Origin of the sequence: Mesorhizobium sp. BR1-1-6 (assembly GCF_020165355.1) — a bacterium.
Taxonomy (GTDB): domain Bacteria; phylum Pseudomonadota; class Alphaproteobacteria; order Rhizobiales; family Rhizobiaceae; genus Mesorhizobium.
In genome coordinates, this window is the sequence record NZ_JAIUHZ010000012.1 from 57,672 (window position 1) to 115,342 (window position 57,671).

Genomic DNA, 57,671 nt, shown 5'->3' on the forward strand with positions numbered 1-57,671 from the left:
TTGACCAGCCCGTCCTCGACCAGGCGAATCAACGCCTCGCGAACCGGCGTGCGGCTGACACCGAAACGCTCAGTCAGGACCTTTTCATTCAAGGCGTTGCCGGGCTTAAGCTGCATGGATACGATCGCTTCGTGCAGTTCGCGGTAGACTGCGGACGCAGCGGTCGTACGCACGATGCCCGGCCGACGCATCTTCGTTCGAACGGGGACGGCGTCGCGGTCGGAGCCCGCAATGCCCGCATGCGCCTTTGCTGATGTCATTTCTCGATCCCCGATCTTCAATCAGTTGACATATTAATATATTATTCCTTACTGTTCGCCAATATCGGAACGCCGCTTCATCCCAAATTATGATCGCGCGCATTCAATCGCCCCTCCCTTCCGAACGCCGCTTTCGCGGCTCGACCGCAAGGATTTTGCAATGCCGCTCCATCCCGACAGGCTTTTTTCGCCTGACCCTACCGTCCGTTCCATCGCCAGGCGCCTCTATGAAGGCGTGCGTGCCTTGCCGATCATCTCCCCGCATGGCCATACCCAGCCGGATTGGTATGCGTATGACCTGCCATTCCCGGATCCGGCCACGCTGTTCGTCAAGCCCGACCACTACATTTTGCGCATGTTCTATTCCCAGGGAATGCGCATGGAAGATTTCGGCGTCCCACGACTGGATGGGGGCCCGATCGAAACCGATCCCCGCAAGATCTGGCGCCGCTTCGCCGAGAACTACGCCCTTTTCCGCGGCACGCCGACACGGCTGTGGTTCGAGCATTCGCTGGCAACGGTCTTCGGAATCGAAGAGCGGCTCGGCGCGAAGAATGCCGACCTTCTTTATGACCGCATCGCCGAACAGCTCGAGCGGCCGGAGATGCGCCCGCGCGCGCTCTACAAGCGTTTCAACATCGAAGCCATCTCAACGACGGACGCCGCCACCGATGCGCTTGCCGCGCATGATGCGATCAAGGCTTCCGGATGGGACGCCCGGGTTGTGCCAGCCTACCGGCCAGACGCCGTCGTCGACCCTTCGCGCAAGGGTTTCCATGCCGAGGTGGAGCGGTTCCTGGCGTTGGCCGGAACGCCGGCCAGCTATCCCGGCTATCTTGAGGCGCACCGAATCCGCCGTGCATATTTCAAGCAGCGCGGCGCGACGTCCACCGACCACGGCCATCCGAATGCCCGCACCGCCGACCTGTCGAAGGCGGAAGCAACGGCTCTGTTCGACCGGGTGCTGAAGGCCGATGTCTCGCCCGAGGATGCGGACCTGTTCCGCGCACAAATGCTGACCGAAATGGCGCGCATGAGCGTCGAGGACGGCCTGGTCATGCAAATCCATCCCGGCTCTTTCCGCAACCACAACCCGCAGATTTTCGCCGAGTTCGGCTTCGACAAGGGCGCAGACATTCCCACCGGCACCGATTATGTCCACGACCTCAAGCCGCTCCTCGACGCGTTCGGCAACGACACGCGCCTGACATTGATCCTGTTCACACTGGACGAGACGGCCTATGGGCGCGAGCTTGCGCCGCTTGCCGGGCATTATCCGGCGCTGCGCCTCGGCCCGCCCTGGTGGTTTTTCGACAGCCCCGAAGGCATGTACCGGTTTCGCAAGCTTACCACGGAGACAGCCGGCTTCTATAACACGGTGGGCTTCAACGACGACACCCGTGCCTTCTGTTCGATCCCCGCGCGGCACGACATGGCGCGCCGCGTCGACTGCAATTTTCTCGCGGAATTGGTGGCTGACCACCGGCTCGACGAGGACGAGGCGCAGGAAGTGGCGCACGATCTCGCCTACCGCCTGGCCAAGAAAGCCTATAGGCTCTGACCATGGCGCAGCGGCTTTCCAATCGGACCTGGGTGACCTGCCGGCCGGGATCGGGCGCGCGGACCGCAAAGATCGGCTTGGCTGCCCAACTGGCCGCCGTCTTCCTGCGGCTGAAGCAGGTCCTCGGCACCGATCTCCCGGCCGAGCCCATTTCGCAAGCCTGGGAACCGTATTGACCGATCTTTTGAACGACGGCGCCGCAGCCACCGTGGCATGATTGGCGCAGCGGTTCATGCACGGAGCAGAAAGCGGTTGTTTTTGATGACTGGTAGATTAATATATCAAAATTGAAATCCTGCCGGACAAGACAGGACCAGCGGAGGAGATGAAGATGATCAAGATCACTCGGCGACAGGCGGTCGGCGGATTAGCCGGCATGGCGGCGCTTCCGGTTGCGCGCGCGTTTGCCCAGACCGCCAAGCTGCCGACCGCGCCCGTCACCATCAATATCGTCGATGTCGCCGGCAATCTGGCGCTAACCCAGAAGGCGATCGAGAATTACAAGACGGCCAAGCCGGAACTGATCTCGAACATCGTCTTCACCAAGGCGCCCGCCCCCGAGCTTCCCGGCAAGATCAAGGCGCAGCAGGCGGCGAACCGCGTCGATATCGACCTCGTGCTTACCGGAACGGATGCGCTGTCGGCAGGGCTCGAGATGGACCTGTGGGTCAAGCTGCTTCCTGATGATTCGGGCGCCTTGCCGAAGCTGGCCGATATCTATCAGGAGCCGGCAGCGCGCATGCAGACGCTGGCCAAGGACCACGGCGTCGTCGTCACCTACTACCCGTCCGGGCCGCTGCTCGAATACATGCCCGACAAGGTCAAGACAGTGCCGACCACGGCGGAGGAGCTTCTGGCCTGGGCCAAGGAGAACCCGAACCGGTTCCTCTATGCGCGCCCGGCCAATTCCGGCCCCGGCCGTACCTTCCTGATGGGCCTCCCCTATCTGCTCGGCGACAGCGATCCAAAGGATCCGGTCAAGGGCTGGGACAAGACCTGGGCCTATCTCAAGGAACTGCACAAATACATCGAATATTATCCGACCGGCACCGGGGCGCTGATGAAGGAACTCGGCGAAGGCACGCGCGACATGACGGTGTCGACGACGGGCTGGGACATCAACCCGCGCGTTCTCGGCGTCGTGCCGAAGGAAGCCAAGGTTGGGGCGCTGAAAGGCTTCCATTGGGTCGCCGACGCCCATTACATGTGCGTGCCGAAAGGGGTCAGCGACGAAAAACTCGCCGTGCTCAAGGATCTGATGGCATTCCTGCTGACGCCTAAACAGCAGGCCTATACCTATGACGAGGGCTATTTCTATCCGGGCCCGGCGGCCAAGGATGTCACCCTCGACATGGCGCCGCAGGAAAGCCAGAATGCGATCGCCGAATTCGGCCGCACCGAATATGCCGACCTGATCGCCAACAACCCGATCGAACTGCCGCTGGAGCCCGCTTCGATGGTAACGGCATTCCGAATCTGGGACGAACAGGTCGCCGCCGCCGCGAAATGACAAACTTTTGAGTTTCAGCGCATAATAGGAACCGGGCATGCCGCCCGGTTCGCCTACAACAATGGGGCTACGAACGGATGCTGCTCGCCTCGTCGAAATTCGACGAACTCCGCCTCGATCATATGAGTCGAAAATTCGGCAGTATGAGCGCGCTGAGTGACGTTTCGCTGACCGTGCGCAAGGGGGAATTCATCGCCCTGCTCGGACCTTCGGGCTGCGGCAAGTCGACCGCACTGAACTGCATCGCCGGACTGCTTTCCACCACGGGCGGCAGCATCTATCTCGACGACAAGCGCATCGACCAGCTTAAGCCGGAAGACCGCGGCTTCGGCATGGTCTTCCAGAACTATGCGCTGTTCCCGCATATGACCGTCAAAGCCAATATCGGCTTCGGCCTGAAAATGCGCGGCACGCCCAAGGCCGAGATCACGCAGCGCGTCGACGAGGCGCTGGGGCTGGTGCGGCTGGAAACGCAGGGCCACAAGCTGCCGGGTCAACTGTCAGGCGGTCAGCAGCAGCGGGTCGCCATCGCCCGCGCCATCGTCATCGAGCCGCCGCTGGTGCTGATGGACGAGCCGCTCTCCAACCTCGACGCGAAGTTGCGCATCGAGATGCGTGCGGAAATCCGGCGCATCCACAACCAGCTCGGGGCCACCACCCTTTATGTGACGCATGACCAGGATGAGGCCTTGTCGCTTGCCGACCGCATAGTCGTGCTGCGCGATGGCCGAATCCGGCAGGTCGGCGCTCCGCGGGACCTCTATGAGAGCCCGGACCATCTCGACGTCGCCGAATTCATGGGCTACCGCAACCGGCTAACCGGCAAGGTCACCCGGCGCGACGGCGACATTGCCACGGTCGAGGTCGGCGGCGTCAGCCTTTCGGGCAGAGTGCGCGACGATCTCGCGGTTGGCGCGCACGCCGTGATCGCCGCCAGGCCGGATGATGTCACCGTGAGCGACAAGGGCATTGGGACGCTCGATGCGAAGGTCGAAACCATCGAGTATCGCGGCCGGGAATTCGTCGGCACGGCACGCACCGAGGGCGGCCTCGAGCTGATTTTCCATGCCAGCCAGGCCGCGTCGGTCGGGAACACGGTTTCGCTCTCGATCGATTCTGCCCATGCCCTGATCTACGCGGCCTGAGGATGGCGATGTCGACGCTCGATCATACGCCCTCTCCTTCTCTGCGCCAGCGGCTGGCCTTGCACGGGATCGACGGCGTCACCCTTCTGGTGCTTCCGGCCGCCTTGTTTACGCTGGCGATCTTCGTCTATCCCTTTGTCTACGGCCTGCTCCTGTCCTTCCAGCCGAAGGAAGGGGGGCTCCTCGCCAACTACCAGCGTTTCTTCACCGACCCGTTCCTCTACAACACCATTGCCACCACGCTGTGGCTGGCGGTGCCGGTCACCGTTATCAGCCTGGCGCTGGCGCTGCCCATCGCCTTTCGCGTTCGCCTGATGACGCACCAGCGCATGCTGACCACCATCCTCGTGCTGCCGGTAACGCTCGGCACGGTGCTGGTGGCGGAAGGCCTGCTCAACTATCTGGGACCGCAGGGCTGGTTCAGCCGCACGCTGATGTTGTTCGGCGTCATCGGCAGTCCCGTGAAACTCACCAACAATTACTGGGGTGTTTTCGCGTCGCTGATCATCACCGGTTTCCCGTTCACGTTCCTTTTGACGCTTTCCTACGTGACAGGCATCGATCCGGCACTGGAACAGGCGGCGGCGACCCACGGCGCGCGCTCCTGGCAGCGGTTCCGCTATGTGTTCCTGCCGCTGCTGATCCCCGGCCTGGCCATCGCCTTCCTGCTTTCGTTCGTACAGGCCTTCGCCGTCTTTCCGTCGGCGGTTCTGCTCGGTGCGCCGGCCGGGCCGACCCGCGTCATCTCGATTGCAGCCTACCAGGCCGCCTTCGAGCAATATGACTACTCGATGGCCTCGGCAATCGCGATGATCATGGCCGGTGTGCAGTTGGTCATCGTCGTCGCCATCCTGATGCTGCGCAACCTGTTCTATCGTGGCAGCACCGCAGGCGGAAAGGGCTGACATGATCCGCGACACAACCATCGCCGCCAAGCTCTGGATCACCGCCATCTGGGTGGTGGTGGGTTTCTTCGTACTCAACCTCGCGGCGATGATTGCCACGGTCATCCTGTCGTCCTTCGGCACGCGCTGGCTGGGCACATGGATTCCTGCCGGCTTCACCACCCGCTGGTATTTCGCCGCCTGGGCGGAATTCCAGCTGCACGATATCCTGATCGTAACCTTCCAGATCGCCTTCACCGTGGTCGCGCTTTCAGGCCTGCTCGGCGTGACGGCGGCCTATGCGCTGGCGCGGCGCGATTTTCCCGGCAAGAAGCTGATCATGCTTCTGTTCCTGCTGCCGCTTCTGGTGCCGCCGATCACCTTCGGCATCCCGCTGGCCACCGTGCTCTATCAGTCGGGGGTCGGCGGCACATTCTGGGGCGTGGTGCTGGCCAATCTCGTGCCGACGGTTCCTTTCGTCATCCTGGTGATGATCCCCTTCATCGAGCAGATCGATCCCAAGATCGAGGCGGCCGCGCGCGTCTTCGGCGCCAACACGTTCCAGCTCTTTCTCCATGTTCTGCTGCCGATGCTGATGCCGGGCATCTTGGCGGCTCTGCTGCTGGTGCTGGTGCGTACCATCGGCATGTTCGAACTGACCTTCCTGACGGCCGGGCCGACCAGCCAGACGCTCGTCGTGGCGCTGTACTATTCTGTCTTCGCCTCGGGCGTGCGCGCGGTGCAGTCGATCGACGCGATGGCCGTGGTGTATATGATAACGACGCTGGTCTGGCTGCTGATCGCACTGCGCTTCGTCAATCCGACGCAGATTGTAGCGCGGGCAAAGCAGCAGCCCGCCTCCGCCTGAAACAGGCTTTCTTTCCGCCGCATGATGGCGGCGGAAAGCCACTCTCCAGGAATCCTGGAGCGTTCGAGGTTCGAAGGAAGCGCTCTTATACGGGTTGGTTGCTGGCCGGATCCGCACGGATGAGGGCTGCGATCAGGCGCTGTGTCTGGAGCGCCTCCTCACCCGTCACGACTGGATCGCGGTCTTGCGAAATCGCATCGGCGAAATCGTCAATCAGCGCACGGTGCGCGTCATGGGGGAAGTCCATGATGGCTGCGCCGCTGCCTGTCTTCCCCTCCGCCTCGACGCGCTCTTCGCGCCCGTCGAGCCAGTCGACGCTCAGCGCCCCGCCGGTCAGCGTGGCCGTGCCGAGCGAGCCGACAAGCTCCATGGTTTCAGGCGAGCCCGGATAGGCCGCCGTCGTGGCGAGCAGCGAGGCCGGTGAGCCGTTGCCGAGCCGCATCAGGGCGGTGACGTAATCCTCAGCCTCCATCCGGTGCAGGCCAGTCGTCCGCACCTGCGAAGCCAGCACCTCTACCTCTCCCAGCAGAGAGCGGAAAAGGTCGATGGCGTGGATGGCCTGCGACAACAGCACGCCGCCCCCGTCCCGCGCGAAGCTGCCGCGGCCGCCGGTGTCGTAGTAGGCCTGCGGCCGCCACCACGGAACCCGAAGACTGGCCGCCTCCACCGTGCCGATGGCGCCGGAAGCCAGCAGTTGGCGCAGCCGCAGGCTGGCCGGCCGGAAACGGTGCTGCAGGACGACGCCGAGGCGCAGGCCGGCCCCGCGGGCCAGCGTGACCAGCTTCTCGGCGCGGGCCAGTGTTGTTTCGAGCGGCTTTTCGACGAGCACGTGCTTGCCGGCGGCAAGGGCCAGTTCGGCCACCGCCAGATGTGCGTTGGCCGGCGTCAGCACCAGCACCGCCTGAACTTCGGGATCGGCAATCGCGGCCGCAATATCGGTCGTCACGGGAAAGGAAAACTGGTCGGCAAAGGCTTCTGCCGTCGCCTGGCTGCGGCTGGCCGCCCATTTCACCTCGATCCTGCCGGCAAGATCGACGAGGCTCTTCGCATGCGGCAACGCCGCCGGACCCAAGCCGATCATGGCGACACGTAGCCTGCTCATCGCGCGTTCCTTTCCTGACCCGTCACGACGACCGCCGCCGCCTGCGCCTCGAGCGCCAGCCGGCAGACCGTGAAGACATGCTCCTGCGTCATCGCCGTTTCGGTACGCTCGCACATGTCGGCAAGCAGGCGCTCGAAATAGGATATCTTTTCGCCCGACGCATCGAAATGGCGCGTGCCCTGGCCATCGACGAGGAATACGTGGTCCGTGCCAGGTTTGCCGGCTATGTCGACATATTTCCTAAGTTCGATCGTGCCCTTGGTGCCGAGCAGGATGAGCCGTCCATCCCCCCAGGTCGGCAGCCCGTCGGCGGTGAACCAGTCGACGCGGATATAGCCGCTCGCTTTGTCTCCCCGCAGGAGGATGTCGCCGAAATCCTGGAATGCTGGAATGTCAGGAGCGCCAAAATGGCCGACCGCACTTGAAACGACATTCGCGTCGGCGCAGCCAGTATAGAACAGGAACTGATCAATTTGGTGCGAGGCGATATCGACCAGGATGCCGCCGTAATTCACGGGATCGAAAAACCACGCCGGGCGTAGCGCACGGTTGAGCCGGTGCGGCCCCAGGCCCGTCACATGGATGACTTCGCCGATGGCGCCCTCCATCGCCAGCTGCGTCGCCAGCGTCGAGGCTCGGGTCAGGAGGCGCTCCGAAAAGCAGATCGAAAAGATGCGTCCCGTCTCACGCACGGTCTGCCGCACGGCGGCAAGCTGCTCGAACGTGGTCAGGCCGGGCTTGTCCGCAAGCACGTCCTTGCCATGCCACATGGCCTCGACGGCAATGGCGGCCCGGTCGGAGGGGACAGCCGCGGTAACGACGAGGTCGATGGCGGGATGCTCGATCAGGCGCCGTCGTTCGACCGGCGCGATCCGTGGAAAACGCTCGGCGATGCCGGCGGCAACCTTGGGATCGGTCGTCGCGGGATCGTAGCCGGCGCACTCGGCGCCGGCATCCAGAAGCCCACCGATCAGGTCATAGACGTGACGATGATCGATGCCGATCACGGCAAATCGCATTGGTCCGCTATTTCATCTTGTTGGCACCGACCTCGCGGTCCCATTTCTCGAAGGCGGCGACCAGTGCTTCCGGCTTTAACGGCGCTTCGACCGGGAACTTCCTGATCAGCTCTTCATATTGTGGGCGGCCGAACTCTGCGATGGCGTCCTGGCTTTCCTGCGGCGCGGCGCTGAGTGGTACCCCCTTGACCGCTGGACCGGGATAGAAATAGCCCTTGTCGTAGGTATAGGCCTGCTGCGCGGGTTCGAGCATGAAGGCCATGAGCTTGACCAGAACCGCGACCTTTTCCTCCGCGACGCCCTTGGGAATGCACATGAACTGCGTATCGGGCACCCAATGCGTGCCTTCGAGCGCAAACGTCTCGATCTCCTTCGGCACGATGCCCAACACACGCGGGTTGATGTCCCAGCCGAAGGTGGAAACGATCATGTCGCGGGTGCCCTCGGCCAGCTCCTTCATCGTCACCGTGGTGCCGGAGGGATAGTAATCGATGCCTTCATCCAGCGCCTTCAGATAGGCCCAGGTCTTCTCCCAGCCATTGATGGGATCGGAAGGATTCTTGTCGCCGAGGATGTAGGGCATGGCCATCAGGAAGGTCCAGCCCGGTCCCGAATTGACCGGCCGCGCATAGCAGAATTTGCCGGGATTGGCCTTCACCCACGCCAGCAGTTCGTCGGTGTTCCTGGGGATGGTCTTGACCCTGTCCGGCGCATATTCGAAGAGTGGGCCCGACGGCGAATAGACGACGGCGACGCCTTCGTTCTGGCCGAAGTTCTTCTGCATCATCAAGGCGCTGTCGAGATAGACGTCCTCAGCCTTGGGCAGCACAGTGGGGTATTTCGTCCACACGTCGATCCACAGGCCCTGGGTGATGCCGTCCGACATGGCACCCGGCCCCGTCAGCACCAGGTCGATGTCGACCCGGTTGGCCGCCTGCTGCGCGGCGAGCTTGGCCGGCAGTTCGGGGGACGGCGCGCGCGAGAACGTGATCTTGGAGACGAGCCCCGGATTTTCCTTGCCGAATTTCTCGATTGCCGCCTGGGTAAGCTGCAGATTGCCCGCGACATCAATGATGTTGAGCGCCACCGGCGAAGTGGGCAGGGCAAGCTCGTCGGCGAATGACCTGCCAAAGGGCAGCGCTGCAAACCCGGCCAATCCGCCGAGCGCCTGGCGGCGTGAAATCGTGAACATCGTCGTCGTCCTCCTCATTTATCTCCTTGAAAGAGCGGCATCTCCACACTTTCATCCCGGCTCTCCCAGACGAATGATATATTAGTCTATTAGTATCGAATGCAACGCAAATGACGCCCCGCTGCGCTGAAGGTCCCGTCGCGGACAGGCCGCGTCAGGCCGCGCCTGGCATGCTGCACTATCCTAGCGCCAGCCCCTCGACGCGGCCGGCCTTTGGCGAAGCATCAGGATTTCTTTGCGCCGACCAATTCGTCCCACTTTCGGAAGGCGGCGATCATCTTTTCCGGCGGCAGCGGCAGTTCGATCGGGTTGTCGGCGATGAGGCTGGCATACTCGTCCCTGCCGAAACGTTTGACGATGTCCTGGCTGTGCTGCGGCGCCATGGAGACAGGCACGTTCTTCACCGCCGGGCCGGGGTAGAGATAGCCCTCATCGTAGGAATAAGCCTGCGCTTCGGGCGTAAGCAAAAATGCCATCAGATCAAGCACCACGGCGAGCTTGTCGTCGGAAATGCCTTTCGGAACGCACATGAAAAAGGCGTCCGAAACCCAATGGAAGCCCTTGAGCGTGCCGATCCTTGCCGATTCCGGCACGATGCCGAGGGCACGTGGATTGATATCCCATCCCGTGGTCGAAATGATGATGTCGCGGCTGCCTTCCCCGAATTCCTTCATGGTGACGCCGGTGCCCGCGGGATAATAGTCGATATACTGGCCGATCTCTGCCAGATAACCCCACGTCTTCTCCCAGCCGTCGACGGGATCCTGCGGATCCTTGTCGCCGAGCAGGTAGGGGAGACCCATCATGAATGTGCGGCCAGGGCCGGAATTGGTGGGCCGCGCATACATGAAGCGGCCCGGATTGGCCTTGGCCCAGGCTAGCAGCTCCTCGACCGAGCCGGGAACCTCCTTCACCCGCTCAGGGGCGTATTCGATCAGCGGGCCGGAAGGATAGTAGTTGACGACAACGCCATATCCTGCGCCCTGCTTCTTGTGCAGGGCCAGTGCGGCCGGTTCGTAATTGTCCTCGATTTTGGGAAACTTGTCGTTGAAATCAGGCAGAATCTTGATCCATGTGCCGTTGGCTAGGCCTGCCGCCAGACCGTCGGAGCCGGTCAGCACCATGTCGATATCGACGCGGTTGGCTTCTTGCTGCGCGCGCAGCTTTCCGGCAAGCTCGGTCACCGGCGCCTTGGTGAAGACGATCCGTTCGGTGCGCTCGGGATATTTCTTGGCGTAGTTTTCGAAGGCCGGCTGCGAAAGCGCCAGCGCGCCGCCCACGTCCATCACCGAAATGACGACCGGCGATGCCGGCAATTTGGGTGACTGCGCCCAGGCCCGCGTCGTGCCGGCGAGGAATGTACCGCCAATGCCGCCAAGGATGGTGCGGCGATTCACCTTGAGTTCACGAGCAGTCATGGTTGTCTTCCTTCCCATTTTGTCGTTTGCCGGTCGTATTCGCGTTCTTCTTCTCCGACGCGCGCATGGGTGATGGTCATGTCGGGCGCCCACTCGATCTCGCTGGCGGGCACGCGAAGGCCATGCGCGTCCAGCACCGGCTGCAGCAGCGCCATCACATTTGCCGAGGCCATATCGACAGCCTGTGCGAAACCGGCGATGCCCCAGCGCACCAGGTTGCGCACGGCGTCGTCCAGTCGCAGCGCCGACCCGGCGAGCCCGATGCCGCCAGGAACGCGGACCGAGCCATCGGCGCGGCTCTCGACCCGCATTCCGGCAAATTCGTAAGACCCGTGCGGCGCACCGGCCGCCGAAACGGCATCGGTAACCAGGACCGACCGGTCCAGCCCTTTTGCCCGGACCAGCGATTTCAACGCGCCTGGCGGAACGTGAATCCCGTCGGCGATGAATGTCGCGGCGAGACGGTCTTCGGCCAGTTGGGCAAACAGGGTATTGTCCAGTTTCGGCAAGGTTTGCGGCAGCCCGTTGCCGAGATGGGTGGAAAGGACAGCGCCAGCCGCCGCGGCCTGCGCCACGAGCTCAAAACCGCAAGCCGAGTGGCCGATCGAAACAAGAATGTTGTGCCGGTTCATGGCCCGTATGAAAGCAATGCCACCTTCCACTTCGGGTGCCAGCGTCGTCAAAAGGATCGGGCGCTTGAGCAGCGACTGCAGGCGCTCAATGAGCGCAGGATCCGCAGCGGTCATCGCCGAGGCGGGATGGCATCCGGAATAACCCGGGGCGGGATTGAGGAACGGACCTTCCAGATGATAGCCGGGGCACATGAGGGGACCGAGGCGGCTTTCGGAGACAGCCTTGTCGAGAGCGCTGAACCGCGCCGACAATTCGTCCGGCCTTGCCGTGATGATCGTCGGCAGGCACGCTGTCACGCCGCACGCCAGGAGGGCCTCCAGCGCTTCGTCGAGTTCCGCCGCCGTCAGGGTCCCCGAGTTGAAATCGACGCCGGCGAAGCCATTGACCTGCATGTCGACCAGACCGGGAGTAATCATGTTGCGGCCGATCGCCAAGATTCCTTACGCGGAGAGTACACGGCTTGATACCGCTTGCAAGCCATTTTTGAATAATGTTATCCAGAAATGCGAAAGGAAAAGAATCCGGGCATGTTGACGCTCTACACCGCGGATTTCGAGGACGCCCGCCAACGCGACTGCGCACGCGTCATCGCCAGCCTGCACGAAGGCGGCGGCAAATCCCGCGCCGCACTTGCCGCCGAGTTGGACATGACCTCGATGGCGATCTCGCGCGCCATCGCCGACCTCGTCGGCAGGGGCATCATCGAGCAAAGCGTCGGCCAGGTGAGCGGCCGTGGCCGCCCACCGGCGCAAATCGTTTTGAACCCCGGTTGCGCGGGCGCGACCGTCCTTCTTGTTTCCAGCCAGGAACTGGTTGGCGTCCTTGTCGATTTCCGCGGAAGTGTCCTCGCCCGGCAAACCGCCCATGTTCCGTCCGACGCCGATTCGGCCCGCATGACCGCGACGATGCGTGACCTTGTCGCCGGTCTGCTCGGCAGCTGCCCGTCTGGCATGCGTCATGTCGGAACGTCCGTTGCCGTTTCCGGCATCGTGGACGTGAAGACCCGGACGTGGATATTGACCTCGCGATGGCCGAACGTTCGCGATTTCGACGTCGGCAAGGCGCTCGATGGCATCACGCCGCGCGTGTTCCTGTTTCGCCAACTGGATGTCGAATTGAGCGCCCGATACGCCGTGCCGGGCATGGAACGACTGGAAGGCGCCTTCATTCTTCATTGGGGTTGGGGCATCGGCCTGGCCTATCGCGGCAGCGACGATGCGCCGATGCGCCAGGGCGGCCCCTTCGGCGAAATCGGCCATTGGCGTTTCAACGTGCTCAAGGATCGCCCCTGCGGATGCGGCAACCGGGGCTGTCTCGAAACAGCAGCTTCGCTGTCAGCCCTGTTGCCGGTCATACGGGAGATATATCCGTGGGCTTCGGGGGAGGAGGAACTCCTCTCCAGCCAAATCGAGACGATGGAGCTGACGGATATTCCCGAAATCCGGGTCGCCGTCGATCTTATGGCGCGCGCGCTGGGGAACGCCTGCAGGCTGCTTTTCCCCGAGAAGGCGTTCATCACCGGCCCGTTTACCTGCAATGCCGGACTCTACGAACTTCTACGCTCCCGCTTCGAGGCGGAAGGATTGATCGGCACCTTGCGCCTGCCGACCCTGATCTCCGATCGCTCCAGCCTGGACTACGTCGTCCAAGGCGCCGCGCAACCGCTTCATGAAATCGCCGTTCGCGTGCTGCTCGGCACGCCGCAGGGGAAACCGAATGGCGCGGGGCGGAGCCGGCGGAATGGAAAGCGGCAAAGGCCGATGCCTGACGCGAAGCATCTGAATGATTGACGCTGCGGGTTCAGAGATCCGGGAGCAATCTCGATGCCCCACACCTCTCACGTCCTATGGAGAATGCTGCGACGCCGCTCGGGCGAAGCTCACTGCCTCGCGGAGGTTTTCGAGCCGGTTCTCACTAACGAGCCGCACAGCGAACAGCCGCATTTAGCATGTCGCCGGCGTTTTCTTCTTTAGGCCAGGAGCGCATTCCCGCGCCGTTCCATCTCTGCCGGATCGAGGTCCTCCCTCCACGACAGGAGCACCCAGACGTGGCCGAAGGGATCGCGCACGGTGGCGGAACTGGCGCCATAGAACATATTCGTGGGTGGCTGAATCTCTTCCGCGCCAGCCTTGACCGCGCGCCGCAGCAAGGTCGCGTTATCATCAGTGAAGATGTGAAGGCCAGCTGTGCAGCGACCAAGTGTCCGCGGCTCGCCGTATAGTCTCTCGTCCGGATCCCCGATCATGATCACGGCTCCGCAGATCAAAATCTCGGCGTGCATGATTTTGCCGCCTGGGTGGGCAATTCGGAACAATTCCATCGCTCCGAATGCCCGCTCGTAGAACGCGATCCCATCCGACGCCCCGTCGACGTAGATATGAGGGACAATCGCATTTCGATATCTCTCCGGTCGTTCAGTCATCTCGGTGTCCTCGCGCCAAATATCAGAGCGCTCGTTTGCGGTGCACAAGCCGGCGAAACACTCTTTATAAGACCCGGCGGAAGGCTCGCCTCAGTTCGCCCACCGCACCGCCGGAGACCATCAACCGTGCGTCGACACGATCCGTTCCGGGTTCCACGCGATCATCTGCTCGATTGCCGCCGAAGCCGGCGCCGGCTCGACTTGAAATTCCTCGAAAATCGAACGGTGCCTCTCTTTTCCAACACGGCAGGTCGGCAATCATCCAGGCCGACTCCAACCTGGAGACTGTCCTGATATTTCCGGCGATCAGCGGCTGGTGCCAGAAGGCGATATGGTCCTGCAAGCGATGGCCCTGGATAGTCGCCGGCATGAAGCACGGATGGCCGAAGGCGGTCGGAAGTCGAACGCCATCCGCGGCTGCTCGCCCCTAGACGCCGAGATGATGCTGCAGCAGCCCCGGCTGTGTCTTGAGCTCGGCGGCCGGGCCCTCGTGGGCGATATGGCCGTTGTTGATGATATAAACGCGGCTCGCGAGCGCCAGCGTCGCGGCGATGTTCTGTTCCACCAGCACGATTGTCTGCCCTGCCTGGGCCAGTTCGCGGCAGGCGCGCACCAGATCGTGCACAATGACTGGAGCAAGTCCTTCGTTGGGTTCATCAAGCAGAAGGATCTTCGGGTTGCGCACCAATGCACGGGCTATGGCCAATATCTGCTGTTCGCCACCCGAGAGATCCGTGCCCCGGCTGGTGCGCCGTTCCTTCAGCCGTGGGAACATCGTGTAGATACGTTCCAGCGGCCAGCGGTCGTCGGCGGTCAATCCGGCCAGAATGATGTTTTCCTCGACGCTCAGGCTGCCGAAGATGCGCCGGTTCTCGTGCACGAGCTGCATGCCTTCCCGAGCGATGCTGTGCGCCTTCCTGCCAACCAGCTCAACCCCGTCGAGCTCAACCGAGCCGGCTCGTGGCGTCACCACGCCCATCAGGCTCTTCAGCGTCGTCGACTTGCCCGCGCCGTTGCGCCCGAGCAGCGCCACGACCTCGTTTTTCTCGACCCTCAATGAGACGTCGAACAGAATGTGACTGTCGCCATAATAGCTGTTCAACGCCCTGACTTCGAGCAGGCTCATGCCACCTCTCCATGTACCCCGCCGAGGTAGGCTTCCTGCACCTTTGCGTTGGTCTTGATCTCAGCGGGCATGCCTTCGACCAGTACCCTGCCCTCCTGCAGGACGGTCACTTTCTCGACCAGCTCGAAGAGCGAATCCATGTCGTGGTCGATGATGATCATCGTGCGTCCACGCGCGATTGACTTGAGCAGCGCCACGGTCTCGACGCGCTCGCGCGGGCTCATGCCGGCAAGCGGCTCGTCAAGCAGGAGCAGGCTCGGCGACGTCGCCAGCGCAAGGCCGATTTCCAGCCGCCGCTTCTCGCCATAGGCCAGTTCCGAAACGGGCCGATCGAGCCGCGCCGTAAGGTTCACCAGCGCCGCCGTTCGCTCGACCTGCTCATTGAGACCGGGAACGCTGTGGATACTCTTGAACAGGTCAAGCCGGAACTTTCCACGCGCCTCGCCCAGCGCGGCAATCATCAGGTTCCGCCGCACCGTCAGGCGGTCGAACAGCTGGTTGATCTGGTAGCTCTTGGTGAGCCCGAGCTGGCACACCTCGGACACGCCCATGCCCGTAATGTCGCGGCCGGCCAGCATGATGCGGCCGGAGGTCGGCGCGATCTCGCAGGTGAGCATCTTGAAGAATGTGGTCTTGCCCGCGCCGTTGGGTCCAATGATGCCCCGTATCTCCCCATGATCGACACTGAAGTCGATGTTGCTGTTGGCTGTGATGCCGCCATAGCGTTTGGTTAGGCCCTGCACCTGCAGGATCGGTCCGGATGCTGGCGCAGTGCCATGCCGGCGCGCCGGCATCGGTTCGACGACCGTCACGACGTGCGGCGCACTCTCGACCGCGGTATTGGCCCGTTCGATGCGCTTGCGGCCGCCGGTCAACCCATAGAGATCGACGATCGCACCGACGATGCCGCGCCGCAGGAAGCAGACCAGCAGCACGAAAACGATGCCGAGCACCAACTTCCATGTGGCGCCGAGATGCAATGTGTTCTGGAAAAAGTCGCTCAGATACAGCCACACCGTCGCGCCCACCAGCGGCCCGAACAGTGTGCCAGCACCGCCGATCGCCGTCTGCATCACGACCTGGCCGGACGTGTCGAACATGAAAGCGTCCGGCGGCATGAAGCCCTGCATGACGCCCAACAGGCCGCCGGCAAAGCCGGCATAGATCGCCGCAACCACGAAGGCCGTGAGCTTGTAGCCGTGTATGTCGTGGCCGAGCGCCGCGGCGCGGAGCGGATTGTCACGGATCGCCGAAAGGATCGCGCCAACCGGCGAGCGTACGATGCGAAGTGCGACGACAATGCCCACGAAATACCAGAACGCCAGGAAGGTATACATCGTCCAGTCGGTGTTGAATTCGAGTACCGTGAAGCCGAGGTTGACGACCGGGGTTGGCACGCCAGGCAAGCCGTTCTCGCCGCCTGTGAATGCCGAGAGCGGATTGAACTCGACAAAGAAGAAGACTTCGGCGATGGCCACCGTGATCATGGCGAAATAGATGCCGGTGCGTCTCAGGGCGATCAGGCCGATCACATAGCCGACGACACCCGACACGACGGCGCCCATGACGATGGCAGCCATGACATAGGAGAAGCCGGTTTCAGTCAGGAGATAGGCGGCGAACATCCCGCCAGTACCGTAGAAGGCCGACTGGCCGAACGACAGCAATCCCGTGTAGCCGAACAGGATGTCGAAGCCGATCCCGAACAGGCCCCATATAAGGATACGATTGATCGTGCTGGGCGAAAAGCCGAGATGGGGCAGCACGAACGGCGCCAGGACGAGCGCCAGCGCCGTCAGAAGCTCGACAAGGAAGGGATGTTTGATGTTCATGGCGACCGCGTCTACTCGCGCCCTGCCGTGCCGAGCAGCCCGTGCGGGCGAAGCACCAGCACCAGAGTCATCGCCACGAACAGCATGACATAGGAATAACCGGGATTGAACATCGAGGTGATGCTGATGATTTCGCCGGCGATGAGGCCGCCGAGGATCGCGCCCGGAAAGGAACCGACGCCGCCGATCACCACGACCACGAAGGTCTGGACCAGTATGGCTTCCCCGACATCGGGCGCGATCGACACCACGGGTGCGTTGACGATGCCGGCGAAGCCGGCCGCCATGGCTCCGATGCCGAAGACGAGCATGAAGATCTTGTAGACGTCGATTCCAAGCGAATCGACCATTACCGAATCCTCGATGCCTGCTCGCACGATCATCCCGATGCGGGTGCGATAGAGCACGACATAGAGCATCAGCAGCGCCAGGGCGACGATGCCGAGGAGCGCCAATCGGTAGGTGGGATAGACCATGAAGCCCAGATGGGTGATGCCGACCAGCGAGGCGGGCGGCGGCACCGTGCGCGAGAGGCTGCCGAAGAAGAAGCGGATCGTCTCGACGAAAACGATGCCGAGCCCGAACGTAACGAGAAGCTGGTCCTCGAGCGGCCGCATGTAGAAATGGCGAATGATCAGCCGCTCGATCAACACGCCGACGATCATCACGAACAGCGATCCGGCCGCCACCGCGGCGAGGAATGAACCTGTGTAGGTGTAGGCGAGCCAGCCGGCATAGCCTCCGAGCATGAACATCGCGCCGTGGGCAAGGTTCAGGACGCCGAGCGTCCCGTAGATGATGGTCAGCCCGGAGGAGATCAGCGCCAGAAGCGCGCCGAGCACGAGCCCATTGAAGCACTGCGAGATGAAATTTGCCCAGTTGATCACTCTGTGCCCACCTTAATCATGAAAAATATGCCCTGCCCTCGCGCCAGCAAGGGTTTGGTTGACAAGTCGCGAACAATCGACATTCCACCGACCGCCGGGAGACGAACCGTCTGAGTCCAGCCAGAGCCAGTCCCGGTGCGAGCGCCTTCTCCACCCGTGGCGGGCGGAGAAGGCGCTGCGGGATATCAGGTGTAGCTGCCCAGGTTGCAGCCGAACTCGTCAGGCTTCTGCATCAGCGGCGCGCCATCGACCACCTCGACCACGTTCCAGTAGTCGTCGTCGCTCTTCATGTCCTTGGGGTCCTTACCCTGGACGAGTACGACCGGTCGCACGCACTGATGGTCTTCCGGCCGATAGTGAACGTCGCCGACGAGTGAAGGGATGGTCTCACTCTTCTCGTATTGCTTGATGACGTCCGGCGGATAGAAGCTACCGGCCTGCGACACCATGCGCGCCCAATGAGCGAAGCTGACATAGGCATTTTCGGCGCCCCATTCCGGCCGATAGCCGAACTTTTTCTGGAACGCGTCCACGAACTGCTTGGCGAGCGGATACTTGTCCTGCAGGGTCCACCAGAAATCGGTAGCGGCAAAAACGCCGGCTGTCAGTTCGGGGCCTACTTCCTTGGCAAGGAAGGGGATCTGGTAGGGGATGACCATCTTCATGCTCGGAGTCAGGCCGAACTGCTTGGCCTGCTGGATCGACAGCACCGCGTCGCGGCCCCAGTTGACGTTGACAATGAATTCGGCGCCCGAATTGGCGATGTTGGTCAGATACTGGCTGAAATCCTGGGTGCCTAGCGGCGAGACCTGGTCCGTCACCATCTCCCATCCACCCTGAGAGGTCAGGTAGTCGTTCACCGACTTGGTGACGGTGTGACCGTAAGTGTAGTCCGGCGTCATGAATGCCGCCTTCTTTCCCTTTCCGTAGGTCTTCAGAAGGATCGGGCCGATCGCGTTGGCTGCGGTCTGGCCGTAGAAGTTCTGGCGGAAGCCGTAGCGGACACAGTCCTTGCCTGTTGTGTCGTTTGAGCCGGAGATGCCCGCGACGTAGAGGATCTTCTCGCGCTGCGCGAATTTGTTGAGCGCAACCGCGACCGCCGATGAAGTCGAGCCAGTCATCAGGATGATGTTGTTTTGGTGGATGAAATTCTGCTCGAGCTCGACGGCCTGGTTCGGCTTGGCCGCGCTGTCGGCGGACAACAGCTCGACCTTCTTGCCGAGCAACCCCTTGTCGACTTTCGGCGCCAACGCCTTCATCAACTCATGGCCGTTGTTGATGTGGTCGACCGCCAGCTGCCAGCCCTTAAGTTCATCAGCACCCTGCACGGCATAGGCACCGGTAAGGGGCACCGCGGCTCCGATGTAGACGGTGTCGCCCGCCGACCCGGCCGGCCAGGTGCCTATCGCGGGCTTGTCGTCGGCTGCAAAAGCCGCAAAGCTGGATAAGGGCAGAACGGCACTACCGAGAAGACCTGCGCCCGCGTGCAGCATGGTGCGGCGGGATATATTGGAAGTATTTTCATCGTCGAGCGGCATCAGCTGTTCCTCCTTAGCGTGGAGCCGTCGGACGGCTCTCATTTGTTGTTCCCGGAAACCGGTTTTTCCAGCGAAACGCTGAAAATGGCCTATTTGCATGGGCATTCGCAGTGGCGTAGGCCTGCCAGTCAATACAACTTTCGTTTGATAATTCTGTTCATTGATCTGGATTAATAAGCATAGGAAAGTTTCGTTGAAGGTCATGAACATTTGGAGCATGGCATGCCGCTGACCGGCCACCCGATCGTGACCCGACTGACACGTGCAATGAAGCTGGATTCGCTAGACATCAAACGTCTTGAGGCAATCTTCGAGCGCGATCTTACCATTCGGAAACGGGAGGAACTCGTCGTTCACGGCTCCGAGTTCCGAAACCTGTGCTTTGTTAAAGACGGCTACGCGATCCGCTACAGGTTGCTGCGCAGCGGCAGGCGGCAAATCCTGAAGCTCATCCTGCCCGGTGATGTCATTGGATTCCCGGTCAGCTTTTTCGATCGATCCACTTGTTCGGTCGTTGCCGTGAGCGAACTGACCTACGCCGTCTGCTCGTTCGACGCGTACATTCGTCTCTGCTACGAGCAGCCCCAATTCGGTCTGGTGTTAAGTTGGCTCGCCGCCCAAGAGGCAGCGACTTATGCGGAACACATCGTCAATCTAGGTCGGCGCACTCCGATTGAAAGGTTGGCGCACCTTTTGCTGGAGATTCACGCGCGTCTCCTGGAAGTCGAACGCGCCGACGAAGCAAGTTTCGATCTGCCGTTTTCACAGGAAATCATGGCGGACGCGCTCGGGTTGAGCGTGCCCCATCTCAATCGCATCATTCAGCAATTGCGCGCCGAACAGCTTATCACCAGCAACGCGCGCTTCATCGACTTGACTGATCTTGCGGGCGTTCGAAGACTGGCTCAGTACCAGCCGATGTCCCTCGTTCCGATCCCGGTGCTGAAGCAGCGGGAATGAAAAGCGTCCCGTCGATCATATTAGCACCCTGCGTGAATTCCTTCACATACAAATCTCACCCGCGGCGTACAAGAGATGACAGAGCAGGCAATTTAGTCTCTCTTTCGGACAGATCATAAAGAAAATAGCAAAGATCAAGCCCGAAGAGGAAGTTGGTTTTTAAACTAAGCCAATTTCGTTCTCATCACGAATTTTGTGATGCCATCAACCAAAGGGAGAGAAACATGTATAAGATCATTACAGCTGCGTCTGCATTCTTCATCCTCACGGTGCCTTCGTTCGCGATCGACTCGACCTTCGTCCACAGTCTGCGAGCCGACAATGGTGACTTCGAAGCCCCGGGTGACTTGAAGGGTCAACATTCATTGGCTTCAGAAGAAGCGGTGTATGGCTTCCCGACCGGGTCGATCGGATTGCCTGGTGGCGCTTCGAACTCCAAGTGCATGGGGGTCAGCCCACACCAGTACGATCCTGTCAGCCCGGACTGCCGGAATTGATCCAGATAAGAGCGGTGGCTAGCGCCACCGCTCTGCCTCCTTGAGCGGGTACCGACTGACCGACGGACTATTGAGAAAAGACCCGACCATAGATCGCGCGACAGCCCGTGTTAGGTCCAATCGCCTGGGACGGCGTCAGGATGCTGAACGGAGGTTCCCAGTTCGTCGCCACGACAGGTGGAGGACTATCCCTTCATGCCGATCCGGTCTTCGTTGCGCAATCTAATTTCGCGGCTCTGATGCGCGCGCGCCGATTGCGAATGGCGACATCAGTCATCGTCCTGTGGCTCGGCGATGTGACGAAGCGCACCGGCGTTCCTTATGCGCAGGCCACCACGCTTGATTGCGATGATCGAACGGTTGCGCCAATCGTTAAGTGTCTTGTTGACGGACTCGCGCGTGGCGCCCAGGAACTCCCCCAGTTCGGACTGGGAGATCGGTATCCAACCTGAGCCATCCGCCATAACGCCGGCCAAAAAGACCAGTCGTTTTGCCAGCCTGGCCTCAATGCCGAAGAAAGCCTGATCGCCAAGTTCGCCGCTGACCCAACGCAGCCGTGCGCACAAAAGCTCTATCATGGCGCGTGCCAGAGGTGGGTTTTTTTCGATGCGATCGAAGAGCTGCTTCCGACCGAGCGAGGCCAGATCGCAAACGGTCAGGCAAGTGGCGGTTGCGGTGCGCGGGCGCGCGTCGAGCGCGCCGATCTCTCCGACCAAGCTGTGCGAAAGCTCGATATTGGCCACCAGCTTCCGGCCTCCCGGCGAATACATCGAGATCTCCACCGTCCCGCTCATCACCCCGTAAATACGATCGGATGGATCTTCCTGGACGAAGAGGATCTGGCCCGCCGCGTGGCGTTCAACCTTGCAGCCGCTGAAAAGAAGATCGAACAGGCGCGGATCGATCCGTGCAAGGCGCGGGAGATCATTTCTTTCGTTCGCGCCGCCAAAAGCCATGTCGCCCCCAAGTTGCCGATCGGATACTCCAACGCAGGAGAGTATCTTAGATCTTGTCTTGCCGGCGCCTCAGCTCGGCCGCAATGATCGACTGATCCCTGCGTAACGAGAGGCGCCGTGCAGCCGCGAGTGCTTGCCGCCAAGTAGAGACGGCGCGGTCACCGCGCCCGTCCAGCCAATGGGCCACGCCGACCCACAGCCCATACTGAGCGGTGCCGACAGGAAACGCGCGGCGGTAACGCTTGAGCTCATGCAGCGCTTGGCGCTCCCAATGGCGCCACTGGTCGTACTCGCGCGAGAGGCCTGCCTCCCTGCCGCGCAGAAGCACTTCGCACACGCCGGCAATGCCGGGCAGTGTGCTGTGCACAGTCGGGCGACGCATCTCGCGCAGCAGGCGTAGCGTCTCGACCACAGCCCGAAGGCTCTCAGCATGGAGCCCGACCCGTGCAAGCGCGAGCGCAAGCGACCCTTTGGCGGAGACCAAGTCGGCGAGATCGGCGGATCCGACCATAGCGGACGTGGTCAGCCGAAGGATGTCGACCGCTTCACGGGGGCTATCCGTGTGGAGCACACACAACGACTTGCATCGGAGCGCCCAAATCTCTTGCTGGAGGTTTCCGCTGTTCTGCGCGCGGGAGAGCAGCGCCTGGGCGGTGTACTCCAGCGCACCCGATTCACCGCGGTAGTACATTGACCAGAAGCGCATGGCCTGGGCGTTGCACCAACTTAGTTGATCGCCCGCCTTTAGACACAGCTCTTGAGACTGATCCAGACGACGATCTACCATCAGCCAGTCGCAGCGGCCGATGCGCCAGAGCGCATCGAGATTACACAGGTGGGCATGGACCGCTGGATCGGCGAGCGCAGTCACCACCCGTTCTGCCCTTGCCATGAAGTAGTTGCAAGCGCGCCGGCGCCCCAGAATTCCCAGCCCGCATGCCAGTTGGGCGGACGCGATCACCATCTCCATGGTGAGCCCCGTGCGCTCCGCATGGGCGACAGCCGCGACGGTGTGGGAAAACGCTCGCGAAAAGCGAAGCTCGAAATAGTCCACGACCGCCGCCTGGTTAAGGCAGCGAGCTAGTTCTCGCTCCCAGGAGTCCAGCACACCACCCTGAGTTGACCATAGCGAAGGAGGGAACACTTGTTGGAACGCGAGCCGCATTCCACCCCCAAGCAGCCGCATCAAAAGGGCTGCCGAGGAACGTGGAACCGGCGTGCCCGCCAAGGTGAGGGCGCGCCTCACCGAAATGCCCTGAGCATGGAGGTCGCCACGACTGTAATGGGCCTCGCCGAGCTGCCTGCGCCAACGCACCGACTGAAGTCTTTGCTCAGCACTCCAAGGCTGCTTCGACTCGTATCTCAAGCAGATTTCCAGAAACGCCTCGACCTCTCGAAACGCACCGACCTGCAGCGCCTTGATTGCTGCCAAATTGGCATATCCAACTGCCTTGAAATTGTTTCCGGCGGCCTCAAAATGCTGAACGAGGGCCGCGACATCCGCGCCCATGGCGGCCGACTGGCTCGACTCGATCCAAGCGGCCAGAGCTGCATGAAGTCGCTGTCGCACTTCACTGGGAATTGAGCCATAAACGACGTCTCGGATTTGATCATGACGGAACTCGTAGTTCCCTGATCCAGTGCCCTGACGCGCGAGATGCGCCGCCACGAGCGACTCGACAGCTGCACCCACACCGTCGTGATCCAACTCGCCCTCGAGCAACGTCGCCAGGGCCTCGCCGGTAAATGAACGCCCGATCACGGCCGCAGCCCTGAGAACGTGCTGGACTGAGGTCTCCAATCGATCAACGCGCTCCCGAATGACCCGATCGACACCTTCGAAATATCGAAGGCTCTCGAGCGGGCGGATCGGACACCACAAACCATCGCGTATGGCGATGAGCCCCTGGCTCTTTAATGTCAGCGCTATCTCCTCGGCGAAAAACGGATTGCCACCGGCTAAGGCCGAGACCCGGCGCGCCAGTTCGCCATGTGGGGGCACATACCCGAGCGTGCGGGCGACCAGTTCGCAAATCGACGCCTCGCTGAGTTCCTCAAGATCCAGGATACGACACAGGCGCGCGGGATCGTCAGGTTCCGTTCCGGATGTATTCCTTCTTGTGGCCTCGGCTCGCCTTCGTAGGTTTTTTAACTCCTCCGGAACTTCGTCCGAGCGTACGCACAGGACCAGAAGCAACGAGGACAGAGATGAGAGAACCCACTCGACGAGGCGCCACGATGCCGAATCCAGCCACTGACTGTCCTCCAGGACCAATGCCAACGGGCGCGGTGCCAAGTTATCCATGAGATCACCCAAAAGACGCATGGTGGCATCAGCGCGATGAGGTCCCTCCAGATGTCGCGTCCCGTCGTTTTGGGGAATTTCGATGCTCAGAACATCACCTAGCAAGGGCAGTCGCCCAACGAGCGACGAGTTGCCTTGAACCCGTTGTGTGACGACATCAAGCACCGCAAATCCATCGCTGTCGGACGGTAGGCCGAGAAGGGACACAAGCACCCGCCGCCATGGCAGGAGCGATGTCCGGCGATCGTCACGTTCGGCGCGCGCGGTCAAAACCTCGATTGCGGTTGAGCGCAGTTCGTCCGTGAAAGCTCTGATCAAAGCGGTTTTTCCAATGCCCGACTCACCCAAGACAACGAGCAAACGCCTGCCTCCACGGCGGGTCTCCTCGAACGTACGTTTCAGGAACTCCAGCTCGCTCTGCCGACCAATCAGCGGACTAAGAGGTTGGACCGGGGCGCGCGGATCCATGGGACAAAATACCGTTGCCATGTCCCCAAGTCCGTCCAGTTGCAACGTGCCGTGTTCTTCGAACCAAAACGCCGTCCGGCTGGCTCGCTCTGTTGGTGCATCGCAGAGAACGTTTGCCGATGCCGCCGTCATAAGCCGCGCCGCCCGATTCACGGGCGCGCCGATCACCATCAGCTGGCGCCGGCGTGCGCTTCCGACAACACTAAAAAGCGCATCGCCGGTAGCCACGCCCATCGACGCGGAGAGGCCCAAGCGTTGGGCCGTCAGACGGATCGCGCGAGCAGCATCGACGGCACGGCAAGGATCGTCGCGGTGGAAACTGCCTCGCGCTCCGAACGTCGCAAAGAAAATCAGACCTTTGTCGTCGAAGAGCAACTCGCCGGCCGGCCCACCGCGCGAACGCAGATCCTCCTGGAGGGTCGCGCATAGCAATTGATAGCGCGCAAGCGCCTGAGGTTGACGATGGTCAAGTCCGGCAATTCGCGCGAAAAGGGCGGTGATCGGCCTAATCTCCGCCAGGGCGTCTAAGCGGGCGGTCGTTGGACGATCTTCTTCGGAACGGATGGCAACGGCGCTGTCCGCGGCAACTGAGCGCAAGTCGGCTTCGGACAGCAGGTCCCTGAGCTGCAAAGGCAAAAACCTTGCCAGCCAGCCCGGAGGCGGAGAAGCCAGCGTAGGCCGACTGCGCCGCGATTGAGACGGCTGCGCAAGGGCCAAGTTGGCTTTGTCGGAAAGTACATATTCCCATCGGCGCGCAGCCGCTTGGGACTGAGCGGCCTGCATGATGGCATCTCCCCCTGCAAAGAGCGTCCAGACCGGCTGGCCGCCCAAAGCCGCCGCCCAGAGGGGCCCCGCCCCTACTCCAACATGCAGCGCGGGTGCGATTTCAGCTGTTCCGTCCTCCAAACGCTCGTTCTGGCCGCCGCAGATTGCCTTGGCACAGGCTGTCGCCGCTCGCACCGCGCTTTCAAGTCCGCGGACATCCGCCGACCAGTAGGCTAGCAGTTCGTCGCCAGCGAGGTACAAAATCTCGCCTCCACGATTGTATACTTGCTCTACGCATCGCGCGTAGGAGTGACTAAGCAGGCTCGGGATTCTTTCAAGTCCTTCTTGCCCCCGTCGTGCTAGTTGCTCGACCAAGGCCGTGTATCTGGACACATCGACAAACACCACTGCAGCCGGGAATTCGACGGCTACTGGGCCATCCGCTCGAAGTGCGTGAATTCTACCGAGTAATTCCAGCGGCAGAAAACTCTCAAGTAGCTCGCAAGTACCCTCCATGGGTTCCTTCCCGCAGCCGTGCCCATGGTTTCAGGGCAGAGAAAGGCACCGCCGACCGCGCACTTACTAAAGGGAATGAATATCGCCCCGATAGATTGCGTGACTTCCTGACGTTACACCAAATTTCGTATATGATTGATATCTAAATTAGGGAGGACGCATTGCCTGTACACATCAAGGCAGCGCCGGAGCCGCCACGTGCGACGGCTTGGCTCTCGCACCGACTCGAGACATTGGTCCACGATTTTCCGCAGATCGCCGATAGGGAAAGGACAACCGTCAAGGGCGGATATGACTTTGATGTTGCCATCGTTGGCAGCGGCTATGGCGGCTCGGTGGCTGCCGCCGAATTGAGCGCCTGCAAGGATGTGCAAGGCCAATCTTTAAAAATCTGCGTACTGGAACGCGGCAAGGAGTACCTGGCCGGAATGTTCCCTTCGCGATTGGCCGATCTGGGCGGCCACGTCCGCTTTGCCACCCCCTTTGCGAAACGCCAACGCGGCGTGTTCGATGGTCTTTACGACTTGCGCTGCAGCGACGACGCGGTAGCTCTCGTCGCGTGTGGCTTGGGTGGAGGCTCATTAATTAACGCCGGCGTGATGGAGATGCCGCTGCCGGCGATTTTCCGGGAAGCACGCTGGCCCACCAAAATCCGCAGAGATACGACGCTCACAGAGACGGCTAAACGGCTGGGCGATTGGCTGGGAGCCAAGCCGATACGTGTCACCAAGCCTTTCCTGGCCAAGTCCGAAGCAATTAGAAATTTGGCTGGTGGCAAAGCACGACCCGCTCACATAACCGTCGCTTCCGATTGCCACACCAACCACGCCGGGGTCGCGATGAGCGAATGTCGCCGTTGCGGCGACTGCGCCACTGGTTGCAACTACAATGCCAAAGAATCCCTCGACCTGAATTTGTTGCGGCTGGCTCGACAAAGCGGAGTACGAATCGTCACTGGCGCCACCGTCTTGCGCGTTTTGCGCGCGGGCGAAGGATGGCAGTTGGACGTCAATCACACCGACGGCCATCTACGCGATAACCAGCGGAAGCCGTTCGCGCTGCTGGCGAGGCGCGTGATCCTTGCAGCAGGCACATTCGGCTCGACGGAAATTTTGATGCGCTCGCAAATCCGCGGGATAAAGTTCTCCGATCAGCTGGGAAGCAAGTTCTCCGCCAATGGTGACATGCTCGTCGTTGCCCATGATTTGGCGGCACGGGTGAATGGCGTCGCTGACGAAACCGAGAATCCGGCCCCAAACATCAAAAGCGAGGATTGCGGTCGCGCGGTCGGCCCGACGATAACCGCAATGATCGATCTGCGCGACGGCAACGCGGCTACTGACCTGGTGATCCAGGATCTTGCCGTACCGGGACCGCTGCGCCGCTTATTTGAGGAAAGCGCCACCACATTCGATGTGCTCAATCGCGTCGCCGATGGCGACTGGGCGAAGCATGAGCCGAATCCTTCACGGGCAGACGATGCAGCCGTCAATCCAGCCGCCATCACCAACTCCCTGGTGTTGGCTATGATCGGCCGCGACGACGCGGAGGGAGTACTGGCGCTAGGGCCCTCGATGCAAAACAGCGCCGATGAGAAGCAAGACGATCCTGAAAAAATGCTCGCCGACGGGATGCTCACGGTGCGCTGGCCGGAGTTGCGACTGGACCCCCGGCTGGAGAACCATCATGCGCGCCTTGGCAAGTTGCTTCGAGAGTCTGGATTGGGCGGACGGCTGGTGAACAACCTGTTGTGGCGACCTTTGTCCGACAGGCTCGAAGCCGTGTTCGGTCGCCAACGCGGGCCGCTGCTGACGGTGCATCCCCTTGGGGGCTGCGCCATGGGTGACGACGTTCGCCAAGGCGTGACCGATCATTGCGGCCGCGTGTTCGATGCCGCCGCGGTCGGCCTCAGACGCACTCACGAAGGGTTGATCGTGCTCGATGGCTCGGTCGTGCCCACGTCGCTGGGCATCAATCCCGCCTTGACCATAGCCGTTCTGGCATTGCGAGCGATCACCGAGCTCAAGGAGGAATGGCAACTCAGTGGCGGCCGTTTGACCAATGCACCCTTGCCTGGGAACTCTCGTGGCGAAACGCGGCCGATATATTCCACGCCGCGGACGAACCCTGCGCCTACGCCTACCAGCATCGAACTGACCGAACAGGTGCGCGGCAAGGTCCCTCTGGCTATGCGCGGCAACGGTGTGAAACCACACATGGTCGAACTGACGCTAACCACCAAGCCGGTGGTGCTCACCGATCTCTACGCGCTGCAAACGCCCCGTGGACGGTGTTTGCCGATTGCCCATGGTCGGCTGCGCATTCTGCGTGCAGGAAAGGAGTTCGACCCCATTGCAGATCAGGCCTATGAAAGCCATGTTGCGCTCGAGGCGGAGATCTCGGGATCGCTCCACCTGTTCGATCTGGAAAAATCGCGCCCCGTGCCCCGAATGCTGCGCGCTATCCTTGCGTGGGCGCTCAACCGCGGGATGCGCGACTTTGCTTACCGCTTGGTCCGCCAGGGCCAGGAATGGTTGCGTTTCACGCCGCCTAGCGGAGGGGCATCCCATCTCAGACTGCTCGACATTCTGCACCTGTGCTCGCGTGCGGGCGGGGTCCGCCTGATCGAATACGATTTGCACATCGACAAGGTTGTCGAGCCGGAAGATCTCGGCACGGGCGCGAGGTTCGACAGCTCTCTGTTCACCCAGAAGAAAATCAGAGCGGTGAAGCGGCTCACCTATGCGCGCGGCGCCAGCCCTTGGCAGCAATTGATGGAGATGTCGGTCGAAGTTTTCCCGCAGATGAGCAAGACCGTCATTGGCAAGAAGCTACCGTCGCTAGAGCTAAACAAACGATACCTGGCGCGGCAATCGGTGCCTCTGCTGCGGATAGTGGGGCAGCAAGACCGTGTCGCGGCACTGGCAGATCTGGCCTCTTTCATACTCTACGGTTTTCGCGTCGTGCTTCAGATACATGCACTGAGTTTTCGCCGCCCCGACCCGCCATCTGCGCGTGAACCACAACGGTTGCCCGGGGCGGTGCCGGGCTTACCTGCGCCCCAAATCGACTGGTTGACCTTGAAAGGTCAGCTCAGCCCGCCGATCCGCATTCGCCTGGCCCGCTATGACGGCAGTTCCGCAAAGGTGATCGAGAAGGGCGTCCCGAAACGCCCCGTCTTGCTCATCCATGGTTACAGTGCGAGCGGCACCACATTTGCTCATGCTGCCGTACCCGGCAACCTCGCTCAATCGCTGTGTGATGCTGGGCGCGATGTCTGGGTGCTCGATATGCGATCGAGTTCAGGCCTGACTACCGCCACAGGCGGTTGGTCTTTTGAGGAGATGGCGGAGAATGACATTCCGATCGCCGTCCAACACGTGCTGGCTGCGACAGGGCAGGAAAGGCTCGATGTCGTCTGCCATTGCATGGGCGCGGCAATGTTCAGCATGGCAGTGCTTGGCGAGCATGATCGAAGGAATCTGCACAATAAGATCGGGCGCGTGGTGTTTTCGCAAGTCGGCCCGGCAATGCTGTTGAGTTCGGCAAATGTGCTCGCCGCATATGTGATGCGATATGTACGTTATTTTCTTCAACTTGAAGACTATGTGTTTAGTCCGCATGGCGATATCTCGCTCGCCGGTCAATTGCTCGACAGAGCGCTCTCGGCAATGTGGCTGCCGTCCGACGAGTATCGGCGCGAGAATCCCCTCTGGCCCCCAGGCAAAGCGACGCCTTGGGTCGGCACAAGACATCGGATGGACGCGCTCTATGCACGCACCTTCTCGCTCAACAATCTCTCTGACCTCGTACTCGACCACATCGACGATTTCTTCGGCCCGCTCAGCGTCGAGACAGTCTCGCAGGTCATACATTTTGCTGGCTTCAACACCGTGACCGATCGCGCCGGCATAAATCGTTATGTGCTGCCGGACCGGGTGAGGGATCGACTGAAGTTCCCGATGATGTCGATCCATGGAGCGGAAAACGGTTTGGTCGCCCCCTCAACGCTAAGACTGATGCGAAATATGCTCAAAGGGGCCGGCGTGCCGCATTTGAACTCATCTCTGCATGCGGTCGAGGCGGTGCAATCGGAGGAAGAAATCAGGGATCTTATTGACAAAAGCGGCCAGTTCCTGGCGCTCGGCCAACCGTCCTACCTGACCTGGTGCATTGCCGGCCACGGTCATCAGGATTGCCTGATCGGCAAAGACGCCTCGTCGATCTGCGGCGTTATAGCGAAATACCTCGGAATGCCGGATATCTCCGATATGCCGGGCCCCTTGGAGGACAAGCCATGACACATTCTCTCCCCTCTGAAGCCAGGGCGCCCGCCTTCGGGGTGCGCGTAGAGGTCGAGGCGGGCAAGATCCTGGTGCAAGCGGCCGATAGCGGAGGGCGGGGCTTGCCTCATGCAGCTTTCATTGTTCCCGTCTACGCAAAGCGCGACCGCCTGCACATGATCGGTCCGCCGGTTACGAGCCGCGGCGACGAGAAAGGACAGAGGGACGATAGCCTCTATAATAGTCTTCCGCATTACTATATTAAGCAACCCGCATCTCCTTACGTATTTGAAGTTCCGCTCCATGAGTGGCCTGAAGCGCAGCAGGTACTGGTCTTGCTGCTGTACGTTCAGGCGCAGGGTATTGGCGGCTTGGCTCGGTTACCGAAACTGCCCGACGCGGCGGGATCACCACCTGAAATCCTCGACACAGGTTCGCATGCCAAGAACGCGGTGAAGAGGGCCGCCGAGGCTATTCGGTATGCGCTCGAGACTGACACATTGGATGATTTGCGAGGTGGCCTGATCGTCGGCAGGCCTGGAAGGTCGCACAGAAGCCATCGGCACAAGAGCGATGCCCGCGCGGTATCGAACCTTTCATTCGCTCTCGCAAGTTGCCAATACCCCAGTGATTTCCTCGACCACATGCCCGACGGTCAGCATGCGACACGAGGGCCCGCGGATGCGTCTCTGCTCGCGCTCGGCGATCTACTGGGCAAACCCGGCGCCCCAACGTTGCTGCTGCTGGCCGGCGATCAGGTATATATCGACGCTACGGCAGGGCTTTTCGACCCTAAGGTAGTCAACGACCGATTCCGAATACCCTACGAACGCCGGGGCCAGAGCCGCGGTGTGAAGGCGGTGATGCAGCGCTTGGACATGGCGGTTGAAATGATGCTGGACGATCATGAGATTCGCGACAATTGGGCAAAAGACCCCGACCCGGCGATGCGCAAGAATGATATCGTCATAAAGCCTGGGAAACTGGCTTACTTCAGGTACGAACGTGGCAAGACCGAGGTGCTGGAAAAGCGCCTGCCGGCACACATCTGGCGAGACGATTTAACCCACAACGGTATGCCATTCTTCCTTTGCGACACGCGCACCGAACGTCAAGGACGGACGGTTTCGAACTGGTGCGAAGCGCGGATCATGGGTTCAACGCAATTCGCCAAACTTTGTGAATGGCTTACCAAGCCTGAACACACCGAAATGCCCAAATTTGTTCTCACATCCTCGGCAGTGCTGCCGCGGCGGCGGGAGGTGGCCGAGGCCCCCACTTGTGCCTTGCGTTCGGACGCGTGGGATGGATACCCGTTTTCCTTACATAAACTGCTCAGGTTCGTGTGCAACAAGGAAATAAAGGGACTGGTATTCCTGTCGGGTGACGAGCACGTGAGCAGCCTGGTCACCGCTCGTGTAACAAACAGCAAAACCGGCAAGCAGAGCATCCTGCATTGTATCCACAGTTCGGCGCTGTACGCGCCATATCCGTTTGCGAACGGAACTGCCGACAATTTCCAGGCCAATGAGACTTTTTGCTTTCCCGATCCCGATCCTGAGCAGGGGCCGTATTGTTGCGAGGTGCAGACAAGTTTCGCCCCTGGCGACGGTTTCGCGCTTGTAACGACATGCCGCCGCCGTTCGCATTGGCGTCTGGATGTCAAGTTCCACGACAGCGGGGGGCTCAAGGAGAACGGAACCTTCACGCGCGACCTAGAGTAATAGCTGCGCGTGAAATAAGGCTTCACTCAGTTTTTCTCACTATACCAAGCGGCCCGCGCTCGATCAGGCGCGGCGGCAGCTATTTATCCCGAGATAATCGTCTCTGAGGCCGCATGTCCAAACGATCGCCTGCCCTTTGCATGAGCCTGTGTAGCCGCTCCCCATAAGGAAACGTCGCCATGAAGCGAAAACGCTTGGCCGGCAATCGGTCTCCTCAATCGACAATGGTGGCGGACAGGGTCCGCCACCATTGTGATAACAGGCCACGATAGAGGCCTGCCCGGATTATTTCCCGGCGGCAGCCGCATTCTTTACCCAGCCATCGAACTCCGACTGATTTGCGGCAATCCAGTCGTTGGCGATCTTCTTGATCTCGGCGTCGGTCTTGTTGCCGGCCCCCAGATCGCCTTCCCACTGGCTCCAGATGTCCAGCGACCATTTCGCTTGTTCGATGAATTTCTTGGCCGCCGGATTGTCAGCCAGGAACTTCTTGTTGGCGAGCGTGCGCCAGTTCCATGGGCCAACCGCCATGCGGCATGGGTTCTGCCCCCCCGCACAGCCAACCACGTCCTTGACCTCGTGCGTCTTCGGTTTCGATACGCCCTCGGGAAGAGCGTCATACGGGATCGGCAGCCACACCACGTCCTTGCCGGGCTTCAGCCGATAGACGATCCAGGATGGGCTCCAGGTGTAAAGAAGGATCGGCTCTCCTCGGTCGGCCCGTGCAAAGACCTCGCCGATCAGCGGCTCGTATTTGGCGCGGATGGAGCGCACCGTATCGCTCAAGCCGAACTCCTTGACCTGGAAATCGACGACGTCACCGCACTTCCAAGCGGGATCGCAATTCACCAGATTGGCTTTTCCGTCACCGTCGGTGTCGAACAAGGCGGCGATCTTCGGGTCCTTCAGTTGCGAGACATTGGTGATGTTGTTGGCTTCGGCTGTCTTCTTGTCGATCATGTAGCCGTTGATGCCGCCGCCCGCGATCGTGCCTTCATTGATCAGTTCGACCGTATCCGAGATCTGTGCGATGGCGGGCTCGGCCTGCGGCCAGTTGATGTCGCCGGTCATGTCGAGGTCGTCCTGCGAAATGGCCTGCAGGATCGCCGACATGTTCATGGTCGACAACTTTACGTCGTAACCGAGTTTCTCGAGGCCCGCTATCAGGACCTGGTCCTGAATATAGTTGGCGCCCAGGCTGTCGGAGGACGTGAAACGAATGGTCTTGCCTTCGCCAGGCTTATCCTGCGCAAAACTCTGCCCACCCATCATGGTTGCTGCAACAGCCATGGCGCAGGCCAGTCTCAGCCCTTTGCGGTATCGATAATTCGCCGACATGTATTCTCCCCTTGTTGTGATATTTGTTGCGTCGTTCCGCCTGATCGAGACGGTGTTCAAACCTGCTGGTGGTTCGTTTCGAAACTCCCCGCTTCCTCATTTCTGGGACGCAGCAACTGAGCCAGGGCGGCCCGGATGCCCCGGGTTGGTCCGGCCTTGTCCTGGTTGGCCAGGCCCTGCGTGATGCGATCGAGGATCATGGCTAGCAGGACGATGGCGATGCCGCCGACGGCAGCCATGCCGACATCGAGACGTCCCAGCCCCTGCAGGACCACAAGTCCGAGCCCTTCGGCCCCGATCATGGATACGATCACCGACATGACCATAGCCATCAGTACTGTCTGGTTGAGGCCGCCCAGAATGGTTGGCAAGGCCAATGGAAGTTGGACTTCCCAGAGAAGTTGGCGATCGGTGGCACCGAAGGCCCGCCCCGCCTCGACCATCTCCTTGTCGACAAGACGAATCCCGAGATTGGTGAAGCGGATCAGCGGCGATATCGCCGCCACGATGACCGCGACTGCCCCAGGCACCGTTCCGACGCCGAACAGCATGACCACCGGGACCAGGTAGACGAAGCTGGGCGTCGTCTGCATGACATCGAGCACCGGCCGCACGATGGTCCAGGCGCGATCGTGGCGCGCGCACAGGATTCCGATTGGAATGCCAAGAATGACGCACACCACGATTGCCGTGGCGATGAGCGACAGGGTGGTAATCGCTTCCGCCCACAGGCCCATGAAGGCAATCAGGGTCAGCGAAAGCAGCGTGAATATAGCCACGCCACGCGATGCGGAGCGCCATGCGATGAGGGCAAAGATCCCGATCAGGATTGGAAACGGAATGGCATGGAGTCCATGGTCGATCGCGGTCAGAAGGGTCTCGACGGGCCACTTGATGGTCTGGAAAAGCGGCCGGAAATGCATTGCCAGCCAGCGGACGCCGACCTGGATCCACTGGTCCAGCGGGATGACATAGAGATTATCGACATCCAGCATGATCAGGCCTCCGCTCCCCGGGATTGCGAGGAAGCCGCCGCCGGAGCGCCAATGCGGGACAGGATCTGGAGTGGATCGACACGCCCCAAATATCGGCCGCCCTCGTCAACAACGGCTATCGGCCGGTCTCGATGGCACAGGCTGGCCACCACCGACAGCTTTTCCGTGCCGCATACCGTCTCATAGTCCTTGCTCATCAATGATTGGATCGCCGAACCATCGGCGAGGCGTGGCAACTGGCGTGGTCCGACGACACCCACGACCTGCATCGAATCGTCGACGATGAACACCGGTTCGCCATCGGCATCGCGGCCGCCGGACGCACGTCCGTCTAGCCGGAGCGGGCTGCTTTCCACCATCACGGAACTCGCATCGAACAGATGGGCCCGGTTGACGTCGCGGGTGAAGGCTGCGACGTAGTCATTGCCGGGCTTGGTCACGATGTCCTGCGGAACGCCTTCGCGCATCACCATTCCATCCGCCATGATGGCGACCCGGCTTCCGAGCTTCAGCGCCTCCTGGAAATCATGCGTGATGAACAGGATGGTCTTGTGGAAAGTCCTGTGCAGGCGCAGCAGTTCGTCCTGCATTTCGCTGCGGATGAGTGGGTCCAGCGCGCTGAAAGCCTCGTCCATGATCAGGACATCGGCATCCGTGGCGAGTGCGCGGGCCAATCCGACGCGCTGACGCATGCCGCCGCTCAGTGTACCGGGAAGATGATTTGCCCAAGAAGCCAGCCCGACGACCTCCAGCACCTCCATCACCTTCTTCCTGCGCGCGGCGGCTGGCACACCGCGCAGTTTCAGGCCGAACTCGGCATTCTCCAACACCGTTCTGTTCGGCAACAGGCCGAAGTGCTGGAACACCATGGAGATACGCGTCCGGCGGATTTCGCGCAGCCGCGCTTCGCTGGCGCCGGTGATCTCCTCGCCATCGATAAGGATGCGCCCTGCATTCGGCTCGATGAGGCGATTGATGCATCGCGCAAGCGTCGACTTACCGGAGCCGGACAAGCCCATGATCATGTAAATCGAACCGACAGGAACGGACAGCGACACGTCGCTCAAGCCGACGACCTGCCCGGTCTTCTGGAGCACAGCTTCCTTTGTCTCGCCAGACTTCAGCATGGCCAAAGCCGATTCCGGCGATCTGCCGAAAATCTTGTACACGCCCTCGACCGTTATGCGATCCGTCACACCTGTCCTCCACTCCTGGCCTGGCGGACGACAGTCAGCACATCCAGAGCCACGATCCCGATTAATGAAGATAGAACTGCACCCGCCGTCTTCCCCTGTTCGGCAGGATACCCGCGTAGCCCAGTGCTACGAAGGAAAGCATACGGCTCGCGGGTTCGATGATATAGGCTCTCCGCTACCCGGATAGGTATAATCCGGGACGCCCGTATGGAGAAACGGCGTGCTGGCTTCGCTTAAAAACCCTGCCCTCATGGTCGTGGACATGCAGAACGATTTCGTGCGCAGGCATGCGCCGATGGAGGTTGCATCCGCGCGCGAAACCATACCTTCGATCGGCAGACTCATTGCGGCGTTTCGCGGCAACGGCAAGCCGGTGGTATTCACGCGATACGTTGCCGACCCCCTGTATCAGGCCCTGGCCGGCAAGCTGACCTGGATCAAGCTGACCGATGCGCCGACCCATGCGTGCGTGCCGGGTTTCATGCGCTCCTACGGCGATGTCGAGGGCCTGCGGGATGCCGCGGAGGTGATTGACGAGCTTGCGCCACAGAATGGCGACATCGTGCTGGATAAGATCTATTTCAGCGCCTTTCATGCCACGGATCTTGCCAAGACGCTCAAGCTGCTTGCGGTGGACGGTCTGGTATTCGTCGGCACGGTAGCGGAGATGTGCGTCGAAGATAGCTGCCGTCACGCCGTGCATTTCGGTTATCCCACGATTGTGGTGGAGGATGCTGTTTCTTCCAACCATCCGCCCAGCCGGCAGGCCATGCTCGATGCTTTCGCACGCAACTACGGCTGGGTCATGACCACGGACCGGGTTCTGGATTCTTTCGCGGTCGGGCAAGCGGGAAGCCAGGTCTTGAACCTACCGCAGCGGTGAAAAATCGGTCGGGATCAGGATTCGGTTTTCCATCGTTTCGATATTCTCGGTGAGCTTGACCGTAAACGCCCGCCACGCGGGATCTTCGGCCAGCCGCTGACGCCGCTCGGCGCGGTCGTTCAGGTCGCTATAGCCCCATAGATGCACGACATGGTTGAGAGGTCCGATCTCGGTGCGGAAATAGCCGATCAGGTTGCCCAAGATCGGCTGCTGGATGGCAAGGCCTTCCTCGCTGATAAGTTGCATGTATCTGGCGAGACGGCCGGCCCTTATCTTGTAGATGCGTTCCTCGACAATCATGGCGCGACAGCTCCCATCAGGCGATCACCCGCGACTTTTCCCTGCCCGCTTCCTTCTCGCGCATCGCAAATACGGGCATCACTTCCTTGATGAACAACGCCAGCGATTTCTTCTGCACTTCAAACGGCAGGTCGAAGGCGAGGCCGAGGCAGAACTGGTCTACGCCCGCCGCTTCATAGACCATCAGCTTTTCGACCACCTCGTCCGGCGTGCCGAACAGGAGATTGTCGCGGATCGACCGCGGATCGTAGTCGCCGCTGTTGCCAACGGTGTCGTAAGAAACCGCTTCAGGAAAGCCGTTCTTCACCGTGCCGATGTTCTGGAACAGGTTCTCGAAGCTGCGCCCATATTGATAGCTGTAGCGAACCGGCAGTTCCCAGTCCTCGGGACGTTCATACACGCAAGTGCGGCGCAGCATCATGAACCGCGGCCTCGGCACTTCGGGATGATCCTGGACCGCCTTCTTGAACTTGTCGCCGAGAATGCCGATTTCCGCGACCGGCCGCGACAACGGCGTGGAGAGGATGTTGTGGCCATTGCGCACCGCCCAATCGAATGTGCCGGGGTCACGCGCCGCCACCCAGATGGGCGGGTTGGGTTGCTGCAAGGGCTTCGGCACCGAGGTTGCCAGCGGGAAGTGGTAATACTTACCCTCGTGGGCGTAGTCGCCTGCCCATAATTTCTGGACTGCCGGCAGCAGTTCCTGCATGTAGGCGCCGCCTTCCTGTTGCGGGATGCCTCCCGCCATACGGTCAAATTCATACTGATAGGCGCCGCGGGCGATGCCGAATTCCAGCCGCCCTCCCGTCAGGTGATCGCAAAGTGCGGCCTCTCCCGCGAGACGGATCGGGGTCCAGTACGGCGCGACGATGGTGGCGGTGCCAAGCCGGATCTGTTCGGTATGAGCTCCCCACCAGACCAGCAACTGGAACGGGCCGGGCGCGATCGTGAATTCAATCGTGTGATGCTCGGGCGACCAGGCGGTCTCGAAGCCGCCGGCATCGGCCATACGGACCAGTTCCAGCGTCTCAGCCGCCACCTGGCGCATATCCTTGTCGGGACTGAACCTCTCCATGTTCAGGGAAACGGAAAATTTCATGGCAATGACCTTTTCGAATATTAGGGAACCGTCGGATGAGCGTCAGCGCAAACGGATTACGAACGGGTCCTGCGTGGCGCCGGAGTAGTCGATGACGACATTCTTCAGGCGGGAGAACTCGCGCATAACCTCGAAGCCCCCGCGCTTGCCGTAACCGCTCTCCTTGAACCCGCCGGAGGGCGACATGTAAGCAGCAGAGCGATACGTATTGACCCAGACCGTGCCGGCATCAACGTTGCGCGCAAAGCGCAGCGCCCGGTCGATGTCGCGGGTCCAGACACCCGCCGCCAGCCCATACTGGGTGTCGTTGGCAAGCCCAATCAGCTCGCTTTCATTGTCGAACGGCACGACGCCCACGACGGGCCCGAAAATTTCGTCGCGCATGAAGCGCATGTCGTTGCGCGCATCCGCCAGAACCGTGGGCTCGTAATACCAGCCGCCGGGGAGGTCGTCCCGCCGCGGCCGGTGGCCTCCGGCAACCAGCCGCGCGCCATCGGCGACGCCGTAGTCCACATACTGCTCGACCTTGTCGAGTTGGGCAGCGAGCGCCAGCGGACCGATTTCCGTGTCCTCATCGGTCGGATGGCCGATACGCACGCGCCTGGTACGATCCGCCAGCTTTTCTACGAATGCGGCATAGATGGATTTTTCGACGAAACAGCGCGAGCCTGCGATACAGGTCTGCCCGGCAGCGGCGAACACGCCGGCAACCACGCCGTTCACCGCGCGCTCGATGTCGGTATCGGCGAATACGACATGAGGCGACTTGCCGCCCAGTTCCATCTGACACGAAACAAGTCGGCTGGCAGCGTTGGCGGCGATGCGGCGGCCGGTTGCCGTACTGCCCGTGAAGGCGATCTTGGCGACATCGGGATGCAAGGTCAGCGCTTCGCCCGCCGTGGCGCCCTTGCCGGTAACGACATTGAAAACGCCAGCCGGGAAGCCCGCTTTTGCAATCAGTTCGGCGAGGGCAAGGGTGGACGCGGAAGTATGCTCTGATGGCTTGACCACGACCGTATTGCCAATCGCCAGGCAGGGTGCGAGCGTGCCGGTCAGCAGCATCAGCGGTGAATTCCACGGCGAGATCATGCCCACCACGCCGATGGGCTCGCGCAGCGTGAAGTTCAGCATATCGAGCTTATTGACCGGTATGGTCTCGCCATGCAGCTTGTCGGCCATTCCGGCGAAATAGAGATAGCTGTCCGGCGCCGCGCGCAGTTGCACACGCATCTCTTTCAGAAGCTTGCCGTTGTCACGCGTCTCGATGGCCGCGAGTTCATCGGCGTGTTCCGCGATGAGATCGGCCAACCGGCGCAGCAGCTTGCCGCGATCCGTCTGCGTCAGCCTGCGCCAGGCCGGATCGTGAAACGCTCTTTTGGCTGCCTGCACGGCGGCGTCGACATCATCCGCCCCGGCGTCGGCAACCTCATACCAAGGCGCCGCGTTCGTCGGATCGTAGCTCGGCATGTAGCGGCCGGACCGCGGCGCGAGGCGCTCCCCGGCAATGAAAAGATCCTGGCGCGATCCTTCGATCACCTTCAGCGTCAGGTCCATCATCTCATCCCTTCGCGGTTTCTCGGTCGCCGGCCAAGCCGTTAAGCGACCGCCACGGACGCGGGGCGCCGTCTATCATCGCCACCCGGCCGCCATCGCTGGAATCGACGTAGATCCCGAAGCGAGAGTCCGCGCGCTCATGCAGGTAACGGCGCAGCGTTGCGCGTATCTGCCTGATCGGAATGCTGTCCCAAGGCAGCTCTTCATGGGCAAAGAACCTCAGCGACGGCGACAAATCCGGAATTTCGCCAGGCGGGCCCGCGAGCGCGCCACGGTAAACGACATAACCGGGCTGCTGGTCGGCCACATCGAAGACCGAATAGAGAAACGCATCGCTGGTGAGCGGCGCAACCACGCCGCCGCCTTCGAAGCTGAGCATGTCGCCCGGCTTACGGTGCGTTGCCGTCGGCAGTTCCCAGCCTCCGGCGCCATCGTCGCGCAGCAGGATGCGGCCGTCATGCTCGACCAGGTAGCCGATGATCATGCGATGGGAAGGCGTCCAGCCAGGCGGCATCGGGTCTTCCACGCAGACATAGCGCCCCCGGCAAAACCCTAGCGGAGCGGCAGGGCTGGTGCCGAAAGCACGCACCCGGCCGATCAGGATCACATGGTCTCCCGCCTCGATACGGTCATGCACCGTGCAGTCGAACCAGGTAAGGCTGTCGGTGAGCACCGGCGAGCCCGTATGCACGGTAGTATGGGCTATCGTCTCGAACTTGGAGAGTGACTTCGAGGCGAAGAGGCTCGCCACCTCCTTCTGGCGCTCGTGCAGTACGTTGACGGCGAAGCCTTCGGCCGTGTTGAATGCCGGAAAGCTGCTGGCGCTCTTTCCTATGCAGACGAGCAGCAGCGGCGGCTCAAGGGAGACTGAGGTGAAGGAATTCGCAGTCATGCCGCGCGGCGAACCATCTTCGTCCCGCGTCGTCACCACCGTGATGCCCGTGACGAAGGTGCCGAACGTTCGCCGCAGTTCCACTGGATCGATCGTGCTCAGCTCTTTTTCCCTCTTGTCCGTCATGCGTCCTGCCTCTCCAGGAGGGTGGAAGGATAAAGGGACGTGAGAGAGGGTCTTCCTGCTCTACGCAGGAGAGGCGGCAGTCAGACTCCTAGGACACGAAGCAGAGACCGCATCAGACAGGTTGCTCCCGGGCAATGGTCTCGTTGAGGCGTATTGCCAGTTCAAGCGCGAACCGACGTTCGGGTGAATCGATCTCGATGCCAAACAGTTCCTGGATACGGTTCAGGCGATAACGAAGCGTAGTAACATGCAATTCCATCGCGTCCGCGCAGGCCTGGCTGCGGCAACCGTGTTCCAGAAAGACGGTCAGGGTCCTGATATAGTCCGTTGCATGCGCCTCGTCGTGACGCACGACCGCGCCAATGGCGATATCCACGAACGACCTCACTTCCTTGCTGTCGGCCGCCGAAAGCAGCAGCGGAAAAGGACCGAAGTCCTGGGGCGCAAGCAACCCGGTACGGTTGAAGCGGACGGCAAGACGGATCATGCGCTCGCATTCAAGCCATGCCTGGGGATAGTCGTGAATGCTCGAACAGGTCTTACCCGCCACGATGATCGGCTTGGTGCCGATCAGCCACTGCGTTTCCTCGATCAGCTTGCGCACAAACGTCTTGACCACCGTGTCCGCGTCGCGGGGCGCGTCGGGAATGCGGCACAGAATGATCTCGCCCAATGCGGCGGCGGTCGCCTGCGGCGCCAATTGGCCGGCGAGCCGCATGATGGAGCGGTGCAGTTCGGGTATAGTCTTGCTCTTTTCCGGCACAGTTTCCGGGAGGCCGATCGCGACCAGCCTGGCGGTGGCGTTTACGTCAATGCCGAGCCGGCGCGCCCGCGCCGTCAAATCGTCCACGTTGCGCCAGTTGCCGGAAACGATTTCCATGAACAATTCGCTGGAAGTCTGCGATTCCGTCTGGAACCGTAAATGGCTCCGCATCAACTGAACGCTGAGCGCGAACCGAGCGCTCTGAAGAAGAAGATGATCGAGGTCGCCGAAATTGGCGTCGAGCGAAAACACGATCAGCGCCCCTACCGTCTTGCCATCCACGACCAACGGCTCCACCGCCGCCGGCAGGTTGAGGTGATGGCCGCCGCAGTTCAGGTACAGCTTGCGCATTTCAAGCCCGGCCTGGTCCGAGATATCGCGAGCAAGACGGAGAAACTGGCGGCTCATGCAATCGTCCATCTCCTCGCGCCAGCGGTCGGTGTCGATGAGGTCCGGCTTGGGCGAACGTCCGGCAACGACCAGGTTGGCAGTCAGATCCACCACGACGATTGCGTTCGGCAGGAAGGTTTCGACCATGGAAGCCGCGGATGCGACGGAACCGTCCGACAGGACCTGGTGCATCAGGGAGGAATGCGCGGCAAGTGCGTTTTGGAGTTGCGCGGCGGCAGCATGTTCCGCCCTTAGCCTGTGGGCCTTGTCCACGGCTATGGCGCCCAGATGGACGATCGTCTGCAGGAATGCGAGATCGGCCGCTGACAGATCGACAACGTCGCGCGACTGCACCGACAAGACCATCGCGCGGTCTTCCATGTCCCGGCAGCCCAGAGGCAAAACCACGACAGTGCGATAACCGCGCTGGATTGCCTCTTCCCGATAGCCCGGAAATTCGATGCTCTCCTGGGCATCGCGAATGATCACCGGATCATTGCGGGTCAACGCGATGAGGGATGGACTTGTCGCCAGCGTCCAGCGGTTGCGATAGGACTTCGTCAACTGGCTAGGATCATGCCGGGTCACGACCACAGCATTGCCATCCGCCTGATCGATGCTCATCACCGCCGCCATCGACCAGGCATCGTGCTGGCATGCCGCATCGACAAGGTGCTGCAGCGTTGTCTCGAGGTCGACGCTGGAATTGATGAGGCTGGTCACGTCGCGCAGGACGCGTGACAGCGGGCGATCCAAAGCGCTCAACAGAACCTCGCTGCTTGCCGGTACTCGATCGTTACATAGCCTTCCTGGTCGATGGCGCGCCACAGTCATATTCGTTACCGGGGGTCATGCCGCCGCCATATGGCCGGCATGGATAGGATCGACCTTGCCGGCTGTTCGCGAAAGGTTTGGCAGGCCTTCAAAGCGACATGATGACCGACTTGGTCTCCGTATAAAGGTTCAGCCCTTCCTGTCCCCGTTCCCTGCCCCAGCCGGATTGCTTGAAGCCGCCGGTGGGTATCGCCGCGTCCACCGAGCCGTGTACGTTGACCCCGATCCGGCCCGCGCGAATTCGCCGTACCATCTTGTGGGCGACGCTCAGGTCCCGCGTCCAGACGCTGCCAGCTAGTCCGAAGATGCTGTCATTCGCCTGCCGCGCGATCTGTTCCAGGTCGTCGTCATCGAAGCTCATGGCGCACAGGACAGGACCGAAAATCTCTTCCTGCACCACCGCCATGTCGGGTCGGGTATCGGTCAGCACCGTCGGCGCAATGAAGTTGCCTTCATTGCCTATCCGCGTGCCGCCAAACGCCACCGTTGCACCGGCGCTCCTGCCCTGCTCGATATAGCTCATGACGCGGTCGCACTGGACCGGGGAAATGACCGGCCCCATCTGGACGCCTTCGCTGAGGCCATGACCGACGCGGATGTTCCCCGCCCGCTGGCCGATCCCATCCACGATCTGGTCGAACACCTTCTTGTGGGCGAACAGCCGCGATCCTGCGGTGCAGACCTGGCCGCTATTGGCAAAAATGCCCTGCGTGACACCGGGAATGGCAACCGACATGTCAGCATCGGGAAAGACGATGACGGGCGACTTCCCTCCCAATTCGAGCGACACTTTCTTCAAATTGCCCGCGGCAGCCTTGACGATGATGCGGCCGACCTCGCTGGAACCCGTAAAGGCAACCTTGTCGATCTGGGGGTGCGAGGCTATCGCTGCGCCCGCCGTAGGTCCAAAACCGGTCACGATATTGATCACGCCGGCGGGAATGCCGGCCTCCTGGACCAGTTCACCGAAGCGCAGCGCCGTCAGCGGCGTCTGCTCCGCCGGCTTGAGCACGATCGTGCAGCCGGTGGCCAGCGCCGGAGCTACCTTCCAGGCCAGCATGAGCAGTGGCGCATTCCACGGAATGATCTGCCCGACGACGCCGACCGGCTCGCGCACCGTGAAGGCATGGTACTTGTCCGGCGCAGAGATCGAAATGGTTTCCCCTGTGATCTTGGTGGCCCAGCCCGCCATGTAGCGGAACATATCCACGCTGAGCGCGACGTCGGAATTCCGAGCATTGGCAAGCGGCTTGCCATTGTTGAGAACCTCCAGTTCGGCCAGTTCATCGGCGTTCTGTTCCAGCAGATCCGCCAGTTTCCAGATGAGACGTCCACGTTCGCTGGGCGTGATGCGGCTCCATGGGCCTTCTTCAAAGGCCTGCCGCGCAGCTTTGACGGCATTGTCGATATCGGCGGCGTCGCCCTCCGGAACCTGTGCAATTATGCGTCCCGTGCCCGGATCATATGTGTCGAAAACCTTCCCGGACTGAGCCGGCACCCATTTTCCATCGATAAGGAGTTTTTTCTCCTGGCGTAAAAAGGACGCCGCCTTCTCTCCAATTCGGAACTGATCAGCATGTGTGTTCATCGAATTCTCCATAGGTATCGGGAAGCGCCTTGCCCGGATTCGTTCAAAGGCGTCCATCTGAAGCGCCCCCGTTAAAGCTTGTCACTCGATCACGAAGTGGTCGGGTCCGACCGCGCGAGGCTGCCGCTTCGGCGGAATGAAATCGAGCGGCCGCACGGGAGACGGCAATTCCGTCACTGGCTTGCCGATCAAGCGGTGCCTGTCCGCGGCCGGCTCCGGGTTCGGCACCGCTGCCATCAGCTTCTGGGTATAGGGATGTTTCGGATTCCCTATCACCTCGCGGCTGGGCCCGATCTCCACGATCTCGCCAAGATACATGACCGCCACGCGGTGGCTGACACGTTCGACAATGGCCATGTCGTGACTGATGAAGAGGTAGGACAACCGCAGGTCCTCCTGCAACTCAAGCAGCAGGTCGATCACCTGCGCCTTTACCGAAACGTCGAGCGCCGAGACGGCCTCGTCGGCTATAATGACCTTCGGGTCGAGCATCAGGGTCCGCGCAATGCAGATTCGCTGACGCTGTCCGCCGGAAAACTCGTGCGGAAGACGGGTGATCATCGACGGTTCGAGGCCGACACGCTCCAGAAGATGTTTCGCCTTGTCCAGGGCCTTGGCCCTGGTCGCCAACCCATGGCATAGCAGGGGCTCCGCCAGGATCGCACCGACGTTTTGCTTCGGGTCCAGGGAACTGAAAGGATCCTGGAAGATCATCTGCACATTGCGCCGGAGATCCGAAAGATCGGACCTGTTGTCGCGCCGCACCGTGCGTCCGTCGAAGACCACCTCGCCGGAATCCGGAGGATTGAGAAACAGGATGCTGCGTCCGGTCGTCGACTTGCCGCAGCCGGATTCGCCAACCAGCGACAGCGTTTCTCCAGGCATGATGTCGAAGCTCAGACCCTCGACGGCATGGAGACGCCCCACCTTGCGACGCATCGCCCCGCCACGCACGTCGAACCGGGTCACCAGCTTGCGCACGCTCAAAACCGGCTTCGGCACAGCATCCTTGGCGGGCGCGCGGTAGGAGCGGGCGACGCCTTGCCCCAGGCGGGGGACCGCGTCGATCAGCATCCTCGTATAGTCCTCGCGCGGACGCTCGAAAACGTCCTTTACTGCTCCCGTCTCCACCACGCGTCCCTTGTGCATGACCATGACGCGGTCGGCGATGTTGGCCACTACGCCCATGTCATGCGTGATGAACAGGATCGCAGTGCCGGTATCGCGCTGGACCTCGTTCAGGAGATCGAGGATTTGCGCCTGTATCGTCACGTCGAGCGCTGTTGTCGGCTCGTCGGCGATAAGCAGCTTCGGCGAGCACGCCAATGCGATGGCGATCATGATCCGCTGCCGCATCCCCCCGGAGAACATGTGAGGATAGTCATTGAACCGCCGCCGCGCGTCAGGAATGCGAACGCGGTCGAAAAGCCGGATGCCCTCCTCCCGCGCCTCGGCATCGCTTAAGGGTCGATGCTGGCGCAGCATTTCCTTGATTTGGGTGCTGACCTGCAGAACCGGGTTCAGGCTCATCATCGGTTCTTGGAAGATCATGCTGGCAATGCCGCCACGCACCCGCCGCAATGTCGATGTCGACGCCCCCACCACTTGCTGGCCATCCACGATGACCGAACCGGTCACTTGGGTATTGCCGGAAAGCAGTCCCATGATCGTCATGGAGGTGACGCTCTTGCCGGACCCCGACTCGCCGACAAGCGCCAGCGTCTCGCCAGCATGGATGGCCAGATCGACATCATGCACCACCTGATGCTTGCCGAAAGCGACGTTGAGGCCTTTTACCTCGACCACTGGATCGGATTTCCGTTCACTCATGAGTTTGGCGCCGGTGCAACAGTGAAGCCCGCCTGCGAGCGAGAGCGCTCCGAAGTTGGAGCCCAGGTGAGCATTTCGAGCGCGTACAGCGCATCCAGCGTCTCGCGCGACAGGGGAATGCCCTTCTGGTGCGCCATGGCGATCTTTTCCCGAGGCCGAACGGCAACGTGCCCGGACGCCTTCAGTTCAGGCCTGCGGGCGCTGACCATGAGAAGCGCGCAGCCCGGCGTCAGCCCGGCGGCGTCGATCGATTCCAGAACCGCCGTGTCCTCACCGAGGAGCGCCGCCAGGGCATCCCGGCCCCGGCCCGAATAAAGCACACCCCGTGCGTCGGGGTCAGCCAACAGCCAGTCGAAGGTTCCATCCCTGGCGATGATGCCGATAGAGGAGAGATTGTAGTCCATCGCACCGACCAGCGTGGCCGGAACAAGCGACAGCTCGGTCGCCGCCAATATCCGGCACATTTCCCATTTGGCGCCGCCTGCATGCGCGGCGAGAGCATCGATCGCGGCAGGTCCCGTTTCCAGAAATGAAACGCCGGCGGCGTCCAGCATCGTGAGCCCGTTCGATTTCCGGTAGCGGAAGCCATGGGAGGGCCGCGGTCCCGCCTGGCGAATTCCATCCAGAATAGCCGGATCGAGCGCCGCACCTGTTGCAACGAGATGAGCGCCCCGGTCAGCGGTTCCGAACGCGTAGCCCAGCGCCCTGAGCGACCACGGCAGGACGCGAGTCAGTTCGGAATAGGCAACAAACATGCTCGTGCTCACAGGGCGACCTCATTCTCATGCTTGCGAACCCGGGAACCCGGCCTGTCAGGCTCGAGGAATTCCGAAGGCAGCGGCTGGTCTTGGAAGAAAGTCCCCCGCACATAGCGGATGCTGAGCGGCGTCGAGCCGCGAATGCCCAGCGACGCAAGGAAAAACCGTATGAGATCGGCGGGGACGAAATCGCGATGCGCGAGCGGATCGCGTATTTCCGCATAGAGCAAGCCATCCAGATATTGCACCCGCGAAATGGCGTAATGCAAGTCCGGATGGTCGAGGACGACGTCGCCGGCGCGCTCCTTGTCACCACGGCTGACCAGCACCGCCGCCAGCCTCTGGATCAATCCGATATGATCGATGAAGGATTCGAAACGCTCGTGCGGGTCGATGACCCGCTCGCCGCGCCTTTGTTCGCCATTGTCGATCGAATGGTACCAGAAGTGCTGATGGGTTTCGGCAAGCGTGCGGTCGGCGGTGAGAGCCCAGACGTAGTTCCTGCGCAGGATCTCGCGCAATTCAGCGACCGTCATTGCTGGCTGCAATTGCCGCTTGCGGGCTGCGCCGATCTGGAAATAGGGCGCGATGGCGTCACAAAAGTCCGGTACCACGTCGAGAAGTACGCTGTGGAACTGCTCACTGGTCTCGCCATCCATGACTTCTGCGACGTGCGCAGCAACGTCGCCCCAGCACCGAAACTGTCCTTCGCGCAGGCTTGCCGATATGCGTGTCAGGTTCTCGATGATGGTTTCGTTGGCCACCACGTAGTCCTGCGTCTGTGGGTCGGTCTGCGCATAGATGCGGATGGTGCTCTCTATCGAGCCGCGGACAACTGAAATGCTTCCCGCATCGACCGGCAGGCTTTTTGCGTAGCCAAGAGCCGCCTCGCGTACGGTCACCCATGTGGCGACCCAATGCGGCCAGCGCTGGAGGGCAACGCACATGCCCTGGCCTGAGGAGTTGCCTATTCCAAGCCCGCGCGCGATCGAAATGTCGAGCTGCGCTGCGTCCGGATTGCGCCGCCGCGCCACGGCATTGACGAGATCGATGGAGACGAGCCGCACCAGGTAGATGGCGAAGATATCCGCAAAGAACGGGTGCGCCAGCGGATGCCCCTCGGGAATGCCCGGATAGGAAACCGTGCCATTCCGGCCGCTGCTTTGAAAGCCACCGTTCCGCATGAGATAGGCGATGCCGAGCTCGGGGGCGGGCTGTTCGCCGCGGGACAGTGCTTCGACTACGGCGTCGAAATGCCGGCTGCTGCGATTGGCCGGGGTCCAGCCGACCACATCCGAATCCGTACGCATCTGGCCTTCAGCCTTGATGTCGAATGTTTCAAATTCCCGCTCGATACGCTGTTGGCTGGCAAGATTGACGAAGAGCGCGCCGAACATGTCACGGTCCGCGCCATCGGAGCGGCGTCCGACTTTTTCGATTCCGTCCCATGGATATGCTCGGGCAATATAGGAGAAGGAATGGCCTTCCGCGTCGATCCGGTAGACGAATCTCGCCGCGCCGTCATCGCCGCATTCCGCCGAGATCATCCTTATCTGCCAGCGTTCGCGAACGATCCTGCGCAACCACATGTCGGCAAAACTGACGCGCGAAGCCTTGAAGCAGCGAAGGTTCTCCACACGCATCAGAACATCCGCCGGCCGCATCCATCGCCGCGCTTTCAGGGCACCTTCCCGGCCGGCAAACTCCTGCAGGCGTTGTTCTATGAATGCCGGCAGCGGCGGCTCGATCTGGTTAGACGTCATTTCCCTGTTCCAATCAGCGATCATTGCGGGACGCGGCCTCGTTCATGCTCGACCCGACAAGATAAAATGTGAAAACTGTAAGGGCGACGGCAGCGCCCGGCCCCAGGCTGAGCAGCGGCAGGATCGGCAGGAACATCGAACCGTCGCGTACCATGCCGCCCCAGTCCGGAGCCGGCGGAGGAACGCCCAGCCCCAGGAAGCTGAGGCTTGCGGAGGTGAAGATCGCGAAGGCCACATTGATTGCGAACTGCGCCCACACCACGCGCATCGTGTTTGGCATGATATGATGGCGGATGATCCAGAAAGAGCTTGCGCCCGTGGCGCGCGCAGCTTCCACGAAGACCATTTCCCGGACGACGAAGACCTGACCACGAACCAGCCGGGCGACCGTCGGCGCGGTGACGACACCCAGCGTGACCGCCAGGTTGACCACCGATGGCCCGAGCATCGCGGTGATGATCAATGCGAGAACGAGCCCCGGCAAGGCGATGAAAATGTCGATGATCTGGACGAGGACAAAATCGATCCAGCCACGGAAAAATCCGGCGATCAGGCCAATGGGGGCGCCGATCAGCACAGCCACTATGGCCGCCGAAGCGCCTACCTGCAGTGAAACCCTTGTTCCGTAGATGACGCGCGACAGCACGTCCCGGCCAAGTTGATCCGTGCCAAGGATGTTTTCAGCCGAAGGCGGGCCGAGGACGTTTACCGTCGTGACGGTCGGGTGCAGGGGCGCGATCAAGGGCGCGAACACCGCGATCAAAGTGATGATCACCAGAAGCGTCAGGCCAAGGACCAATCGGAATGGAAGTTTTCTCATTGGATGCTAAGCCGATGTTCGCACGAGCGGATTGACGAGGCTGTAGGTCACGTCCGCCACAAGGTTGAGGATCATCACGCCGACGATGATCACCATTCCAACCGACAGCATGACAGGAAAATCCCGGGACGAGATCGCTTCCACCAGAAGCCGGCCCATGCCCGGCATCGAAAAGACGGTTTCGGTGACGACCGCGCCGCCAACCAGTTGTCCAAGCGAAAGACCGGCATAGGTGATCAAGGGCAATATGCTGTTGGGCAGAATGTGCCGGTAGGAAATGCGCGCCTCGGACAGCCCCTTCGAACGCGCGGCCTGGATGTAGAGGCTGCCTTTCACCGACTGGTATTCGGCTTTATAGACGAGCGTGAAGGAGCTGAAATAAAAGGTCGTAAGCGTGATGACGGGCAGGATCATGTGGATGAGATGCTGCCCGGCGCCCCGTGACCACGGCGACCATCCGGTCGTCGGCAGCCAGCGGAGCTGAACCGAAAAAAGGTAGATCAGCAGCAGTCCGAGAAAGAAATTGGGCACGGTGATGCCGACGATGCTGACGGCGGCGGTGAGCCGGTCCACCAGCTTTTTCATGAACGTCGCCGAATTGATCAGCGTGGCCCCCAGGAATGCGATGAGGATCGCCCAGGATGCCAGCTCAAGCGTTAGAGGAAGGGCATCCGCGATCATTTGCGCGACAGGCTGTTGGGTGGAATAAGACCGGCCCAGGTCGCCCGACAATGCGGCGCTGATCCAGTTCCAGTAACGCGACAGGATGGGCTGGTCGAAGCCTAGCTTCGCGTTGAGTTCGGCGATCGATTGAGGGGATGCGTTCTCCCCCAGCATGATCGCCGCCGGCGTCCCCAGAAAGGACGTCACCGACGTGAACAGCAGAAACGTCAGAACGATAACGTTCGGAACCATGATCGCTATGCGGGAAAGTACAAGCGCAAGCATGCCGGCCTCAGTTCATCGCGAAGGATTGAAGAAACGCCTCCGAGGAGCCCGTCTCGCAAAGCGGGCGGTTGGGGCACATCCGATGGGCGGCGGTCATAATGGCGATCAAGTTCCTCTACCGGTTGCAGGCGGGACCGGGTCCACCCGCGCCAGAAGCCGCGGCGCGGCGCGCCGCGGCAAAGCATGAAGATCAGGCCTGCGTTTTCCAGACGTAACGGAACCGCGGGATCTCGTCCGGCATCGGAGCGAACCCTTTGACGGTGTTGCGCATGGCGTTGAATTCGATGCTGAACCCGACGGGCATGTAAGGCAGATCGGCAGAAATCTGACGCTGGATCTTTTCGTACAATTCCTTGCGGCGCGCCTGATCGGAAATTACCCGCGCTTCATCGATCCATTTGTCCACTTGGTCATTCTTGTAGCCCGTGGAGTTCGCGGTGCCTTTGCTGGAGAAGAGATAGTGGATCAGGCCGTCGGGATCCGCCCGTTGCGTCCAGCGCATCGGCGTGAAGCGTATCTCGCCTGAGACCGCCTTTGCGTAGTAGTCGCTTTGGGGGACCGGCTCGAGCTCAATGTTGAGGCCGATCGCGTCGAGGTCTTCCTTGGCAAGTTCGGCAAAGCGTCGCAGCGTATCGCCGCTTGGCGCCGCAAGCTTGATGGTGGTGCCCTTCAGGCCGGAATCAGCCACGATCTTGCGCGCCTTTTCCGGATCGTATTCGTAGTGCACCAGATCGGTTGGGGTCCACCACAGGCCGTCTGGCGTGAAGCTGTCGGAAATCTTGCCTTGCCCCGCCCATATGATCTGGTTGATGCGGTCGCGGTTGAGGCCATGCGCGATGGCCTGGCGCAGTTCCGGCTTGTTATATGGCTCGGCGTCCCACCGCCACTGGTAGGAATACCAGACGCCACCCTTCGACGGCACAAGCTCGATGTCCGGGCTGGCCTTGGAAAGGCGCGTATCCAACGGATCAAGCTGGCTTATGAAATCCAGTTCACCGATGGCCATGCGCTGAATGCCGACGACGTTCGTCGGAATGTCATGGAAGGTAATGCCGTCGAGATATGGCATTCCCTTCTGCCAATAGCTGTCGTTCTTGGTGAGCGCGATGCGCGACCCGCGGACCCATTCGCCGAAAACGAACGGACCGGTCCCGACAGGATTGGAACCGACGTCGCTGCCGTATTTCTTGGCCGCAGTTGGCGAAGCCATCAGCCCTGCGCGGTCGGCAAACAGCGCCAGCAGCGGCGGATAAGGTTCCTTCATGTCGATGGCGACGGTGAATTCGTCCAGCACTTCGACATTCTTGACGCCTTCCAGCAACTTGAGCTGCGATGAGTTGCCTTTCGGATCGAGACGCGCATCAAGGTTCCATTTCACGGCCTCGGCGTTGAACGGTGTGCCGTCATGGAACTTCACGCCTTCCTGCAGCTTCAGGACCACGCGCTTGCCGTCGTCCGAAAACTCCCAGCTTTTCGCCAGGGCAGGCTTCAGGGAGAAGTCCGCCTCGGTCTCGAGAAGCGTATCGAATATCAGGAAAAGGATCTGCCGCTCGGTCCATTGCGACGACTGAAGCGGGTCGAGCGTGCGGACGTCGCTGATGAAGCCGACGTTGAGCGTGCCGCCGGTGACCGGCTGGGTATCTTGAGCCAGCGCTACCGCCGGCAAAGAGGCCACGATTGCGAAGCCGCTGACGGCGGCCATAAATTGCCTTCTATCCATGACAAATCCTCCGTTGGTTCAGTTCCCGATATTATCGGCATTGCCGTTATTGGCCTCCGGGCAAGGACCCGGAGGCTTGCGCGTTATTTGCTCTCGGCTGGCAGCGGCCGGCCGGCCTGATCGACTCCCATGATCCGCATGTCGTTGAACCGATCGCCGATGCGATGGTGCGGACGCCCGCCGCTCGCGGCGCCCAAGGCGATGACGATCTCGTCATGCGCAGGCGCGTCGGGAATGGTGAATTCCACGGTCAGAAAATGAGCGCGGCTTCCCTTCTTCTCAGCGTCCTTGTGGGTCAAGGGAACGGTGAGCGCGGTGCCGGCGCCGGCACGCTTGTTCGTGAACGGGAGAAAGGAATCGCCACCAGCGGCGATGCGGAAGACATTGCCGAAATGCAGCGTGTGGATCAGGCCGGCCGCGTGTTCGACTTCGCCGTCCGTCCCGGTCACCGCGCACTTTCCAAACGCTTCTATCCTGTCCGGACCGCCCATGATCGCCACCAGGCGAGGCACGAGGGCATCCGTGAGAGCCTTGGCGTGCTCCATGATGTGCGGCTGCAGGTCCTCGACGAATGCCGATCCTGCCCAGGGATTGCGGATTACCGCCGCGCAGGCGGCCATGCGAAGCGGAACAGGCGCGACGCGCCCCCCTTCGATAAGCGTGTCCTCGACGAAATCGACGACCTTGCGGATCAGGACCCCAGTCATTTTTCCACTCCGCCGGCTGCGAGTTCGGCAAGCACGCGGTTGGCGATGCGATGGCATTCGACGCCGACAGGAACGCCGCAATAGATCGTGAGATGGGTTATCAACGCGTCCAGCTCGTCACGAGTGACTCCGTTGCGAAGGGCGCCGCGAAAATGCAGTTCCCACTCATGCATGCGGTTGAGCGCAGCAATCATGACGATGTTCAGCATGCTGCGGGTCCTGGCATCCAGCCTGTCGTCGCCCCAGGCCGTTCCCCAGCAATATTCTGTGATAAATGACTGAAAGCCCTTGGAAAACTCGGTTGCCTTGCTTAGCGAATTTTCAACATATTCGTTGCCGAGCGTCGCCTTGCGCCGCTCCAGCCCACGCTCAAATAGCGTCTCGTTCATTCGTCTTCCCTTCATTTTCAGCGTGGACGCAAAAGGAACTCGCGGACATGGTCGGACACCAGCTTGGATGCCTCGACCAGGACGCTGTGCTTCAGGCCGGCCAGAATGCGTAATTCCGAATCGGGGATCAGCCGGTGCATCGTCTCGGCCATCCGGACATTCGACCCCTGATCGAATTCGCCCGTCATCACCAGCGTTGGCTGCCTGATCTCGGAAAGCCGATCCACCAGTTCGGTAAGGCCGAACACCCGATACGCCTCCAGGTAAGACGGCACGTGGACAGCCTTGAGCTCGGCAATTCGCCGCTCGATCACATCGGGATGGCGCTCGGCGAATTCCTTGGTGAACCAGCGGTCGTGCGCAGCACCAACGACTGCGTCCATACCGCCGTCGCGGATCATCTGCAGGCGCGCCACAACCTTCTCACGTTCGGCGGGGGTGCGCCCCGCAACTGCGGAAAGAAGCACGACGCGCTCAAACCGGTCCGAATAGGAACAGGCCAGTTCTTGCGCGATCAAGCCCCCCAATGAAAAGCCGACCAGATGGGCTTTGCGCACGCCGGCGTCGTCCATCACCCGAACGATATCGGCGGCAAACTTCTCGACGGAATATTCCGAATCGATGTGCGCGGACTGACCATGACCGCGCAGGTCGGAGCGAATAATGTCGAAGCTGCCCTCCAATTGGAGGCTGACGTCCTCCCAGCTTTGCAGGTTGGCGCCGACACCGTGCACCAGCACGAGAGGATGGCCCTTACCGCTTCTCTCATAGGCGATGAGATCGTCTTTGGTGCGCATCGGCGCCATCCCAGGTCCCTCGTTCGAACTCGATTTTTTGGTATACCGACAGACAGGCATATGGTCAACCGTATTTGAATCGGCTACTTGTGATGAAAGAGTCGAACGCGTAGCTGTCATGGAAGGAACGACGGGAGAGGACGCCGCGATGCATGAATGGACGGACTGGTCGATTGCGGATTCGCCGACATTGCGCGAGCAGACCGTTGTCACGCTGCGCGAGGCGTTGTTCAACGAAGTGTTCAAGCCGGGTGACAAGCTGGTGGAACGGAAGCTTGCCGAGCAGACCGGCGTAAGCCGCACAAGCATTCGGGAAGCGCTGAGCCAGCTTGAGTCCGAAGGGCTTGTGACTCGGGTAGCCGGCAAGGGCATGTTCGTGACCCGCTTGTCGGAACGGGAAGTCCGGCAGATCTACGAGGCCCGCGCAATCCTGGAATCGGCCATGGCGCGCCTGTTTGTCGAACGGGCCAGCCAGGAACAAATGGACGAATTGGCGCGGCGTATTTCGGAAGCAGGCGAAACCGACACCTCCGAGCTTGCCAGGCAGCATGCCGAGAAGCTCGACGCGGTGTGGGACATCATCATGCAAGGCGCAGGCAACGACATCACCAGGCAAATGACCTTTCTCCTGCATGGCCGCGTCACCTATCTGCGCACCGTCACCACCCGCGTCGCCTCGGCTGAACGGCGCAGGAATACGATGGCCTTGCTCCACGGCATTTTCGACGCGCTGCGCGCGCGCGATGCCGACCTCGCCGAAAAGCTCACGCGCGGGTATGTCGAAAGATCCGCGGCTTTCGCGCTGTCGCTGCTGCGGGACTCTGGGCAGAACGCCAAATCCTCATCACGCAAGCAACGGATCGACACATGAACTATGTCAGGCTCGGCAAGAGCAATCTGAAGGTATCCCGGCTATGCCTCGGCGCGATGGGATTCGGATCCGCGGGATGGCGGGCCTGGGTGCTCGATGAGAAGGCGTCGGCGCCGATCGTTGCGCGCGCCCTCGACCACGGCATCAACTTCTTCGACACCTGCGACTTCTATTCGGCTGGCGAGAGTGAACGCATTCTCGGCCAGATACTCGTTCTCAAGCAGCCGCGCGACAGCTTCGTCATCGCCACCAAGGCGGGAAACCCGATGGCCGCGCATTGCAACGGCCGCGGCTACTCCAGAAAGCACCTGTTCAAGGCAATCGACGATTCGTTGGTCCGCCTTGGAACCGATCACGTGGACCTCTTCCAGACGCATATCTGGGACAAGGACACCGACCTCGACGAACTGGTCGATGCCATGGCGGATATCGTGCGCGCCGGAAAGGCGCTCTATGTAGGCGTCACGACGATGCCCGGCTGGACACTCGCAAAATGCCGTGCGGCTGCCAGCGCACGCGACCTTCCGGCATTCATCTCGATGCAATGCGAATACAATCCCGCTCACCGGGAGTGCGAGCGGGAACTGCTTGCCTACTGCCGCCACGATGATGTTGCCCTGATACCGTTCAGCCCGATCGCGCGCGGCTTCCTTGCCGCGGACCGCCGCAATCCCGGCCAGCAGACGGCGCGCACGAAAAGCGACGACTATACGCAGAGATATTACCACCGCGACGGCGACCACGCCGTGCGCGAAGCCGTCGCTGCCGTTGCCGCCGACATCGGAAAGACACCGGCGCAGGTGGCTCTCGCCTGGACATTGGCGCGCCCCGGCATTACCGCGCCCATCTTCGGAGCGACCTCGACAGACCATGTCGACGAGGCAGTCGCGGCATTGGACATAGTGCTTACGCCCGAACATATCGACCGCATCGACGGGGCTTACGAGCCACGGCCGCTGAACGCCTCAGGCCACTGAATGAAGCACAATGCTTGCGGTAAGCTGATATGCTTGTGAAATTGCACTCGTTCGCGCACGTTTCAAGGGAGCAAATCCGCCGTGTATGATCTGCGAGTCCATGCTCCGCCGCGCCTGTACACGCAGGTGGCCGATACCATCCGCAACGCCATCGTCGTCGGAGAACTGGCGCCGGGAGAGCGGCTGGTGGAGCGCACGCTTTGCGAGCGCATGGGCGTTTCGCGGACGTCGCTCAGGGAAGCGATGCGCGAGCTCGAGAACGAGGGCCTGGTCACGAACCTGCCCAACCGGGGGCTTATCGTCTCTGTCGTCGATCCCAAGATCGCGAAGGACATTTTTGACCTTCGCGAGGCGCTGGAGGCGCTTGTATGCAGGTTGTTTTGCGAGAATGCGACTGACGATCATATCACGCGTTGTCGGGGCGTGTATGACGAGTTGATGGAAACCTATCGCGTCGGTGTGGCGCGCGAAATGATAGCTGCAAAGACTAGATTCTACGACGTCTTGATAGCGGGCGCGAACAATTCCGAGGCGGAACGGATGCTTCGCAGCATCCATATGCGGGCCTCACAGTTGCGCATGATTTCTCTTTCCGATGCAGAGCGGCGAAAGGCATCTCAGGAAGAGCTGGCAGCCCTGCTCGACGCCCTTGTGAATCGCAGGGCATCGGATGCCGAGCGGCTTGCAAAAAAGCATGTACGCAAAGCCGCCCAGTTCGCGCTCGGGATTATCGAACAGCTTGAAAACCAATCCGTCAGCTGATCGGCGGCGCTTGAAAGCGCGAGACGCCGCCCGTCCGCCGCTACCCGCGGCGACGGTGAAGGAGAATTATGTCGTGGCGGGCGGCATCCGTACGCGCTATTTCGAAGCTGGCAGCGGACCGGCCGTGATCCTGCTGCACGGCTCGTCACTGGCGATCGATGCCTGGTCCACTTGGCACAACACCATCCCGGCACTCGCGCATGACTTCCGGGTGCTGGCGCCCGATCTGGTCGGCTTCGGTCTCTCGGATGCGCCGGTGGACGGGAAACACGTTCCCCGCCTCGAAAGGCGGCATCACGTTTCAGCCTTCATCGAAGCGCTCGGCGTCACCCGATGCGCGCTCGTCGGCCATTCCGAAGGCGGTTTCATCGCGGCAATGCTCGCCGTTGAAAAGCCGGGTCTGGTCGATAAGGTGGTTGTCGTGAGCAGCGGTGCGACCTCCCCGCGCCTCGGCGGAAATGAGGACCACGCTTGGCAGGCAGCAGCGGCAGCAGCGTATAATGTGCTCGAGGGATGCGACACCGAGAAAGACTTTCTGCGCACCAATGCGAGGCTAAGCACAAAGAATCCGCCGGAGTTCGTGGAGCTGCTAAAAAAGAACTACCGCCTGGCCTGCGAGTCCGGTCAGTTGGAGCGCTTCAAGCAGGCTGCCCGGAAAAAGGACGACACCGAATATACCCAGATCCAGGAGGACCATCTCCTTCCGCATTTGCCCACCATGCAGGCCAAGCTGTTCATAGCTTGGTCAGGCTGCGACGAAACCGTGCCGGTGGCGCGCGGCATCAAGCTGCTGGAACGCGCGCCGCAAGCCGACATGCACATTTTCGCCAATGCCGCTCACATGGTCATGATCGATCGCCCACGCGAATTCAATGGAGTTGTCCGGGACTGGCTTGGCAGCTAGCGCCGGTCAAACCGTCCAGCTTATGACCCACAGCAAGTCGTCCCAAGAGGCCCGCCATGCCGCGGGAGGATGTCCTCGGGCGTGCGCCCTCACTCCCTCGCCACCAGGTAACGCGCTTCCGAGTCATAGAGCAGCCCGCCATAGTGCTGCCCGAGGTCGGACATGCCAGCCGTGGCGCCCACCACCTCCTGACCGCGTGCCGTAGAGCCGCCGGTAATGATGAACGAGGGCGCGCGGCATCCACGGCCATGTTTCGCATAATCCGTTGACGGAAGGCTCAAAGTCCGCGTTCGGCATGTTGCCGCCCGGCAGCGGCACACTCGCGGTCCAGTCGCCCCCCATCTGCGGAAAGATATGTTCGAGGCGATGGGCCGCGCTAGGCCAATTTCCGGAAGGTCGTGATCTTGCCGCCGAAGACATTGAACAGTGGCGTGTCCCCGGTCTCGTCAAGGTCGAAGACGTAGTCGCGCGTAACCGCCGAAGGGTTCCCATTGCCGTCGTCGAACAACAGCCGCACGCCCCAGAACGCATACAGCAAGTCCTGGGGGCGCAGCTTCTCTTTGAAGTAGCGGTTCACGGCCGCGCTCAAACATTCG

The 57,671-nt window shown here is 61.3% G+C and carries 48 protein-coding genes and 1 pseudogene (2 of these 49 cut by a window edge); 16 read left to right on the plus strand and 33 right to left on the minus strand.

Annotated elements, in window-relative coordinates; genetic code table 11:
* Positions 1-260 carry the beginning of a GntR family transcriptional regulator gene (locus LB545_RS21160; protein WP_411971088.1) on the minus strand. It extends 484 nt beyond the left edge of the window, so the window shows 260 of its 744 coding nt (coding positions 1-260); the start codon lies at positions 258-260; its stop codon lies off the left edge, out of view.
* 160 nt (positions 261-420) lie between these two features.
* Between LB545_RS21160 and uxaC the strand changes: the two genes are divergently transcribed.
* From uxaC to LB545_RS21190, 6 genes are all read left to right on the plus strand, one after another.
* Positions 421-1,821 carry a glucuronate isomerase gene (gene uxaC / locus LB545_RS21165; RefSeq protein ID WP_224705782.1) on the plus strand — a complete coding sequence of 467 codons (1,401 nt, stop codon included), beginning with the start codon at positions 421-423 and terminating at the stop codon, positions 1,819-1,821.
* 2 nt (positions 1,822-1,823) lie between these two features.
* The gene (locus LB545_RS21170) at positions 1,824-1,997 is read left to right on the plus strand and encodes a hypothetical protein (protein ID WP_181167349.1); all 174 of its coding nucleotides are present in this window, start codon (positions 1,824-1,826) and stop codon (positions 1,995-1,997) included.
* 158 nt (positions 1,998-2,155) lie between these two features.
* Positions 2,156-3,331: an extracellular solute-binding protein gene (locus LB545_RS21175; RefSeq protein ID WP_140673615.1), complete on the plus strand. Its 1,176-nt coding sequence runs from the start codon at positions 2,156-2,158 to the stop codon at positions 3,329-3,331.
* 77 nt (positions 3,332-3,408) lie between these two features.
* Positions 3,409-4,476 (plus strand): ABC transporter ATP-binding protein, encoded by a 1,068-nt coding sequence (locus LB545_RS21180; RefSeq protein WP_140673408.1) that lies wholly within the window; start codon positions 3,409-3,411, stop codon positions 4,474-4,476.
* Positions 4,477-4,484: 8 nt separating this feature from the next.
* Complete coding sequence (locus tag LB545_RS21185) at positions 4,485-5,381, plus strand: ABC transporter permease (RefSeq protein WP_140513475.1); 897 nt, start codon at positions 4,485-4,487, stop codon at positions 5,379-5,381.
* A gap of 1 nt (position 5,382) precedes the next feature.
* Complete coding sequence (locus LB545_RS21190) at positions 5,383-6,228, plus strand: ABC transporter permease (protein ID WP_140513473.1); 846 nt, start codon at positions 5,383-5,385, stop codon at positions 6,226-6,228.
* An 85-nt stretch (positions 6,229-6,313) separates the two neighbouring features.
* Here LB545_RS21190 and LB545_RS21195 read toward each other — a convergent pair whose 3' ends face one another.
* From LB545_RS21195 to LB545_RS21215, 5 genes are all read right to left on the minus strand, one after another.
* Positions 6,314-7,330 carry a Gfo/Idh/MocA family protein gene (locus tag LB545_RS21195; RefSeq protein WP_140513471.1) on the minus strand — a complete coding sequence of 339 codons (1,017 nt, stop codon included), beginning with the start codon at positions 7,328-7,330 and terminating at the stop codon, positions 6,314-6,316.
* Positions 7,327-8,349: a Gfo/Idh/MocA family protein gene (locus tag LB545_RS21200; RefSeq protein WP_140513469.1), complete on the minus strand. Its 1,023-nt coding sequence runs from the start codon at positions 8,347-8,349 to the stop codon at positions 7,327-7,329. The genes LB545_RS21195 and LB545_RS21200 overlap by 4 nt, the downstream gene beginning before the upstream one ends.
* 7 nt (positions 8,350-8,356) lie before the next feature.
* Positions 8,357-9,541, minus strand: coding sequence for an ABC transporter substrate-binding protein (locus LB545_RS21205; RefSeq protein WP_140513467.1), 1,185 nt, complete (start codon positions 9,539-9,541; stop codon positions 8,357-8,359).
* Between the two features lie 224 nt (positions 9,542-9,765).
* Positions 9,766-10,959, minus strand: coding sequence for an ABC transporter substrate-binding protein (locus LB545_RS21210; RefSeq protein WP_140513465.1), 1,194 nt, complete (start codon positions 10,957-10,959; stop codon positions 9,766-9,768).
* The gene (locus tag LB545_RS21215) at positions 10,956-12,008 is read right to left on the minus strand and encodes an N-acetylglucosamine-6-phosphate deacetylase (RefSeq protein ID WP_140513463.1); all 1,053 of its coding nucleotides are present in this window, start codon (positions 12,006-12,008) and stop codon (positions 10,956-10,958) included. Before LB545_RS21215 ends, LB545_RS21210 begins: the two co-directional genes overlap by 4 nt.
* A 111-nt stretch (positions 12,009-12,119) precedes the next feature.
* On the opposite strand from LB545_RS21215, the gene LB545_RS21220 reads away from it, so the two are divergent.
* The gene (locus tag LB545_RS21220; RefSeq protein WP_181172103.1) at positions 12,120-13,382 is read left to right on the plus strand and encodes an ROK family transcriptional regulator; all 1,263 of its coding nucleotides are present in this window, start codon (positions 12,120-12,122) and stop codon (positions 13,380-13,382) included.
* A gap of 179 nt (positions 13,383-13,561) precedes the next feature.
* On the opposite strand, the gene LB545_RS21225 is transcribed toward LB545_RS21220, so the two are convergent.
* The 6 genes from LB545_RS21225 to LB545_RS21250 all read right to left on the minus strand — a co-directional run bounded on the left by LB545_RS21225 (position 13,562) and on the right by LB545_RS21250 (position 19,397).
* Positions 13,562-14,014: a VOC family protein gene (locus LB545_RS21225; protein ID WP_140498475.1), complete on the minus strand. Its 453-nt coding sequence runs from the start codon at positions 14,012-14,014 to the stop codon at positions 13,562-13,564.
* A 64-nt stretch (positions 14,015-14,078) separates the two neighbouring features.
* On the minus strand, positions 14,079-14,357 hold the full coding sequence (locus tag LB545_RS21230; RefSeq protein WP_140498476.1) for a hypothetical protein: 279 nt from the start codon (positions 14,355-14,357) through the stop codon (positions 14,079-14,081).
* A gap of 84 nt (positions 14,358-14,441) precedes the next feature.
* Positions 14,442-15,140, minus strand: coding sequence for an ABC transporter ATP-binding protein (locus LB545_RS21235; RefSeq protein WP_224705784.1), 699 nt, complete (start codon positions 15,138-15,140; stop codon positions 14,442-14,444).
* Positions 15,137-16,972, minus strand: a complete 1,836-nt coding sequence (locus LB545_RS21240; protein ID WP_140513457.1) for an ABC transporter permease subunit — start codon at positions 16,970-16,972, stop codon at positions 15,137-15,139. Before LB545_RS21240 ends, LB545_RS21235 begins: the two co-directional genes overlap by 4 nt.
* A gap of 11 nt (positions 16,973-16,983) precedes the next feature.
* Entirely contained in the window at positions 16,984-17,859 is an 876-nt protein-coding gene (locus LB545_RS21245; protein WP_140561321.1) for a branched-chain amino acid ABC transporter permease, read from the minus strand.
* Positions 17,860-18,044: 185 nt separating this feature from the next.
* Positions 18,045-19,397 (minus strand): substrate-binding protein, encoded by a 1,353-nt coding sequence (locus LB545_RS21250; RefSeq protein WP_224705807.1) that lies wholly within the window; start codon positions 19,395-19,397, stop codon positions 18,045-18,047.
* A 222-nt stretch (positions 19,398-19,619) separates the two neighbouring features.
* On the opposite strand from LB545_RS21250, the gene LB545_RS21255 reads away from it, so the two are divergent.
* Complete coding sequence (locus LB545_RS21255) at positions 19,620-20,357, plus strand: Crp/Fnr family transcriptional regulator (protein ID WP_224705786.1); 738 nt, start codon at positions 19,620-19,622, stop codon at positions 20,355-20,357.
* A gap of 224 nt (positions 20,358-20,581) precedes the next feature.
* Positions 20,582-20,854, plus strand: coding sequence for a hypothetical protein (locus tag LB545_RS21260; RefSeq protein ID WP_140498482.1), 273 nt, complete (start codon positions 20,582-20,584; stop codon positions 20,852-20,854).
* Between the two features lie 269 nt (positions 20,855-21,123).
* Here LB545_RS21260 and LB545_RS21265 read toward each other — a convergent pair whose 3' ends face one another.
* Both LB545_RS21265 and LB545_RS21270 read right to left on the minus strand, forming a co-directional pair.
* Positions 21,124-21,810 (minus strand): Crp/Fnr family transcriptional regulator, encoded by a 687-nt coding sequence (locus LB545_RS21265; RefSeq protein ID WP_224705788.1) that lies wholly within the window; start codon positions 21,808-21,810, stop codon positions 21,124-21,126.
* A 46-nt stretch (positions 21,811-21,856) separates the two neighbouring features.
* Positions 21,857-25,609 (minus strand): ATP-binding protein, encoded by a 3,753-nt coding sequence (locus LB545_RS21270; protein ID WP_224705790.1) that lies wholly within the window; start codon positions 25,607-25,609, stop codon positions 21,857-21,859.
* Positions 25,610-26,025: 416 nt separating this feature from the next.
* Here LB545_RS21270 and LB545_RS21275 point away from each other — a divergent pair, with 416 nt between their 5' ends.
* Together LB545_RS21275 and LB545_RS21280 are read left to right on the plus strand one after the other, a co-directional pair.
* Entirely contained in the window at positions 26,026-30,165 is a 4,140-nt protein-coding gene (locus tag LB545_RS21275) for a GMC family oxidoreductase N-terminal domain-containing protein (protein WP_224705792.1), read from the plus strand.
* Positions 30,162-31,871, plus strand: coding sequence for an alkaline phosphatase D family protein (locus LB545_RS21280; RefSeq protein ID WP_224705794.1), 1,710 nt, complete (start codon positions 30,162-30,164; stop codon positions 31,869-31,871). The genes LB545_RS21275 and LB545_RS21280 overlap by 4 nt, the downstream gene beginning before the upstream one ends.
* 285 nt (positions 31,872-32,156) lie before the next feature.
* Here the strand turns inward: LB545_RS21280 and proX are convergent, their stop codons facing one another.
* The 3 genes from proX to LB545_RS21295 are packed head-to-tail and all read right to left on the minus strand — an operon-like array spanning position 32,157 to position 35,400.
* The gene (gene proX / locus LB545_RS21285) at positions 32,157-33,209 is read right to left on the minus strand and encodes a glycine betaine/L-proline ABC transporter substrate-binding protein ProX (RefSeq protein WP_224519139.1); all 1,053 of its coding nucleotides are present in this window, start codon (positions 33,207-33,209) and stop codon (positions 32,157-32,159) included.
* A 56-nt stretch (positions 33,210-33,265) separates the two neighbouring features.
* A complete protein-coding gene (locus LB545_RS21290; protein WP_140498487.1) occupies positions 33,266-34,204 on the minus strand; it encodes an ABC transporter permease in 939 nt (312 codons plus the stop codon).
* Positions 34,205-34,206: 2 nt separating this feature from the next.
* A complete protein-coding gene (locus LB545_RS21295) occupies positions 34,207-35,400 on the minus strand; it encodes a glycine betaine/L-proline ABC transporter ATP-binding protein (protein ID WP_140525291.1) in 1,194 nt (397 codons plus the stop codon).
* A 220-nt stretch (positions 35,401-35,620) separates the two neighbouring features.
* Here LB545_RS21295 and LB545_RS21300 point away from each other — a divergent pair, with 220 nt between their 5' ends.
* Positions 35,621-36,283 carry a cysteine hydrolase family protein gene (locus LB545_RS21300; protein ID WP_224705796.1) on the plus strand — a complete coding sequence of 221 codons (663 nt, stop codon included), beginning with the start codon at positions 35,621-35,623 and terminating at the stop codon, positions 36,281-36,283.
* On the opposite strand, the gene LB545_RS21305 is transcribed toward LB545_RS21300, so the two are convergent.
* The 15 genes from LB545_RS21305 to LB545_RS21375 form a co-directional block, all read right to left on the minus strand.
* A complete protein-coding gene (locus LB545_RS21305; protein ID WP_140498490.1) occupies positions 36,269-36,583 on the minus strand; it encodes an NIPSNAP family protein in 315 nt (104 codons plus the stop codon). The genes LB545_RS21300 and LB545_RS21305 overlap by 15 nt on opposite strands.
* A 16-nt stretch (positions 36,584-36,599) precedes the next feature.
* Positions 36,600-37,682: an LLM class flavin-dependent oxidoreductase gene (locus tag LB545_RS21310; RefSeq protein WP_140498491.1), complete on the minus strand. Its 1,083-nt coding sequence runs from the start codon at positions 37,680-37,682 to the stop codon at positions 36,600-36,602.
* Between the two features lie 42 nt (positions 37,683-37,724).
* Complete coding sequence (locus LB545_RS21315) at positions 37,725-39,236, minus strand: aldehyde dehydrogenase (RefSeq protein ID WP_224705808.1); 1,512 nt, start codon at positions 39,234-39,236, stop codon at positions 37,725-37,727.
* 4 nt (positions 39,237-39,240) lie between these two features.
* Positions 39,241-40,254, minus strand: a complete 1,014-nt coding sequence (locus tag LB545_RS21320) for a flavin reductase (protein ID WP_140498492.1) — start codon at positions 40,252-40,254, stop codon at positions 39,241-39,243.
* Positions 40,255-40,366: 112 nt separating this feature from the next.
* A complete protein-coding gene (locus tag LB545_RS21325; RefSeq protein ID WP_224705799.1) occupies positions 40,367-42,241 on the minus strand; it encodes a helix-turn-helix domain-containing protein in 1,875 nt (624 codons plus the stop codon).
* A gap of 88 nt (positions 42,242-42,329) precedes the next feature.
* Complete coding sequence (locus LB545_RS21330; RefSeq protein ID WP_318012553.1) at positions 42,330-43,886, minus strand: aldehyde dehydrogenase family protein; 1,557 nt, start codon at positions 43,884-43,886, stop codon at positions 42,330-42,332.
* 24 nt (positions 43,887-43,910) lie between these two features.
* Positions 43,911-45,659 carry an ABC transporter ATP-binding protein gene (locus LB545_RS21335; protein WP_140498494.1) on the minus strand — a complete coding sequence of 583 codons (1,749 nt, stop codon included), beginning with the start codon at positions 45,657-45,659 and terminating at the stop codon, positions 43,911-43,913.
* Positions 45,656-46,414, minus strand: a complete 759-nt coding sequence (locus LB545_RS21340; protein WP_224705800.1) for a hypothetical protein — start codon at positions 46,412-46,414, stop codon at positions 45,656-45,658. Before LB545_RS21340 ends, LB545_RS21335 begins: the two co-directional genes overlap by 4 nt.
* An 8-nt stretch (positions 46,415-46,422) precedes the next feature.
* The gene (locus LB545_RS21345) at positions 46,423-48,180 is read right to left on the minus strand and encodes a hypothetical protein (protein WP_224705801.1); all 1,758 of its coding nucleotides are present in this window, start codon (positions 48,178-48,180) and stop codon (positions 46,423-46,425) included.
* Between the two features lie 13 nt (positions 48,181-48,193).
* A complete protein-coding gene (locus LB545_RS21350; protein WP_224705810.1) occupies positions 48,194-48,934 on the minus strand; it encodes an ABC transporter permease in 741 nt (246 codons plus the stop codon).
* Positions 48,935-49,006: 72 nt separating this feature from the next.
* On the minus strand, positions 49,007-49,948 hold the full coding sequence (locus tag LB545_RS21355; RefSeq protein WP_140513435.1) for an ABC transporter permease: 942 nt from the start codon (positions 49,946-49,948) through the stop codon (positions 49,007-49,009).
* Positions 49,949-50,138: 190 nt separating this feature from the next.
* Positions 50,139-51,650: an ABC transporter substrate-binding protein gene (locus LB545_RS21360; protein ID WP_181171806.1), complete on the minus strand. Its 1,512-nt coding sequence runs from the start codon at positions 51,648-51,650 to the stop codon at positions 50,139-50,141.
* Positions 51,651-51,751: 101 nt separating this feature from the next.
* Positions 51,752-52,375, minus strand: coding sequence for an amino acid synthesis family protein (locus LB545_RS21365; RefSeq protein WP_140561345.1), 624 nt, complete (start codon positions 52,373-52,375; stop codon positions 51,752-51,754).
* Positions 52,372-52,764, minus strand: a complete 393-nt coding sequence (locus LB545_RS21370; protein ID WP_140525281.1) for a carboxymuconolactone decarboxylase family protein — start codon at positions 52,762-52,764, stop codon at positions 52,372-52,374. Before LB545_RS21370 ends, LB545_RS21365 begins: the two co-directional genes overlap by 4 nt.
* A gap of 17 nt (positions 52,765-52,781) precedes the next feature.
* A complete protein-coding gene (locus LB545_RS21375; protein ID WP_224705802.1) occupies positions 52,782-53,561 on the minus strand; it encodes an alpha/beta fold hydrolase in 780 nt (259 codons plus the stop codon).
* Here LB545_RS21375 and LB545_RS21380 point away from each other — a divergent pair.
* From LB545_RS21380 to LB545_RS21395, 4 genes are all read left to right on the plus strand, one after another.
* On the plus strand, positions 53,554-54,432 hold the full coding sequence (locus tag LB545_RS21380) for a GntR family transcriptional regulator (protein ID WP_224647112.1): 879 nt from the start codon (positions 53,554-53,556) through the stop codon (positions 54,430-54,432). The two genes, LB545_RS21375 and LB545_RS21380, sit on opposite strands and share 8 nt — an antisense overlap.
* Positions 54,429-55,409 (plus strand): aldo/keto reductase, encoded by a 981-nt coding sequence (locus tag LB545_RS21385; protein ID WP_140498503.1) that lies wholly within the window; start codon positions 54,429-54,431, stop codon positions 55,407-55,409. The genes LB545_RS21380 and LB545_RS21385 overlap by 4 nt, the downstream gene beginning before the upstream one ends.
* Positions 55,410-55,490: 81 nt before the next feature.
* Positions 55,491-56,171, plus strand: a complete 681-nt coding sequence (locus LB545_RS21390; RefSeq protein ID WP_140561351.1) for a GntR family transcriptional regulator — start codon at positions 55,491-55,493, stop codon at positions 56,169-56,171.
* Entirely contained in the window at positions 56,149-57,075 is a 927-nt protein-coding gene (locus LB545_RS21395) for an alpha/beta fold hydrolase (RefSeq protein WP_140498505.1), read from the plus strand. Before LB545_RS21390 ends, LB545_RS21395 begins: the two co-directional genes overlap by 23 nt.
* Before the next feature lie 92 nt (positions 57,076-57,167).
* On the opposite strand, the pseudogene LB545_RS21400 reads toward LB545_RS21395, so the two are convergent.
* A pseudogene (locus tag LB545_RS21400) lies at positions 57,168-57,671 on the minus strand (glycerol-3-phosphate dehydrogenase) (its annotated part continues 41 nt past the right edge of the window); the annotation flags it as partial.

Excerpts from the sequence above, each read along its gene's own strand:
- uxaC (WP_224705782.1), top strand. The coding sequence starts at position 421 with ATGCCGCTCCATCCCGACAGGCTTTTTTCGCCTGACCCTACCGTCCGT.
- LB545_RS21170 (WP_181167349.1), top strand. The coding sequence starts at position 1,824 with ATGGCGCAGCGGCTTTCCAATCGGACCTGGGTGACCTGCCGGCCGGGA.
- LB545_RS21180 (WP_140673408.1), top strand. The coding sequence starts at position 3,409 with ATGCTGCTCGCCTCGTCGAAATTCGACGAACTCCGCCTCGATCATATG.
- LB545_RS21185 (WP_140513475.1), top strand. The coding sequence starts at position 4,485 with ATGTCGACGCTCGATCATACGCCCTCTCCTTCTCTGCGCCAGCGGCTG.
- LB545_RS21190 (WP_140513473.1), top strand. The coding sequence starts at position 5,383 with ATGATCCGCGACACAACCATCGCCGCCAAGCTCTGGATCACCGCCATC.
- LB545_RS21195 (WP_140513471.1), bottom strand. The coding sequence starts at position 7,330 with ATGAGCAGGCTACGTGTCGCCATGATCGGCTTGGGTCCGGCGGCGTTG.
- LB545_RS21200 (WP_140513469.1), bottom strand. The coding sequence starts at position 8,349 with ATGCGATTTGCCGTGATCGGCATCGATCATCGTCACGTCTATGACCTG.
- LB545_RS21205 (WP_140513467.1), bottom strand. The coding sequence starts at position 9,541 with ATGTTCACGATTTCACGCCGCCAGGCGCTCGGCGGATTGGCCGGGTTT.
- LB545_RS21210 (WP_140513465.1), bottom strand. The coding sequence starts at position 10,959 with ATGACTGCTCGTGAACTCAAGGTGAATCGCCGCACCATCCTTGGCGGC.
- LB545_RS21215 (WP_140513463.1), bottom strand. The coding sequence starts at position 12,008 with ATGATTACTCCCGGTCTGGTCGACATGCAGGTCAATGGCTTCGCCGGC.
- LB545_RS21220 (WP_181172103.1), top strand. The coding sequence starts at position 12,120 with ATGTTGACGCTCTACACCGCGGATTTCGAGGACGCCCGCCAACGCGAC.
- LB545_RS21225 (WP_140498475.1), bottom strand. The coding sequence starts at position 14,014 with ATGACTGAACGACCGGAGAGATATCGAAATGCGATTGTCCCTCATATC.
- LB545_RS21235 (WP_224705784.1), bottom strand. The coding sequence starts at position 15,140 with ATGAGCCTGCTCGAAGTCAGGGCGTTGAACAGCTATTATGGCGACAGT.
- LB545_RS21240 (WP_140513457.1), bottom strand. The coding sequence starts at position 16,972 with ATGAACATCAAACATCCCTTCCTTGTCGAGCTTCTGACGGCGCTGGCG.
- LB545_RS21250 (WP_224705807.1), bottom strand. The coding sequence starts at position 19,397 with ATGCCGCTCGACGATGAAAATACTTCCAATATATCCCGCCGCACCATG.
- LB545_RS21255 (WP_224705786.1), top strand. The coding sequence starts at position 19,620 with ATGCCGCTGACCGGCCACCCGATCGTGACCCGACTGACACGTGCAATG.
- LB545_RS21260 (WP_140498482.1), top strand. The coding sequence starts at position 20,582 with ATGTATAAGATCATTACAGCTGCGTCTGCATTCTTCATCCTCACGGTG.
- LB545_RS21265 (WP_224705788.1), bottom strand. The coding sequence starts at position 21,810 with ATGGCTTTTGGCGGCGCGAACGAAAGAAATGATCTCCCGCGCCTTGCA.
- LB545_RS21280 (WP_224705794.1), top strand. The coding sequence starts at position 30,162 with ATGACACATTCTCTCCCCTCTGAAGCCAGGGCGCCCGCCTTCGGGGTG.
- proX (WP_224519139.1), bottom strand. The coding sequence starts at position 33,209 with ATGTCGGCGAATTATCGATACCGCAAAGGGCTGAGACTGGCCTGCGCC.
- LB545_RS21290 (WP_140498487.1), bottom strand. The coding sequence starts at position 34,204 with ATGCTGGATGTCGATAATCTCTATGTCATCCCGCTGGACCAGTGGATC.
- LB545_RS21305 (WP_140498490.1), bottom strand. The coding sequence starts at position 36,583 with ATGATTGTCGAGGAACGCATCTACAAGATAAGGGCCGGCCGTCTCGCC.
- LB545_RS21310 (WP_140498491.1), bottom strand. The coding sequence starts at position 37,682 with ATGAAATTTTCCGTTTCCCTGAACATGGAGAGGTTCAGTCCCGACAAG.
- LB545_RS21315 (WP_224705808.1), bottom strand. The coding sequence starts at position 39,236 with ATGGACCTGACGCTGAAGGTGATCGAAGGATCGCGCCAGGATCTTTTC.
- LB545_RS21320 (WP_140498492.1), bottom strand. The coding sequence starts at position 40,254 with ATGACGGACAAGAGGGAAAAAGAGCTGAGCACGATCGATCCAGTGGAA.
- LB545_RS21325 (WP_224705799.1), bottom strand. The coding sequence starts at position 42,241 with ATGACTGTGGCGCGCCATCGACCAGGAAGGCTATGTAACGATCGAGTA.
- LB545_RS21330 (WP_318012553.1), bottom strand. The coding sequence starts at position 43,886 with ATGGACGCCTTTGAACGAATCCGGGCAAGGCGCTTCCCGATACCTATG.
- LB545_RS21335 (WP_140498494.1), bottom strand. The coding sequence starts at position 45,659 with ATGAGTGAACGGAAATCCGATCCAGTGGTCGAGGTAAAAGGCCTCAAC.
- LB545_RS21340 (WP_224705800.1), bottom strand. The coding sequence starts at position 46,414 with ATGTTTGTTGCCTATTCCGAACTGACTCGCGTCCTGCCGTGGTCGCTC.
- LB545_RS21345 (WP_224705801.1), bottom strand. The coding sequence starts at position 48,180 with ATGACGTCTAACCAGATCGAGCCGCCGCTGCCGGCATTCATAGAACAA.
- LB545_RS21355 (WP_140513435.1), bottom strand. The coding sequence starts at position 49,948 with ATGCTTGCGCTTGTACTTTCCCGCATAGCGATCATGGTTCCGAACGTT.
- LB545_RS21360 (WP_181171806.1), bottom strand. The coding sequence starts at position 51,650 with ATGGCCGCCGTCAGCGGCTTCGCAATCGTGGCCTCTTTGCCGGCGGTA.
- LB545_RS21365 (WP_140561345.1), bottom strand. The coding sequence starts at position 52,375 with ATGACTGGGGTCCTGATCCGCAAGGTCGTCGATTTCGTCGAGGACACG.
- LB545_RS21370 (WP_140525281.1), bottom strand. The coding sequence starts at position 52,764 with ATGAACGAGACGCTATTTGAGCGTGGGCTGGAGCGGCGCAAGGCGACG.
- LB545_RS21375 (WP_224705802.1), bottom strand. The coding sequence starts at position 53,561 with ATGCGCACCAAAGACGATCTCATCGCCTATGAGAGAAGCGGTAAGGGC.
- LB545_RS21385 (WP_140498503.1), top strand. The coding sequence starts at position 54,429 with ATGAACTATGTCAGGCTCGGCAAGAGCAATCTGAAGGTATCCCGGCTA.